The sequence below is a fragment of the Sphingomonas sp. TF3 genome, assembly GCF_003985085.1.
GTDB lineage: Bacteria > Pseudomonadota > Alphaproteobacteria > Sphingomonadales > Sphingomonadaceae > Sphingomonas.
Window position 1 is genome coordinate 1 of the sequence record NZ_RWKS01000010.1, and the last position, 57,671, is coordinate 57,671.

45 protein-coding genes and 1 tRNA gene (1 of these 46 running past the window's edge) are annotated in these 57,671 nt (G+C 63.9%); 21 read left to right on the forward strand and 25 right to left on the reverse strand.

Annotated features, from left to right (window positions below; all coding sequences use genetic code 11):
* Positions 1-112: 112 nt before the first annotated feature.
* The 4 genes from EJC47_RS10585 to EJC47_RS10600 form a co-directional block, all read right to left on the reverse strand.
* On the reverse strand, positions 113-580 hold the full coding sequence (locus EJC47_RS10585) for an OsmC family protein (RefSeq protein ID WP_126847484.1): 468 nt from the start codon (positions 578-580) through the stop codon (positions 113-115).
* A 1-nt stretch (position 581) separates the two neighbouring features.
* Complete coding sequence (locus EJC47_RS10590) at positions 582-1,721, reverse strand: glutathionylspermidine synthase family protein (protein ID WP_126847728.1); 1,140 nt, start codon at positions 1,719-1,721, stop codon at positions 582-584.
* Positions 1,721-2,104, reverse strand: a complete 384-nt coding sequence (locus EJC47_RS10595; RefSeq protein WP_126847486.1) for a hypothetical protein — start codon at positions 2,102-2,104, stop codon at positions 1,721-1,723. Before EJC47_RS10595 ends, EJC47_RS10590 begins: the two co-directional genes overlap by 1 nt.
* Before the next feature lie 198 nt (positions 2,105-2,302).
* Complete coding sequence (locus tag EJC47_RS10600; protein ID WP_126847488.1) at positions 2,303-4,486, reverse strand: methyl-accepting chemotaxis protein; 2,184 nt, start codon at positions 4,484-4,486, stop codon at positions 2,303-2,305.
* 394 nt (positions 4,487-4,880) lie between these two features.
* Between EJC47_RS10600 and EJC47_RS10605 the strand changes: the two genes are divergently transcribed.
* A complete protein-coding gene (locus tag EJC47_RS10605; protein WP_126847491.1) occupies positions 4,881-5,549 on the forward strand; it encodes a glutathione S-transferase family protein in 669 nt (222 codons plus the stop codon).
* 16 nt (positions 5,550-5,565) lie between these two features.
* Here the strand turns inward: EJC47_RS10605 and EJC47_RS10610 are convergent, their stop codons facing one another.
* Positions 5,566-6,030, reverse strand: a complete 465-nt coding sequence (locus tag EJC47_RS10610) for a cupin domain-containing protein (RefSeq protein WP_185867638.1) — start codon at positions 6,028-6,030, stop codon at positions 5,566-5,568.
* A gap of 11 nt (positions 6,031-6,041) precedes the next feature.
* Here EJC47_RS10610 and dapE point away from each other — a divergent pair, with 11 nt between their 5' ends.
* Together dapE and EJC47_RS10620 are read left to right on the forward strand one after the other, a co-directional pair.
* Positions 6,042-7,175, forward strand: a complete 1,134-nt coding sequence (dapE, locus tag EJC47_RS10615) for a succinyl-diaminopimelate desuccinylase (RefSeq protein WP_126847495.1) — start codon at positions 6,042-6,044, stop codon at positions 7,173-7,175.
* 110 nt (positions 7,176-7,285) lie between these two features.
* On the forward strand, positions 7,286-8,431 hold the full coding sequence (locus tag EJC47_RS10620) for an SET domain-containing protein (protein WP_126847497.1): 1,146 nt from the start codon (positions 7,286-7,288) through the stop codon (positions 8,429-8,431).
* Here the strand turns inward: EJC47_RS10620 and EJC47_RS10625 are convergent.
* Complete coding sequence (locus EJC47_RS10625; RefSeq protein WP_260591539.1) at positions 8,428-11,334, reverse strand: PAS domain-containing protein; 2,907 nt, start codon at positions 11,332-11,334, stop codon at positions 8,428-8,430. The two genes, EJC47_RS10620 and EJC47_RS10625, sit on opposite strands and share 4 nt — an antisense overlap.
* A 220-nt stretch (positions 11,335-11,554) precedes the next feature.
* Here EJC47_RS10625 and EJC47_RS10630 point away from each other — a divergent pair, with 220 nt between their 5' ends.
* Positions 11,555-12,721, forward strand: coding sequence for an indoleamine 2,3-dioxygenase (locus EJC47_RS10630; protein WP_126847501.1), 1,167 nt, complete (start codon positions 11,555-11,557; stop codon positions 12,719-12,721).
* Positions 12,722-12,741: 20 nt separating this feature from the next.
* Here the strand turns inward: EJC47_RS10630 and EJC47_RS10635 are convergent, their stop codons facing one another.
* The 5 genes from EJC47_RS10635 to EJC47_RS10655 all read right to left on the reverse strand — a co-directional run bounded on the left by EJC47_RS10635 (position 12,742) and on the right by EJC47_RS10655 (position 17,372).
* Positions 12,742-13,974 carry a threonine synthase gene (locus EJC47_RS10635; RefSeq protein WP_126847503.1) on the reverse strand — a complete coding sequence of 411 codons (1,233 nt, stop codon included), beginning with the start codon at positions 13,972-13,974 and terminating at the stop codon, positions 12,742-12,744.
* A complete protein-coding gene (locus EJC47_RS10640; RefSeq protein WP_185867640.1) occupies positions 13,964-14,614 on the reverse strand; it encodes a cobaltochelatase CobT-related protein in 651 nt (216 codons plus the stop codon). The genes EJC47_RS10635 and EJC47_RS10640 overlap by 11 nt, the downstream gene beginning before the upstream one ends.
* A gap of 311 nt (positions 14,615-14,925) precedes the next feature.
* The gene (gene grpE / locus EJC47_RS10645; protein WP_033964290.1) at positions 14,926-15,480 is read right to left on the reverse strand and encodes a nucleotide exchange factor GrpE; all 555 of its coding nucleotides are present in this window, start codon (positions 15,478-15,480) and stop codon (positions 14,926-14,928) included.
* Between the two features lie 17 nt (positions 15,481-15,497).
* A complete protein-coding gene (gene hrcA / locus EJC47_RS10650; RefSeq protein WP_033964289.1) occupies positions 15,498-16,541 on the reverse strand; it encodes a heat-inducible transcriptional repressor HrcA in 1,044 nt (347 codons plus the stop codon).
* A gap of 81 nt (positions 16,542-16,622) precedes the next feature.
* Positions 16,623-17,372 (reverse strand): energy transducer TonB, encoded by a 750-nt coding sequence (locus EJC47_RS10655; protein WP_033964288.1) that lies wholly within the window; start codon positions 17,370-17,372, stop codon positions 16,623-16,625.
* A gap of 96 nt (positions 17,373-17,468) precedes the next feature.
* Here EJC47_RS10655 and rph point away from each other — a divergent pair, with 96 nt between their 5' ends.
* Positions 17,469-18,185 carry a ribonuclease PH gene (gene rph / locus EJC47_RS10660; RefSeq protein WP_033964287.1) on the forward strand — a complete coding sequence of 239 codons (717 nt, stop codon included), beginning with the start codon at positions 17,469-17,471 and terminating at the stop codon, positions 18,183-18,185.
* Positions 18,182-18,814 (forward strand): RdgB/HAM1 family non-canonical purine NTP pyrophosphatase, encoded by a 633-nt coding sequence (gene rdgB, locus EJC47_RS10665; protein WP_126847505.1) that lies wholly within the window; start codon positions 18,182-18,184, stop codon positions 18,812-18,814. The genes rph and rdgB overlap by 4 nt, the downstream gene beginning before the upstream one ends.
* A 131-nt stretch (positions 18,815-18,945) precedes the next feature.
* Here the strand turns inward: rdgB and EJC47_RS10670 are convergent, their stop codons facing one another.
* Positions 18,946-19,515 carry a CAP domain-containing protein gene (locus tag EJC47_RS10670; protein ID WP_126847507.1) on the reverse strand — a complete coding sequence of 190 codons (570 nt, stop codon included), beginning with the start codon at positions 19,513-19,515 and terminating at the stop codon, positions 18,946-18,948.
* A gap of 39 nt (positions 19,516-19,554) precedes the next feature.
* On the opposite strand from EJC47_RS10670, the gene hemW reads away from it, so the two are divergent.
* Complete coding sequence (gene hemW, locus EJC47_RS10675) at positions 19,555-20,721, forward strand: radical SAM family heme chaperone HemW (RefSeq protein WP_126847509.1); 1,167 nt, start codon at positions 19,555-19,557, stop codon at positions 20,719-20,721.
* A 117-nt stretch (positions 20,722-20,838) separates the two neighbouring features.
* Here hemW and EJC47_RS10680 read toward each other — a convergent pair whose 3' ends face one another.
* Complete coding sequence (locus tag EJC47_RS10680) at positions 20,839-22,008, reverse strand: pyridoxal phosphate-dependent aminotransferase (protein WP_126847512.1); 1,170 nt, start codon at positions 22,006-22,008, stop codon at positions 20,839-20,841.
* A gap of 500 nt (positions 22,009-22,508) precedes the next feature.
* Here EJC47_RS10680 and rplJ point away from each other — a divergent pair, with 500 nt between their 5' ends.
* Positions 22,509-23,030, forward strand: a complete 522-nt coding sequence (gene rplJ / locus EJC47_RS10685; RefSeq protein ID WP_126847514.1) for a 50S ribosomal protein L10 — start codon at positions 22,509-22,511, stop codon at positions 23,028-23,030.
* Between the two features lie 50 nt (positions 23,031-23,080).
* The gene (gene rplL, locus EJC47_RS10690) at positions 23,081-23,458 is read left to right on the forward strand and encodes a 50S ribosomal protein L7/L12 (protein ID WP_010407636.1); all 378 of its coding nucleotides are present in this window, start codon (positions 23,081-23,083) and stop codon (positions 23,456-23,458) included.
* 165 nt (positions 23,459-23,623) lie between these two features.
* Here the strand turns inward: rplL and EJC47_RS10695 are convergent, their stop codons facing one another.
* The 4 genes from EJC47_RS10695 to EJC47_RS21360 are packed head-to-tail and all read right to left on the reverse strand — an operon-like array spanning position 23,624 to position 26,494.
* Positions 23,624-24,400 (reverse strand): hypothetical protein, encoded by a 777-nt coding sequence (locus EJC47_RS10695; RefSeq protein ID WP_126847516.1) that lies wholly within the window; start codon positions 24,398-24,400, stop codon positions 23,624-23,626.
* Positions 24,397-24,609, reverse strand: a complete 213-nt coding sequence (locus EJC47_RS10700) for a helix-turn-helix domain-containing protein (protein WP_126847518.1) — start codon at positions 24,607-24,609, stop codon at positions 24,397-24,399. Before EJC47_RS10700 ends, EJC47_RS10695 begins: the two co-directional genes overlap by 4 nt.
* Positions 24,609-25,133 (reverse strand): DUF2975 domain-containing protein, encoded by a 525-nt coding sequence (locus EJC47_RS10705; RefSeq protein ID WP_126847520.1) that lies wholly within the window; start codon positions 25,131-25,133, stop codon positions 24,609-24,611. The genes EJC47_RS10700 and EJC47_RS10705 overlap by 1 nt, the downstream gene beginning before the upstream one ends.
* Positions 25,134-25,186: 53 nt before the next feature.
* Positions 25,187-26,494: a hypothetical protein gene (locus EJC47_RS21360; protein ID WP_260591540.1), complete on the reverse strand. Its 1,308-nt coding sequence runs from the start codon at positions 26,492-26,494 to the stop codon at positions 25,187-25,189.
* A 210-nt stretch (positions 26,495-26,704) separates the two neighbouring features.
* On the opposite strand from EJC47_RS21360, the gene EJC47_RS10715 reads away from it, so the two are divergent.
* From EJC47_RS10715 to EJC47_RS10730, 4 genes are all read left to right on the forward strand, one after another.
* Positions 26,705-27,016 (forward strand): hypothetical protein, encoded by a 312-nt coding sequence (locus tag EJC47_RS10715; protein WP_126847522.1) that lies wholly within the window; start codon positions 26,705-26,707, stop codon positions 27,014-27,016.
* Positions 27,017-27,313: 297 nt separating this feature from the next.
* Positions 27,314-31,495: a DNA-directed RNA polymerase subunit beta gene (gene rpoB / locus EJC47_RS10720; RefSeq protein WP_033963913.1), complete on the forward strand. Its 4,182-nt coding sequence runs from the start codon at positions 27,314-27,316 to the stop codon at positions 31,493-31,495.
* A gap of 139 nt (positions 31,496-31,634) precedes the next feature.
* Positions 31,635-35,927, forward strand: coding sequence for a DNA-directed RNA polymerase subunit beta' (gene rpoC / locus EJC47_RS10725; RefSeq protein WP_126847524.1), 4,293 nt, complete (start codon positions 31,635-31,637; stop codon positions 35,925-35,927).
* A gap of 501 nt (positions 35,928-36,428) precedes the next feature.
* Positions 36,429-39,206, forward strand: coding sequence for a TonB-dependent receptor (locus EJC47_RS10730; protein ID WP_126847526.1), 2,778 nt, complete (start codon positions 36,429-36,431; stop codon positions 39,204-39,206).
* A 105-nt stretch (positions 39,207-39,311) separates the two neighbouring features.
* Here the strand turns inward: EJC47_RS10730 and EJC47_RS10735 are convergent, their stop codons facing one another.
* From EJC47_RS10735 to EJC47_RS10750, 4 genes are read right to left on the reverse strand one after another with little or no spacing between them, the layout of a single operon-like run.
* Positions 39,312-39,923, reverse strand: coding sequence for an ATP-binding cassette domain-containing protein (locus EJC47_RS10735; protein WP_126847528.1), 612 nt, complete (start codon positions 39,921-39,923; stop codon positions 39,312-39,314).
* Positions 39,913-40,602 carry a molybdate ABC transporter permease subunit gene (gene modB / locus EJC47_RS10740; RefSeq protein ID WP_033964990.1) on the reverse strand — a complete coding sequence of 230 codons (690 nt, stop codon included), beginning with the start codon at positions 40,600-40,602 and terminating at the stop codon, positions 39,913-39,915. The genes EJC47_RS10735 and modB overlap by 11 nt, the downstream gene beginning before the upstream one ends.
* Complete coding sequence (gene modA / locus EJC47_RS10745) at positions 40,602-41,360, reverse strand: molybdate ABC transporter substrate-binding protein (RefSeq protein WP_126847530.1); 759 nt, start codon at positions 41,358-41,360, stop codon at positions 40,602-40,604. Before modA ends, modB begins: the two co-directional genes overlap by 1 nt.
* A gap of 59 nt (positions 41,361-41,419) precedes the next feature.
* Positions 41,420-44,800: a glycosyltransferase gene (locus EJC47_RS10750; protein WP_126847532.1), complete on the reverse strand. Its 3,381-nt coding sequence runs from the start codon at positions 44,798-44,800 to the stop codon at positions 41,420-41,422.
* Between the two features lie 187 nt (positions 44,801-44,987).
* On the opposite strand from EJC47_RS10750, the gene EJC47_RS10755 reads away from it, so the two are divergent.
* From EJC47_RS10755 to EJC47_RS10775, 5 genes are all read left to right on the forward strand, one after another.
* Entirely contained in the window at positions 44,988-46,283 is a 1,296-nt protein-coding gene (locus tag EJC47_RS10755; protein ID WP_126847534.1) for an FAD-dependent oxidoreductase, read from the forward strand.
* 90 nt (positions 46,284-46,373) lie between these two features.
* A tRNA-Pro gene (locus EJC47_RS10760) sits at positions 46,374-46,450 on the forward strand.
* A gap of 296 nt (positions 46,451-46,746) precedes the next feature.
* Positions 46,747-50,109, forward strand: coding sequence for an autotransporter outer membrane beta-barrel domain-containing protein (locus EJC47_RS10765; RefSeq protein WP_260591541.1), 3,363 nt, complete (start codon positions 46,747-46,749; stop codon positions 50,107-50,109).
* A gap of 102 nt (positions 50,110-50,211) precedes the next feature.
* On the forward strand, positions 50,212-50,781 hold the full coding sequence (gene pnuC / locus EJC47_RS10770; protein ID WP_126847536.1) for a nicotinamide riboside transporter PnuC: 570 nt from the start codon (positions 50,212-50,214) through the stop codon (positions 50,779-50,781).
* The gene (locus EJC47_RS10775) at positions 50,778-51,335 is read left to right on the forward strand and encodes an AAA family ATPase (protein WP_126847538.1); all 558 of its coding nucleotides are present in this window, start codon (positions 50,778-50,780) and stop codon (positions 51,333-51,335) included. The genes pnuC and EJC47_RS10775 overlap by 4 nt, the downstream gene beginning before the upstream one ends.
* Here EJC47_RS10775 and EJC47_RS10780 read toward each other — a convergent pair.
* Both EJC47_RS10780 and EJC47_RS10785 read right to left on the reverse strand, forming a co-directional pair.
* Positions 51,316-51,855, reverse strand: a complete 540-nt coding sequence (locus EJC47_RS10780) for a redoxin domain-containing protein (protein ID WP_126847540.1) — start codon at positions 51,853-51,855, stop codon at positions 51,316-51,318. The two genes, EJC47_RS10775 and EJC47_RS10780, sit on opposite strands and share 20 nt — an antisense overlap.
* A 64-nt stretch (positions 51,856-51,919) precedes the next feature.
* A complete protein-coding gene (locus EJC47_RS10785; RefSeq protein ID WP_126847542.1) occupies positions 51,920-52,888 on the reverse strand; it encodes a CsgG/HfaB family protein in 969 nt (322 codons plus the stop codon).
* A gap of 110 nt (positions 52,889-52,998) precedes the next feature.
* Here EJC47_RS10785 and lepA point away from each other — a divergent pair, with 110 nt between their 5' ends.
* The 3 genes from lepA to EJC47_RS10800 all read left to right on the forward strand — a co-directional run bounded on the left by lepA (position 52,999) and on the right by EJC47_RS10800 (position 55,821).
* Entirely contained in the window at positions 52,999-54,849 is a 1,851-nt protein-coding gene (gene lepA / locus EJC47_RS10790) for a translation elongation factor 4 (RefSeq protein ID WP_126847544.1), read from the forward strand.
* A 95-nt stretch (positions 54,850-54,944) separates the two neighbouring features.
* Positions 54,945-55,463 carry a GNAT family N-acetyltransferase gene (locus EJC47_RS10795; RefSeq protein ID WP_126847546.1) on the forward strand — a complete coding sequence of 173 codons (519 nt, stop codon included), beginning with the start codon at positions 54,945-54,947 and terminating at the stop codon, positions 55,461-55,463.
* A complete protein-coding gene (locus tag EJC47_RS10800; RefSeq protein ID WP_126847548.1) occupies positions 55,441-55,821 on the forward strand; it encodes a hypothetical protein in 381 nt (126 codons plus the stop codon). The genes EJC47_RS10795 and EJC47_RS10800 overlap by 23 nt, the downstream gene beginning before the upstream one ends.
* On the opposite strand, the gene EJC47_RS10805 is transcribed toward EJC47_RS10800, so the two are convergent.
* Positions 55,818-57,215 (reverse strand): hypothetical protein, encoded by a 1,398-nt coding sequence (locus tag EJC47_RS10805; RefSeq protein WP_126847551.1) that lies wholly within the window; start codon positions 57,213-57,215, stop codon positions 55,818-55,820. The two genes, EJC47_RS10800 and EJC47_RS10805, sit on opposite strands and share 4 nt — an antisense overlap.
* 196 nt (positions 57,216-57,411) lie before the next feature.
* Positions 57,412-57,671, reverse strand: partial view of a hypothetical protein gene (locus EJC47_RS10810; protein ID WP_126847553.1) — the final stretch only. Its footprint extends 763 nt past the window's final position; only the last 260 of its 1,023 coding nucleotides appear in the window; the start codon falls outside the window, past its right edge — the gene reads right to left on this strand; it ends in the stop codon at positions 57,412-57,414.

The following is a 57,671-nucleotide window of genomic DNA, read 5'->3' on the forward strand; positions in this document are numbered from 1 at the left end:
AGATACATCCCATCGACTAACGAGATCTGTCCGACACATCAGATTTCCGCAACCGCGTCGAAACGCTGTTTCTCAGTCGATCTTACCTTTGCCGACCTCAAGGTATCGAGCCTCAAACCTCGATATACCGCGCCGCATACTCCACCGGGAAATTGACCGATCGCGCGATGAAGCAATGCGCGTGGATCCGCCCATGGATGGCATCCGCCACCGCCAGATCGCTCCCCGCGACCAGCTCGATCCTGGGCCGCAGCACCGCCTTGACGAAGCGCCCCGTGCCATCGGGCGCGCTTTCGCCGAGCCCAAGCGGGTCGTCGGTATAGGCGGTCACCACCACCCCGGCCACGCTCGCGAGATGCAGATACCAAAGCATGTGGCAGCCCGAGAGCGTCGCCAGCAGCAGGTCCTCGGGGTTGGGCAGCCCCGGATCGCCGCCGAGCAGTGGATCGTTCGAGCAGTCGATCACCGGCTTGCCCGGCGTCACAATCTGCCACGTCCGGTCATAGCCGCGATACTGCCGCGTCCCCTCGCCGCGATTGCCCGTCCAGGCGATCCGCGCGGTGTACTGGTGCTCGGCCATATTATCCCTCGATGATGTGCGGCACGAAGCGCGCGGTGTTGCCGGTGATCGGCCCGTCCTCGCGAATGCCCATGCCCGCCGGCGCGCCATCGACAATCCACGCGCCCAGCACCGGGCGCTGCTCGCCGCTGCCCGGCAGATTGTACAGCGCCTGATAGACGAAGCCTTCCTCGCCATAGTCGCCGCCGGTCTCGGCCAACGTCGCGCCCCCTTTGACCAAAGTGACATTCGCCCCTTCGCGCGCCAGCAACGGCTTGCGGACGTAGTCGCCCGCCAGCGGCACGCGCCGCGTCTCCAGCAGATTGGGGTGCCCCGGATACAGCTCCCACAGCACCGCCAGGATCGCCTTGTTGCTCCACAGCATCTTCCAGATCGGCTCGATCCACAGCGTGCTGCTCAGGCTCTCGACCAGATCGCGCCCGAACGGTTCGTTGACCAGCCATTCCCACGGATAGAGATGGAAGATCGCGTCGATAGGTGCGTTGTCGAGATCGACGAAGCGCCGCCCCGCGCTGTCCCAGCCCAGATCCTTCATCTCGATCAGCCGCGTGTCGATCCCCGCCGCGCGCGCGGTATCGGCGAGGTAAGCGGTGGTCACGCTGTCCTCCCCCGCCGCATCCGCGACATGCGCCAGATAGAGCGCGCTGCTCCCCGGCGGCGGCGCGATGTCGCGCCATTTGGCGATCAGCGCGTCGTGCAGGCTGTTATACTGGTCGTGGCTTGGGAAGACCGCTTCCTTCCAGTCCCATTGGATCACCGCCGCCTCGATCAGCGAGGTCGGGGTGTCGCAATTGAACTCGAACAGCTTGGGCGGGCCGGAGCCGTCATAGCCGAGGTCGAACCGCCCGAAATTGAGCGCGGGGGGCTCGGCATTCCACGAATCGTAAATGGCATTGTGGCAGAAAGCGGGAATGCCGAAGTCGCCGAGCAACTCTCGGTCGAGCACATGCTCCCCGGCGGCGAGGAACATCTCGTAGAGCTCGGCACTGGCGCGCTCGATCGTCTCGATCTCGGCCAGCGAAAAGCGATAGCAGGCGCTTTCGTCCCAATAAGGCTGGCCGCCAACGCTGTGCCAGACGAGCCCGAGTTCCTCGACCCGTGCCTGCAAGTCGCGGCGCGGGCTGCAATCGGTGCGGCGCATCACTCGCCCACCCCGCCGCTACCGCCGCGTGCGCTCATCCCGAAGCCGCCGCGCGACACCGTCGCCGAGGAGGCGCGCGCATAGCCGACGCCCGCGCGTGGGGTCGTGTATCCACCCGCCAACGATTGGCCCATCGGCGGCACCATGCTGCCGCGCGACAGATAATACCAGGTCGCCGCCCCGACGATCGCCCCGCCACCGCCATGCCCGCCGCCACTGCGCACGCAATTGGCATCGTCGGTGCGCAGGCCCGCCGCATCGCGGCACACCGCAACATCCGACTTGGCGACATCGGCAGAGGGGCTGCACGCCCCCGCCAGCAACGCCGTCGCCACCGCGCTGGTAATCGGCAAAACCCTCGGATCGAATGTGCGCTTGGCCATGTGTCTGAAACTCCGCTGTTCCATCGACTATAGGGGTACGCACATCGCCCGAATAGCGAATCCGACACCGCAACCAGCCCACTGGCCGCGTCGGCAACCCGCGCCGTGACAAGTAAAGGCCGATCCTAAACGTGGATCGGCGGCATTGCACATCGTGCAACACCGCCGATACGGACCCTGTGTCGTCGTCAGGCCGCCTTAGTGACGAATCCAGCCCCCCTGTTCTACGGTCGCATGGGTCACCGTCGGACGGGCTTTGCCGTTGGCGCGCGCAGGCTGGGCCACCACCCGTTTCGCGGACGTGTCGACTTTGAACTGCGACGCTTGCTCGCTCAGCGACACCACTTCGGTCGACAGGTTGCGCGCGGCGGCAGAGGTTTCCTCCACCATCGCCGCATTCTGTTGAGTCGAACGGTCCATTTCGTTGATCGCCGCGCTGATCTCGGTGATCGCCGACGATTGCGCCTGGCTGTCCGATGCCATTGAGCCGAGCAGCTTATGCACCGCATCGACATCGCCAGCGATGTTCGCCAGCGCCACATCGACCCGCTCGACCGCCTTCACCGCCGTCACAATCTCGGTTTGCGTCACGGTCAGCTGGTCACGCGCGCGCTTCGCTTCCTCCTCGGCGCGCATGGCGAGCGCGCTCACCAGATCGGCAACGACGGCGAAGCCCCGGCCCGCGTCGCCGGCACGCCCCGCCTCAACCGCTGCGTTCATCGCCAGCACCCGCGTCTGGAAGGCGATCTTGTCGAGGCCCTCAATGACGCTGTCGATTCCCTCCGCGCTATGGCTCACCCGGCCCATCGCCTGCACCGCCTCGTCCGCGGTTTCGCGGCCACCGCCGACCGTCGCAATCGCTTGATCGGCCCGCGCGACCGTCTGTCCGGAGGCGACCGCGGTCGCCTTGAGACGATTGTCCATCTGGGCAATCGCGGCAGAGGTTTCCTCAAGGCTTGCCGCATTGCTTTCGGTACGCCGCGCCAGGTCTTCCGATGCCTGAGCAATCTCGCCCGATCCGGTCAAAATGCCCGCCGTGCTTTCCCCCACCGCGCCGATCAGCGTACGCAGATTCAACAGGGCCGAATTGAAGTTGTTCTTCAGCTCGTCAAATTCCGGGGCAAACGTGGTCGTTATGTCGACCGTCAAATCGCCGCGCGACAAACCTCCAAGGTTGGTCAACAACGTTTCGACAACCAGGAGCGATTTCGCCTGCTCCTCTGCGCGCCGCGCAATGCTGACTTTGAGGTCCCCCTGCATCTTCCGCAAGGATTCGGCCAGAGTGCCGACCTCATCGACCTGCTGGATATGCAAGGTTTGATCGAGCTGTTCGCGCGCGATGCCATCGGCAAACTCGGCGCATTCGCGGATCGGGCGGGCAATACGGGCAGCGGCCAGGGAAATCGCGAAGATCGCAGCGACGGCTACGCCGAGGCCAAGCACAAGCTGCCAGACGACCCCTGAGATCGCACGTGAACCGAGCGTAGCGCTCAGCGTATCGGCCTGCGCCAGAACCAGAGCGCGTGGCACCGAGATCACCACCGACCATGGGGTCGTACTGCGCCCGAGATGGATCGGCGAATAGACGTCGATATTGGTCTGCTTCGCGTCGTCAAGCACCTTGGCCTCACCCGATCGTACGATCCCTTCCAATTGCGACCAACGCGGATCGACCGACGCGGCCGGCTTTCCGATCGAGGACGGGTCGGCGCTGTTTGCGGCGATCAGGCCGGTATCGCTGACAATCAGCATCACGCCCTTGCCCGAAAACAGCGAGCTATTGGTCTTGATCGCCAATTTCTGCAGAAAATCGAGATCGTAATCCGCACCGGCAACGCCCACGAACTTGCCGCCGACCGAGATCGGCACCGACATCGTCGCCAGAAATACGCGCTTGCCCTGCACCGTATAGGGCAACGGGCCAAGGATGCTTTCCTGATTGTTGGTGCGCGGCCCAAGATACCAGCCACCTTTGACCAGTCCGTTGGGATGGCGTTCGGCGCTGTTATATTCGACCAGCGGCTGGATCGCGACGCTGCCATTGGCCGCGCGCGTCCAATAAGGCAGATAGCGTCCGCTATCGTCCGATCCCTTCGCGCGATTATTGACGAAGGCGGCGTCCGCGCCGTCGATCGCATTCGGCTCCCATGCCGAATAGGTGCCGTTAAAGCCGGGGTTTTGTTCCAGAACCCGCCGCATGATCGCGTTGAACTGGTCGCGCCGTGCGCCGCTCGGCGTGCTATTGACCAAAACCGAGAACGACTGGGCGGTCGTGCGTGCCGCATCGAACGCGACATCCAACGCACCTTTCACCGTGTCCGCTTCGACCGCCGCACGATTTTGCAGGGTATCCTTGGCTTGGCCGCTAACGATCCCACCCACTTCGCTGCCAACAAACAGATGCGAAGTTAGAGCAAATACAGCGCTGAGAAATACGAGTATTGCTACCGTCATTCCCAAACATATTCCGGCAATTATTGCGATCTTTCTCTGTAAAGATCGGATAGAATCGAGACGTTTCATCAAGTTCATTGCATCATCCAGTTTGAAGCGAGTTACCGCCAAGCGATAGGAGACGCGTCACGACAAAGCGAAACGTCAGTTATATTATAGAACAATTGGCAGAAAATCTTAGATTTTTCTGAACAATATTTGAACACTCTCTCCGAATGCCACGGGAAGCCCGGCCCGTGCGGCCGGGAAGTTCGGTACCGCCATCGTCCGGCATGCGGTCGCCATGTTGCACCCCGCGCGCGCCTCGCTTAGGCAGGGCCCCATGAAACTGATCATCGGCAACAAGGCCTATTCCTCCTGGTCGCTGCGCGGCTGGCTTGCGTGCAAGCAATCGGGCCTGCTGTTCGAGGAAGCGGTCGTGCCGCTGTACGATGCCGAATGGGACAAGCGCCGCGAGGGCGACGAATTCGCGCCCTCCTCGGGCAAGGTGCCGATCCTGTGGGACGGCGATGCGGTGGTGTGGGACAGCCTCGCCATCGTCGAATATCTGGCGGAAAAGACCAGCCGCGACCTGTTCTGGCCCGATGACACTGCAGCCCGCGCTATGGCGCGATCGATGGCGGCGGAAATGCACTCCAGCTTCACCGCGCTGCGCCGCAAGCACAGCATGAACGTGCGCCAGATCTTCCCGGCGCGCCGCCCCGACGACGACGTGCTCGCCGATCTGCAGCGGATCATGGAACTTTGGGCGCAGGCGCGCGCGCGCTTCGGCGGCGAAGGCGATTTCCTGTTCGGCGCGTTCGGGGCGGCGGACATCATGTATGCCCCCGTCGTGACCCGCATTGTCACCTACAGCTTACCCGTCGCGCGCTTCGCGACCTCCTATATGGATGCAGTGCTCCACCACCCCTTCATGCAGGACTGGATCCCCTCGGCGCAGGAAGAGGAATGGGTGATCGAGCAGTTCGAACAGCCCGCCGCCAAGACCTAAATTCAGGGCCTGACGCTCAGGGCAGGCGCGCCGTCGCGTATGGCGTACCGTCCTTATGCTCATAGCCGTCGACGGTGAAACGCATGTCGATGTCGGGATACTCCCCGCCGAGCAGCCGCTCGCCCGCTCCGATCGCGACGAACACGCAATCGCTGTCGGTGCGGTTCTGCAAATGGTGCCCGTCGCCCACCCCCGCCGGGAAGGTCGCGATGTCGCCCGCGCGCATCAGCGTCTCGCCGCCATCCTCGACCAGCACCGCCTCGCCCGACAGCATCACCACCATCTCATCCTCGTCGGCATGCCAATGCCGCTGCGACGACCAGGCCCCAGGCTTGAGGGTAACGTGGCTTGCGGCGAAGTGTGTCAGCCCCGTCACCGGTGCCAGCCGACGATACCAGCGCCCCGCCACTGGCGCATCAAATGGGGCTGGATAGCCGGTCGCATTGGTTTGCGGGATTGTGTCGAGATCGAGCTTGGGCAATGTCCCCTCCCATGAATGACCGTCTTCTGCCCGATCCGCTCGACCTCGCCAAGGCGTTGCTCGCTTGCGAAAGCGTAACGCCCGCGCAAGGCGCGGTGTTCGATGTGCTGGAGGCGGCATTGCTGCCGCTCGGTTTCACGGTTGACCGCTCCATCGTTGGTTCCGCGCCCGACGGACCGGTCGAAAACCTGCTGGCGACGCGCGGCGGGCGTGGCACGCACCTGGCCTTTGCCGGGCATCTCGACGTCGTGCCGCCGGGCGAAGGGTGGACCAGCGGCGCGTTCGCTCCTGAAGTGCGCGGCGGGCTGCTGCACGGGCGCGGCGCGGTCGACATGAAGGGGGCGATCGCAGCCTTCGTCGCAGCAATCCCGGTCGAGCCCGGCATTCCGCTCAGTCTCATCATCACCGGCGATGAGGAAGGGCCCGCCATTTTCGGCACGCGCGCACTGATCGAACGAATGGCGGAAAACGGCGTGCGGCCCGATTTGTGCCTGGTCGGCGAGCCGACCTCCACCGCGCGGCTGGGCGATACCCTTAAGATCGGGCGACGCGGATCGGTCAACATCTGGATCGGGGTTCCGGGCAAGCAAGGCCATGTCGCCTATCCGCACCTGGCCGACAATCCGATCCCGCGCCTGGTCGCGATGCTCGCCGAAATCGACGCGATCGTGCTCGATGCCGGTAACGCGTGGTTTCAGCCTTCCAACATCGAGGTGACCGACATCACCGTCGGCAACCCCGCCACCAACGTCATCCCGGCGCGCGCCGAGGCGCGGCTCAGCATCCGCTTCAACGACGAACAGCGCGGCGTCGATCTCGCCGACCGGATCGAGGCGATCGTCAAGCGCCACGATCCCGCCGCCACGATGGTCGCACGCATTTCGGGCGAAGCGTTCCTCACCGCCCCCGGCCCCTTCTCAGACCTGATCGGCGATGCAATCGCGGCGCAGACCGGCATCCGCCCCGAACTCTCCACCACCGGCGGCACCTCCGACGCGCGCTTCCTGTCGGCACTGTGCCCGACGGTGGAATTCGGCCTGCTCAACGCGACGATGCACAAACTCGATGAAGCGGTAGCACTCGACGATCTACTCGCGCTGAGCCGAATCTACCGCGACATAATCGTGCGCGTCGCCGCGCTCTAAGCGATTCAAACGACTCAAAATTCCCCGCGACTCGTGGTGATTCCTCGGTTTGTGTGGACGCGAGTCCGCAGAATGGGTAAGCTCGGGCTTAACCATAACGGCACGCGGGCATGGCGATCGACCCCTGGTTCCCAATTGCAATCGTCTGCAGCCTGGCAGGATACGGATCGTATCTCGCCGGGCTGCGACGGCAATTGGTACAACCCAATCGCGCCTCCTGGCTGATCTGGACGGCAGCGACGGCGGTCGAGGCCGCCACCTATGCGGCAGTCAACCCAGCGGCGCTGCAAGGCTGGGTGTTCGCGCTCTCCACGCTCGCGTGTCTGCTGGTGACGATCGGGATCTGGCGGCGTTCGGTGTGGAGCGCGCCGTCGCGCGGCGAAGTGGCCTGCACCGCCGCGTGCCTCGCCGCGCTGCTAGTGTGGATCGTGTCGCGCAATGCCTTTTGGGCGCACATGTTGGTGGTCGCCGCCGTCCCCGTCAGCTTCTGGCCGACCTGGCAAAGCGTGATGGAAGACCGCACGCGCGAACGCTCACCCGCATGGGGACTGTGGACGATCGGCGATCTGGCGACCTTGCTGGTGGCGACGCGCAATGGCGACCAACATGCCGGGGAATATGTCTATATCCTGGTCGAACTGCTCTGCCACGCCAGCGTGTGGTTCATGGTCGGGCTGGCGACGATCAACCCGCTGCGCTCGCTCGGTTTCCGCGACGGGCGCTTCTACGTGCTGGACGCTTATGCCCCCACCGCCAATCTGTTCGCGGTCGGCGAGACGCATCTGGGCAAGGCGGTCTATGCCGCGCAAGGCTTTGCCGAAGGCGACGAGATCATCCGCTTCACCGGTCGCCGCTTCCGCGCCGATCGCGTGCCGAGCCTGATGCGCGGATCGAGCGACCGCTTCGTCCAGGTAACCCCCGAACATTATATGGGTCCCTCTGGCCGTATCGACGATCTCATCAACCATAGCTGTTCGCCCAATGCCGGGCTGCGCTTTGGCGGCACCAGCGTCGTGCTGGTCGCGACCCGCGACATCGCGCCCGGCGAAGAAATCGCCTGGGATTATTCGACCACGCTCGCCGAATCGAACTGGCACATGATCTGTCAGTGCCGCAGCCCGGAGTGCCGCCGCGTGATCGGCAATTTTTCCACACTGTCGCCCGAGCGGCAGGAATGGTTCCGCGCGCGCAACCTCGTCGCGCCCTATTTGCGGCGCAAGGACGAGATCGCCCCGCTGCGCGACCGCGCCGCCTAAGCCCCCGCCAACATCGCGCGGATCCGCGCGGCCAGCGTGTCCATCGCGAACGGCTTGGCGATCAACGCCATACCAGGTTCGAGCGGACCATCCCCGACCACCGCATTTTCGGCAAAGCCCGTGATGAACAGCACGGGCAGTTCGGGGCGGGACGCGCGCGCGGCATCGGCGACCTGCCGCCCGTTCATACCGCCGGGCAAGCCGACATCGGTGATAAGCAAATCGATTCGTCCCTGCGATTTCAGCACCTTAAGTGCCTGCTCGCCGGTTTCGGTCTCGATCGCCGAATAACCGAGTTCTCCGAGCAACTCCATGACGAGCATCCGCACGGTCGGCTCGTCATCGACCACCAGCACCGTTTCGCCCGCACCGACCGGGATCGCGGTCCCGGCCCCGGCGGCGATCAAGTCCGCCGCCTCGCCGATATGGCGCGGCAGCAGAAGCGTCATAGTCGTGCCCTGGTCGCGCACGGAATCGATCTGCACATGCCCGCCCGATTGTCGCACAAAGCCATAGATCATCGACAGGCCAAGTCCCGTTCCCTGCCCCATCGGCTTGGTCGTAAAGAACGGATCGAACGCCCGCGCGATCACTTCGGGGCTCATGCCCGTGCCGGTGTCGGCGACGCTGAGCGCGAGATAGGGGCCTGGCGGCACGTCACGCTCGCCCGCCGCTTTCTCGTCTAGCACGACATTGTGCGTGGCGATCGTCACCATGCCGCCATCGGGCATGGCATCGCGCGCGTTGATGCACAGGTTGAGCAAGGCGTTCTCAAGCTGGTTGGCGTCGGCCAGGATCGGCCAGCTATCGGCGGGCGTCACCACGTCGAGCACGATGCTGGGGCCGAGCGTCCCGCGCACCAGATCTTCCATCCCCGCAATCAGCTTCGCCACATCGGTCGGTCGGGGGTCGAGCGGTTGACGGCGCGAGAAGGCGAGCAACCGATGCGTCAGTGCAGCCGCGCGCGCGGCTCCGGATTGCGCCGCGCCGATATAGCGCGGCAGATCGTCGATCCGCCCCTGGTTCAGGCGAAGCTGCATCAGCTCCAGCGCGCCCGAGATGCCGGTCAGCAGATTGTTGAAATCGTGCGCGAGGCCGCCGGTCAATTGTCCGACCGCCTCCATCTTCTGGGATTGCCGCAGCCGCTCCTCCAATTCGCGCTGGCGGCTGACGTCGACGCCGACACCGACGACCTTGCCCGGCTTGCCGTCCGGGTCGCGCAGCACGTGGTTGCGCGCCATGATCCAGCGCACACTGCCGTCGGGCAGTTGCAGACGATATTCATTGGCACCGTCGCCGCCAGTCGCACGGACATGCGCGATTGTGGCCTGCATCTTGGGCAGGTCCTCCGGGTGGATGCGCGCCATCACGTCCGCCAGCGTAACGCCCCGCGCCACATGCTCCGGGCTGAAACCGTATAGCGCGGCAAACTCGCTATCGCTCTCGAAACGGTCGTTCGCCAGATCGTAGGTCCACACCCCCACCCCGTTCATCGCCTGCAGCACCATCCGCGTGCGCGTTTCGGCCGCCAGCAACTCCTGATGCTGTCGCCGCTCCTCGGTAATGTCGCGGGCGCTGGTGTAGAGTCGGTCCCCGAACAGCGTGGTTTGCCACGCAAAGGTCCGGTAGTCGCCCGCCCTGGTCCGCAAGCGCTTCTCCAGCCGGTGGGTCGTTTCGGCGGCGGCGATGCGTGCGATCTCGGCGGCACTGCCACCAGTGTCTTCGGGATGGCGCAACCATTGCGAATCGCGGCCCAGGATATGTTCGGCGGACCATCCCAGCGCGCGTTCCCAGGCAGGGTTGATCGACAGCCACCGACCATCGCGCGTGGCAATCCCCAGCAAATCCTCGCTCACCTCCCACAGCCGGTCGCGCTCGGCGGTCCGCGCTGCGACTTCGCCAGCCAGGTCCGCATTCAACGCCCGCAGCCGCTCGACCGCCCGCACGCGCGCGACTGCGTCCCAACTCAATTCCGCAACTTCCTCAATCAGTGCGATTTCGTTGCCGGTCCAGTTTCGCGGCTCCGCATGGCTAAGATAGAAGCCGCCTTGCCATTCGCCGCCACGAAGCAAGGGTACCGTGACCCCGGCTCGGCTGCCGACCAGGCCCAGCGCCTCCGCAGGCGGTGCATCACGGTCATCCGGCATGCCGAACGCGATCGTCTCGCCTGTCCGCATGGCAGCGTCCCAGCGCGCCCCGAAAACAGCCGCAGGGATCGGCCGCGTAAGCGGCGACAATGCTCCACCAACCCAACTCGGCCCATATTCGACGACGTGATCCGGGGTCACATCGAAGAAGCCCGCCCGGTCAACGCCCAGATATTGGCCGACCGCTTCCGCCGTCAGGTGCATAACCTCGGCGGAATCGCGCTGAACCCGCTGCTGTTCGACAAGGTGCAAAACGAAATCCCGCTCGGATTTCGCCGCGATTAGCGCGCGTTCGTTCAGCACTTGCGCGGTGACCTCAAGCCCCTGGTTAAGGATGCCGTGGGCCACCCCGTCCTCGTTCAGAATAGGTGAACTGTTATAGCTCCAGAAGGTCTCGGTCAGCGCACCTCCGCGCACCATCATCAGACGTTGGGCGACATGCGAGATCCCCTCACCGGCCGCCAACGTCTCGCGGAACTGGGCACCAAGCACCGGCCAGATGTCGGGGCGGGCCTCCGCCGCCGGTCGGCCCAGCGCCCAGGGGTGGTTGTCCGCGAGCACGGTCCACGCATCGTTGTAGAGCAGCAGGAATTCGGAGCCCCAGTAGATCGCAGTCGGGAAGCTGGAACGCAAACAGAGCCCAACGCTAAGCTTCAAGGCGGCGGGCCAATCCTGCGGGGGCCCGAGCGGATGCGACGCCCAATCGAAATCGCGCAGCAGCGCCCCGACCGCGCCGCCGCCGTCGAGAAAACGCACGCCCTCTCTGCTTGTCGCTGGGTCGGCTTTCTGATCCTGGGGTGCCATAACTTTGGTCTCGAACGCTGGCTTAAGCCGGACGGTGCGACGACTGGCGCCAGCCCAACCGTGCGGACCAGCATCGACCCTGTCAACATACTACCGTTTTAGCGCAACTGGCGCGAGACGCGGGCTTACGATAAGAAGTTTCATTCGAAACCACATTGAGGCCAGACTCGCGATGCCGCTCCATGACCTTGCTCATTATGGCCTGTCTGCCGAACGCGGATTCCTGTCGCCCCATGAAATCGACGAGATCGCATTGCCCGGGGACTTTGGCCCGATCGAGGAGGCGGCCGCCAAGCTGTCCGGACTGGTGACCACCGGCCGGGTTCGCCACTGGCTCGATGCCTTGCCCACTCCCGATATCGCTGCCTTCCTCGCCACCGCCGCCGATGCGGAAATCGGGCGTGCGATGGTGCGCTATTCCTTTCTCGTTCAGGCTTATGTGTGGGGGGAGCCGACGCCACTCGACCGGCTGCCCGCCAATCTCGCCGTGCCGTTTGTCGCGCTGGCGGACCGGATCGGCTTCCCGCCGGTGATGAACTATGCGGGTTATGTGCTCGACAATTGGTATCGGCTCGACAAGAGCGGCCCGATCGCCCTCGAAAATCTGGTAATGGATCAGCATTTCGCGGGTGGTCAGGACGAAAACTGGTTCGTGCTGGTCCATGTCGCGATCGAGGCCGAGGCAGGCCGCGCACTCGAACTGGCGGTGAAGCTGGTCCAGGCCAGCGATACCGGCGATGCCGCCGCGGTCGAGGCACTGCTGCTGGACATGCACGCGGTATGGGATGCGATCAACGCGATCTTCGATCGCATGGTCGAGAAGTGCGACCCCTATATCTACTTCAATCGGGTGCGCCCCTATATCAACGGCTGGAAGAACAATCCGGCGATGCCCGGCGGGCTGATCTATGACGGGGTCGCCCGTTTCGACGGCAAGCCGCAGGCACTACGCGGACAAACCGGATCGCAAAGCTCGATCGTGCCAACGATGGATGCGCTCTTTCAAGTCGTCCATTCCGGCGACGAGCTACGCGATTTTCTGCTCGAGCTGCATCAATACCGCCCGCGTACGCACCGCGCCTTTATCGAGGATATGCAGGCGGCAAGCGGCCTGCGCGCCTTCGCCGTGACACAGTCGCCGACGCTGAAAGCGGCGTTCAACGCTTGTGTCGAGCAAGTCGCGCGCTTCCGTAGCCGTCACCTCGAATATGCCGCCGCTTATATCAACAAGCAGGCGAGCAATGCTGCGGGCAACGATCCCGATGTCGGCACTGGCGGCACGCCCTTCATGAAATATCTGAAGAAGCACCGCGACGAGAATCGCGCGCAGGTGATCTGATCGGGCGGGCGCGCAATCGCCTAGAGCGCGCCCAGGTCGATCTCTCCGAAACGGTCGAGCGCAGCGTCTGCGGCGGGCATCGGATATTTCAGGCCCGTGGCGCAATTGAACAGCACGACCCGCTCATCCTCATCCACTTCGCCCGTGCGCAGCGCCTCGCGATAGGCAGCGAGCGTCGCGCCGCCTTCCGGGCACAGCAACAGGCCATCTTTCCTGGCGCAATCGTCGACCGCCTTCAGGATCGCGGGATCGCCGACGCCGAGCGCCTTGCCGCCGCTTTCGCGCACCGCGCGCAGGATCAGGAAATCGCCGACCGCCTTGGGCACGCGGATCCCTGCAGCGACGGTAGCGGCGTCCTCCCAGCGTTCGGCATGCTCCTCGCCCGCCTCGAACGCGCGGACGATCGGCGCGCAGCCGCTCGCCTGCACGGCATACATGCGCGGGCGTTCGGACCCGATCCAGCCGAGCTGTTCGAGTTCGTCGAACGCCTTCCACATGCCGATCAGGCCGGTGCCGCCGCCGGTTGGATAGAAGATCGCATCGGGCAGCTTCCAGTCGAACTGCGCGGCCAGCTCCAGCCCCATCGTCTTCTTGCCCTCGATCCGGTAGGGCTCCTTCAGCGTCGAGAAATCGAACCAGCGGCCTTCCGCCGCGCCTTTGCCGACGATCGCACCGCAATCGTCGATCAGGCCGTTGACGCGGTAGACGCGTGCGCCCTGCGCCGCGATTTCGCGCACGTTGATCTCGGGCGTATCGTCGGGACAGAGCACGATCGTCTCGATCCCGCAGCGCGTGGCATAGGCCGCCAGCGCCGCCCCGGCATTACCGTTGGTCGGCATCGCGATGCGGGTGACGCCAAGCTCCTTGGCCATCGCCACCGCCATCACCAGCCCGCGCGCCTTGAACGATCCGGTCGGCAGCCGCCCCTCGTCCTTCACCAGCACATTGGGACTGCCCGACGAGCGCGGAATCGCGATCAGCGGGGTCTCGATCTCGCCCAGGCTGACGATATCGCGCGTATGCCGCACCGGCAGCAATTCGCGCCAGCGCCACAAATCGGTCGGCCGCGCCGCAATCATCGCCTTGGGGATCGCCGCCTTCACCGCGGCCAGATCATAGCGCACCAGCAACGGCCGCCCAACGCGCGACAGGCCATGAAGCTGGTCCGCCTCATAACGCTCCCCGGTCATCGAACATTCGAGATGCGTGACGAACGTCGCGCGCTCGGCGGTGAGGTTGGGGTTAATGGGCATGGCTCTCGCCTTTCAATTTGGAAATCAGCGCGTTGAAAGCGACCGGCAAGTCCTCGAGACGTTTTGCCGTTTCGGATAGCGCATAATAGCGATCGACGGCGAATCCGACTCCGAGCGCTGCGATATGAATCTCGTGCCCCTGCTCGATAGCGCGGATGGTCGCGCGGAGATGACGCTCGAGATAAGATGGGCCATTATGCAGCAAGGTGATGTCATCGACCGGAGCCCCATCGGACACGACAATAAGTGCTTTGTGAGCCTCGTGACGTTGGCACAACATCCCGGCGGCCCAGACGATCGCTTCGCCGTCGATGTTTTCGCGCAAGAGGTCAGGATACAGCATGGCGGCCCAGTCGTCATCGTCAAACGGACGATCGAAATCCTTGTAGATCACATGCAACAGCGCACAGAGGCGACCGGGACGTTTGGGCTGCCCGTTCCAAAGCCAATCCTGTCGCGCTTTTCCGCCGTGCCAGCCGACCGTCGAAAAGCCAAAAACGGCGATGCGGGCCCCAGCCGCAGTCCACGCCTGGCTGACCCCTCTGACAGTCGCGGCTGTATGGGCAATCGGATCATCGCGCATGGACCCCGATTGATCGACCAAGAGGCAGATTGCCCAATCATCCAGCGGCGGCGGCATCGCAACCCGATCGGTCATCACTGCTTCGATGCCCCGCGCGACGGTTACCTTGCGCTGCCAGATCGTGCCATCGCACAAGGACCAACCCTTTGCCTTAAGAAACGCGTCATTGGCCAACGTGTCGGGCACGTCTCGTCCTCGCAGGACTAGATCATGTTGTGTGGTGTACACTGTGTAGGGTTGATCCCGCTTGTCGGGCACCTCGACCGGTTTTGGTTTGCGTCTGCGGGGAAACGCCCAGGCGACATATCCTATCAGCGCTGCTGCAAAGGCGCAGCTCAGGATGTCGCCTAGAGCGTTCTCCGTAAACGTCACCCCGCCTTCGCCACGCCCACCAACGCCGGCCGCAACAGGCGGTCCTTGATCATATAGCCCGACTGCATTTCCTGCACGACCGTGCCGACCGGCTGGTCGCTCGGCACTTCGAACATCGCCTGGTGGAAATTGGGGTCGAGCTTCTCGCCGATCGTGGTCATCTTCTTGATGCCGTGGCGCTGGAACACCGCTTCCAGTTCGCGACCGGTCGCATCCAGACCCGCGATCAGACCCTTCAGCTTCTCATCCTCGCGCAACTCGGCGGGGATCGCGTCCAGGCCGCGCGCGAGATTGTCGGCGACCGACAGCAAATCGCGCGCGAAAGCAGTCGCGGCATAAGCGCGCGCGTCGGCGGATTCCTTCTCGGCACGACGACGGACATTTTGCGCCTCGGCATGGGCATACAAGACCTGCGACTTGGCATCGGCAAGTTCGGCTTCCAGCTTGGCGACACGCTCTTTCGCGTAATCGTGTTCGGCCACTTCCGGCGCGTCGGTCGCGGTTTCGGCGCGCAGTTCGCTGGTCAAGTTGATCTTTTCGTCTTCGATCATGTCGTCACACTATCCAATTAGCCCATGAGCCGCGCGAGTGTCGCGGCGGTATAATCCACCATGGGCACGACGCGCGCATAGTTCAACCGTGTCGGCCCAATCACACCAACAACGCCGATCACGCGACCATCAAGACCACGGAAGGGTTTGGTGATGACAGATGAACCGGAAAGCGAGAATAATTTGTTCTCCGCACCAATGAAGATGCGCGTCGCATCGCCCGCGCTGGCATTGTCGAGCAGACGCGCGATTTCCTGCTTGCCCTCCAGGTCGTCGAGCAATTCGCGGACACGTTCCAGATCGGCGGCGGCGGCATCGTCGATCAGCCGCGCCTGCCCGCGGACGATCAGCACCGGGCGGCGATCGGCATCCTCGCTCCAGATCGCGAGGCCGCGTTCGACCAGCGTCCGCGCCGCGCCGTCCAGCGCGGCGCGCTCGTCGGCCATCTCCCGCTCGATCCGCGCGCGGGCCTCGGACAAGGTCAGGCCGCCGAGCATGGCGCTCATATAATTGCCAGCCTCGACCAATGCCGATGGTGGCAGGCCGAGGGGGATATCGATCACGCGATTTTCGACCGAGCCATCCTCGCCGACCAGCACGGCCAACGCCTTGTCGGCGGAGAGGGTGACGAAGGTCATTTGCCGCAACACCAGTTCGCGCTTGGTCACCATCACCATACCGGCGCAGGCTGACAGGCCCGACAGCGCCGCCGTCGTCGCCGCGATCGCCTGTTCGACCGGCCCGGCCTGTTCAATCTGGCGCTCGATCGCGGCCCGTTCCTCGGGCGAGGGTTCGAGCGCCTGCATCATGCCATCAACGAACAACCGGAGGCCGTTATCGGTCGGCATCCGCCCGGCACTGGTATGCGGCGCGGCGAGCAGGCCAAGTTCTTCGAGATCCTGCATCACATTGCGGATCGAGGCGGGCGACAAGTTGAGCCCGGACATTTGCGCAATCGTGCGCGAACCGATCGGCGCGCCGGTCGCAAGGTAGCTGTCCACCACCACGCGAAACACGTCGCGGGCGCGGTCGTTGAGTTCGGTGATCGGTGCGGTGGTCATGGTCGGCAATATGGGGCCAACGCGCCGCCCACTCAACCAGCACCCTCAATCGTCTGTCCCTGGGGCTCTGGGGACAGACGCTCAATCGTCGCCGCGATCGCGCTCGACGGTCCACACCTGTTCGCCCGTCACCGTATCGGGAATTGCCCGGCCGGCCGCGTTGCGGGTCGGGCGATAGCGCAGTTTGTCGATGATCAACTGGCAGGTCGCCGCATCGAGCGCGGCATTCCCGCTCGACCGCGTGACCCGGCACGCCGTCACGCGCCCCTTAACACCGACGTCGAATTCGAGCCCGACCTTGCCCGCCACGCCCGCGTCGTACAGCGCGCGCGGCAAATCGCGGTATTTCAGTTCGCCGTGAATCAGTTGCAGCGGGATTTCCCCGCCCCCGCCGCCGTCGCCATCGCCGCCGTCTCCGCTGCCGGTGCCATTGCCCTGCCCGCCACTGCCGGTGCCGGGGCCGCGGACTGGGGCTGCGCCAGCCGAAGGGTCACTGCCGATTCCAGCGATCGGCGCAACGGCAATGGGGGGCGGCTGCGGCGGGCGGATCACCAGCGGCGGCGCAACGACTTCGTTCGCCTTGGCGGTAAGATTGGGGGGTGCGGCCGCGCCCGCCTTGCGCTTCTGCGCCTCATGCGGTGCAGGGACGACGTCGGGCTTGGGCGGCGGCGCGGGCGGCGTGACGACGAAGGCCTTCAAGTCCTCCACCACCTTCGTCCGGAAATCGACCGACAGCCCGCTGATTAGCCCATAGCCGATCGCCAGCACCAGCAGCGCCGCACCGCCTGCACCTTTCAGGCGATCCTGGGTCGAAGGGTGATAGTGCGTCATCGTGACGGCGTGGCTCCGTGAAGTGCCCCCTCAGATAGGGGTGACACTGCCTCAACGCACGGGTACGGCGAGCCGACCATTTTCAGGAGAATATCGATGCGCCCCAGCGGCCGTACCCCCGACCAGATGCGCGCGATCACCATCACGCCCAACTTCACGCGCCATGCCGAGGGATCGGTACTGATCGGCTTCGGCGACACCAAGGTGCTGGTCACCGCCTCGATCGAGGAAAAGGTGCCGCCGTTCCTGCGCGGCAAGGGCGAAGGCTGGGTCACCGCCGAGTACGGCATGCTCCCGCGTGCCACGCACACCCGGGGCAGCCGCGAAGCCGCCAAGGGCAAGCAATCCGGCCGCACCCAGGAAATCCAGCGCCTGATCGGCCGTAGCTTGCGCGCCGTCACCGATCTGAAACTGCTCGGCGAGCGCCAGATCGTGCTCGATTGCGACGTGATCCAGGCCGATGGCGGCACCCGCACCGCCTCGATCTCGGGCGCATGGGTCGCGCTACGCCTCGCCATTGATGGCTTGCTGGCGAGCGGCAAGCTCACCGCCGACCCGCTGACCCAGAAGGTCGCGGCCATCTCTTGCGGCATCTACAAGGGCACGCCCGTGCTCGACCTCGATTATGACGAGGATTCGAACGCCGACGCCGACGCCAATTTCGTTCTGCTCGAAAACGGCAACATCGCCGAAGTGCAGGCGACCGCCGAAGGCGCGACCTATGATGAGGAAGCGCTGCTGCGCTTGCTCCGCCTCGCGCGCATGGGCTGCACCGACATCTTCGCCGCGCAAGCCAAGGCCGTCGCAAAATGACCGAGGCCGTGCCGCCGCAAGCGATCCGCAAGCTCGCCCCCGGCAAGCTCGTCATCGCCAGCCACAATGCCGGCAAGGTGCGCGAGATCAACGCGCTCCTCGCCCCTTATGGCATTGAAGCGATCTCGGCGGCCGAACTCGATTTGCCTGAGCCCGAGGAGACCGGCACCACCTTCGTCGCCAATGCCGAATTGAAGGCGTTGCAGGCGGCGGATCTGTCGGGCCTCCCCGCGCTGGCCGACGATAGCGGCCTGTGCGTCGATGCGCTGGGCGGCGATCCCGGCGTCTACACCGCCAATTGGGCCGAAACGCCCAATGGCCGCGACTGGACGCTGGCGATGACCAAGGTCGAACAAGCGATCGCCGCCAAGGGCCCAGACGCCAGCCGCGACGCGCATTTCGTCTGCGTCCTCGCGCTCGCCTGGCCCGACGGTCACGTCCAATGGTTCGAAGGCCGCGCCGACGGCACGCTCACCTGGCCGCCGCGCGGCGCGGTCGGCTTCGGCTATGATCCGGTGTTCGTGCCGACCGGCAGCGATCTCACCTATGCCGAAATGGACCCGGCGCAGAAGCACGCCATCAGCCACCGCGCCGCGGCGTTCGCGCAGCTGATTGCGGCGGTGCTGTAAACCCCAACCCGTCACCCCGGCCTTGTGCCGGGGACCACCGTGCAAGACGCGCAACGCTAAAAATCGCACGACATCCGCGCGGCTGAGTGGCCCCCGGCACAAGGCCGGGGTGACGAACGGCTAGGGACGCGTCAATCTCCCGCGTGCTGCCCCACCACATTCCCAGGTGGGGTGTAGCGGCACACCAGATAATCATCGCGCGCACTGCTCGCGAGCGCACAGCCCATCTGGCTGGTGCGCCGCCAGATGATCTGCGTGTAATGCGCGACATCCTGCCAGTGGCCGGTCGTACTGATGTCGGGCACTGCGCCGGCGCGATAGCTGCGCCCCTCATCGAGCCAGAGCTGCACCATCTCGTCGTATCGATAGGCCCCGCGCGATCCCATGAAGAGGTTCTCGCCCTCGGCGATTCGCCCGCGCGGCTCGGTCGAATGTTTGAACTCGCGCGTCGCGGCCAGCACTGCGGCATAGCGCGCAGCGTCCTCGGCCAGTTCGGCATTCCACGCCAGCGGCGGTGCGCCGACTGCGGCGCGCGCGCGGTTGTGCCCGTCGAGCATCGCGCGCTGCAGCAGCGATTCTCCCCGCGCGGCGGGCGCTTCGCTCAGCCGTGGCTCGGTTACGCGGGGCGGTTGGTCGGGGTCGGACGCGACGCATCCCATCAGCAATGCCAGCGGTACCAAAGCCAGCCAGTGAACGCGCATCTTTCGTAATCTCCCCGACACGCCCATAGGCTCCCGTTGATGAATGCCCCCGAAACGCCCCTGCTAACGCCTCCTCTGGCGCTTTATGTCCATTGGCCATTCTGCGTCTCGAAATGTCCCTATTGCGACTTTAACAGCCATGTCCGCGACAGCGTCGATCAGGCGGCGTGGCGCGACGCGTTGCTCGCCGACCTGGCCTATGAAGCGCAAGCGCTGCCGGGACGGCGGCTCGGCTCGATCTTCTTCGGCGGTGGCACGCCTTCGCTGATGCCGCCCGAGACGGTCGCGGCAGTAATCGACGCCGCCACCACCCACTGGCCCGCCGAGGCCGACATCGAAATCACGCTGGAGGCCAACCCCTCCTCGGTCGAAGCAGCACGCTTTGCCGACATTGCACGCGCCGGCGTCAACCGCGTGTCGCTCGGCCTGCAGGCGCTTGACGATGCCGCGCTCGCCTTTCTCGGCCGCGCGCATGATGTGGCCGAGGGCCTCGCCGCGCTCGACACCGCGCAAGCCGCCTTCGCGCGCGTCAGCTTCGACCTGATCTACGCCCGCCCCGGCCAGACGCTCGCCGCGTGGGAGGCCGAACTGGCGCGCGCGCTGGCCTTCGGCACCGAGCATCTCTCACTCTACCAATTGACGATCGAGCCCGGCACGCGCTTCGCGACCGAAGCGGCGGCGGGGCGGATCGTCATTCCGGACGGCGATTCCGCCGCCGATCTGTTCGAGACAACGCGTGCGATGACCGCAGCGGCGGGGCTGCCGGCTTATGAGATTTCCAACCATGCGCGGCTCGGCGCGGAGAGCCGCCACAACCTCGTTTACTGGCGCTATCGCGACTATGCCGGGGTCGGCCCCGGCGCACACGGCAGGCGGGGCGGGCTGGCAACGGCGCGCCACAAAAAGCCCGAAAACTGGATCGGTGCGGTCGCCCGCAACGGCCACGGCGCGCAGATCGAGGAGCCCCTCGCCCCAAATGCCCGCGCGACCGAGGCCTTGCTGATGGGCCTGCGCCTGCGCGAAGGCGTCGATCTCGCCCGGATCGCGCATCTGGGCGAGACAACGCCCGCCGCCCTCATCGACCAGACCGCCGCTGAGCGCCTTGAACAGCAAGGCCTGATCGCCCGCAACGGCGACCATCTCGGCGTCACCGAAGCGGGCATGCTGCTGCTCGACGCAATCCTGCCGCTGATCGTGCGGGGATAACCCCTCTTCCGTCATGCCGGGCTTGTCCCGGCATCCACCGTGCGTCCGGCTCCATCATCGAAAGGCGCGGACCACGGTGGCCCCCGGCATAAAGCCGGGGTGATGTCAGAAAATGCCTCAAGCCACGATCTTGTCCAGCGCCATACAAAACGCCTTCATCTCCGCTGCCGACCCCACCGTCACGCGGCTGACCGTCGGCCAGATCGGCCAGGACCGCCCGATCTCGACGCTTTCCTTGCGGAACGCCGCCTGCATCTCGCTGGCTTTCTTGGTTTTCCAGTCGATCATGAACATGTTGGCGTTGGTCGGCTTGACCTCGATCCCCTTGGCCTTGAGGTGGTCGAGCGTCAGCCCGCGCGCGGTCTGCATTTCGGCGCGGCGCGCGGCGATCAGCGGGGCTGCGGTCAGGCTCGCGGTCGCGCAGGCGATGCTGGTCACGGGCAGTGCGCCCGACTGCATGCCGCCATCATAGCGCATCATCTTGGCGATGTTCTTGGGGTTGGTGATGATATAGCCGACGCGCAGGCCCGCCATGCCGAACAGCTTGGAGAAGGTCCGCATCACAATCACATCGTCATGCTTTACCGCAAGATAGGACGCGACCGGCACGCCCGCGAAGTGCGTATAGGCCTCGTCGATCAGCACCATCGATCCGGCCGGCTTGTTGGCGATCAGCCATTCGATGTCGGCCAGCGGCGTGATCGTGCCGGTCGGGTTGTTGGGCGTACAGATATAATAGAGGCCCGCATCGGGGTTGGCCGCCAACATCGCCTTCACGTCATGCGTATAATCCGCCGTCAGCGGGACCGCCTTGACCGGTGCGCCCAGCCAAGCGGCGGTGCGCCCGGCCAGCTCGAAAGTCGGATCGGCGGTCACCAGCCCCTTGGTCGGCGAACAGAAGGTCACAACCGAGCGGCACAACGGGTCGCTCGACCCTGACCAGGGCGCGACATGGTCATAGGGGACGTTCTCGACCGCCATCACCGCCTTGATGAAATCGCCGCGCTGGTCCTGCGGCGAATAGCGATTGCCCTGCGACACCATGTTGGTTGCGGCCAGGGCACCCGGCGCGAGCGGGCCGGTCCAGCATTCGTTGGCACCGATCCGAACCTTCGCCGTGGGGGCCGGATCGGGCACCCCGCCCGAGGCCCAGGCCGGGCGACCGATCGACGCGGCCACCGCCCCTACCCCGAACACCGCCGCGATTCGCGCAAGGTCGCGCCGCGCAAAACCGCGGCTCAGCAGATCATCCTGCGATTCTTCATTGAGATAGGTGCTGTGCGTCATCGGATCGGACCCCCTGTTTTGCGAAAATCTCCCATCTCTCCTGCGCAGGCTCCCCGGCCCTTGGGAGGGAGTGTTCCGCAAATTGGACACAAAAGCTACATCTTGAAGCAGAAAAACTACTTCATTGTTTCAAACCCGTGAGATTCCGCGACATTTACCCCCGGACTCGCGGTTTTCGCGCGCGTCTTCAAACGTGCGAACCCACCGCGCCCTTTGCGTTGACTTTTTCGAGCAGCCCGTTAAGGGCACGCACTCTCTCGTCGCGCGTCAGCACGGCGGGACCGTCCGAGACAGTAGGTGACCGGGATTTGCCGGTCTTAATTTCCTGCCGAGACGGGGACAGGATTTTGCCGGGGCGGTTTTTCCGCGACCGGCCTGCCGCCTCCCACCAGGGGCGTCGCTCCCATTCCCCATCGCTGGACAACACCGGATGCGCATTTGCGTGCCCGGTTCGTAACCGGCCTTGCCGCTCGCGGTAAGGTCAAAACGTGGAGAATGGCATGGATCGTGCTCAAAAGACCGAGCTCGTCGCCGAGCTGAACCAGACGTTTGCCGAAGTCGGCGTGGTGGTTGTCACCCGCAACTTGGGCATGACGGTGGCTCAGTCGACCAAGCTGCGTAACGCAATGCGTGACGCAGGGGCGACCTACAAGGTCTCGAAGAACAAGCTTGCCAAGATCGCGCTGGACGGCACCGACTATACCTCGCTGGGCGCTCTGCTCACCGGGCCGGTCGGTCTCGCCAGCTCCATCGACCCTGTCGCAGCCGCCAAGGTGGTTGTCGACTTCGCCAAGACGACCGACAAGTTCGAGATCGTCGGCGGGGCGATGGGCGCGACCGTCCTCGACGTGGACGGCGTGAAGGCGCTCGCGACTCTGCCGTCGCTGGATGAACTGCGTGCCAAGATCGTTGGCCTTCTGGTTGCACCCGCAACCAAGGTCGCGACCATCACCCAGGCTCCTGCGGCACAGCTCGCCCGCGTTCTCATGGCCTATGCCGAGAAGGACACGGCGGACGCCTGATTTCAGGCCTTCGAGATTACACCCTGAACTGATTTTACTGGAGACTACACATGGCAGACCTCAACGCGCTGGTTGACCAGCTTTCCGCTCTGACCGTCCTCGAGGCGGCTGACCTTTCGAAGCTTCTCGAAGAGAAGTGGGGCGTTTCGGCCGCAGCAGCGGTTGCAGCAGCTCCGGCAGCTGGCGGCGGCGCCGCTGCTCCGGCTGCTGAAGAGCAGACCGAATTCGACGTCATCCTCACCGGCGACGGCGGCAAGAAGATCAACGTCATTAAGGAAGTCCGCGCGATCACCTCGCTCGGCCTGACCGAAGCCAAGACGCTGGTCGAATCCGCTCCGAAGGCGATCAAGGAAGGCGTGTCGAAGGACGAAGCCGCCAAGATCAAGGCCCAGCTGGAAGCAGCCGGCGCAACCGTCGAAGTCAAGTAAGCCGCAGCGGGGGCACGCGCAGCGCAGGCTGCGCGCACCTCCCGCAAGGCCGGCCGACAGCCCTCGGGCTGTTCGACGTCACGGGCTTTGCCCATGACGGTTCGCCAAACAAAAAGGGCGGCTCCTCGCGGAGCCGCCCTTTTTGCATTTCCACTGCAGCGGCCGCTAGCGCACCGCAGCGCTCACCACCCCAGGGTGCGCGTCACCGATGGCAGACGCATCGCCGATCCCAAGATCCACTCCCTGCTTCGCCGCTGCGCGCATCGCAACGGTAAAGCCGCTTCCAACAATCACCGCGCTCAACCACCCGACCAGCAGCGAATCCAGCACCAGCACCGGCCACAAGAGCGGTTTCGGTCCGAGGATCGCAAGTGCACCCAAAACATAATGCGGGATCATCAGCGGCAGGATCGCCACCAGCATGAAGACGAAGCTCCACAGCGTCTGACGCGCCATGATCGCAACCGATCGCCGCGGCCCGATTGCCGGGTTGCCCAGCGCCGCCGCGACAAACCACGGATGCAAAAGCACAGCCAGGATCTGCAGCACGATGAATTCCACCAGCAGCGGCCACCCTTCGCGCGGAAGAACGAACAACTGCAGCGCGGCAGAGGCCAGCTGCACGACCAGCACCACCGCAAACAATCGCACCGCGGGCATCTCCGGGCGGGCGGCGCGTGCCGGATCGCGCCACGCCAGGAAGCGCACGATCCAATAGGTCGGCACGGTCAGCGCCGCGACCTTGAGCAGCCCGAACCCCATGCGCCACGGATCATGCTCCAGCGCTTTTGCCGCAGCGACACTCGCATACAGACCAATCTTCACCTCGACCACGTGCTGCAGGACTTCGAACACTACCGGGACCATCGTCAGTAACGGGCACGCGATCATGAAGGCGATGCTGCCGCGATAGGTCTCTTTGAACGCTGTCCAAAACGTCATGCTTCGCCCCCCTCAAACCGCAAAATGTCGCCCGGCTGGCAGTCCAGCACGGCGCAAATCGCCTCCAATGTCGAAAAACGGATCGCGCGCGCCTTGCCCGTCTTCAGGATCGACAGATTGACCACGCTGATGTCGACCGCCGCCGCCAATTCGGTCAGCGTCATGCGGCGTGCGTGGAGCACGTCGTCGAGCTTCACCACCACCGGCATCAGACGGTGCCCGCCAGTTCGTCGCGCATCTCGGCACCGCGCGCGAACACCTGTGCCAGCACGAACAGCAGCAACACAGCAACCCAGCCGCCAAAAGCGGGCGTCCAAGTGGCGAACTGCACATGCAGCGCGGCGAACCACGCCGTCATCGCACCCTGCACGAGGTCGAGTAGCTGCAATCCCAGCATCGCCCAGGCGATCACGCGGATCCGCGTGGCATTTGCGGCCGTAAACGGATCGCCGCGCCGCACCGTGTCGAGGATCGCCAGTAATTGGGTCAGGATGCGGTGCAGCACCAGCCCTGCGACAACGCCCCACACCATTACCATCCGCAGCGCGAGCATCGCGCCCTGAACGTTCAGCGTCGGCCCATATTTACGCACCAGCCGCGCGACGATCCAGCCATCCACCGGAAACGACAACAGGACCGCCGCGACAAAACCGACGAGGCACACCAGATTGATCAGAAGGAACAGCCGCACCGCGAAGCGCGACGCCTTCAAAACTCGATCGTGCCCACCCATCGCGGTCTCCTTTACGATTATCGATATGGTATTTATCGATAATCGTAAAGTCGTCAGCGCGTCTCCGCGATCGGATAGGGCAAGGCCGCGACGCTATCGTACATGCGCGGCGGCGCATCGAGGCGGAACGGCTGCAGCTTGGCCTCGGCCCCGCGATCGATGCCGATGACATAGGAGCGCGCGGTCTGTCCGCTGCCACCGGCCCAGTCATAGGTGAGATTGACCGTCAGCACCGGCACGAACAGCACCTTGCCCGAAACGTCCAGCGGCTCGAGCGTCTGCTTGGGATGCATCGCCATGCCGCCCAGTTCGATCGTCGCGCCCGGCGGCAAATCGAACGGCGCGGTGATGGGCTGCGCGATCGACGCGGCAAACACCGCCGCAATCTGCGCATCCTGCTGCGTGCCCGCGCTCAGCAGGCGCACGTCGAGGCGGATGCCGGTCGCCGCGCTGCCCCCTGCGTTGTGCACGACGATCGTGTAGTCGACGGCGGCGCTCAGCACATTGGTGCCAGCCCGCTTGGGAACCAAAGTGACTTCGATCAGGGCCCGCGCGTCTGGCGCAGCTTCGGGCGGGATTGGTGCGGGCGGCGCTTGCGGCGGCGGCGCGACCGACTCTGTGACCGCAGGCGGCAGCACGCCGTCTCCGCCCGCCGGATGCAACAGGAAGATCTCGTGGTCGCGGTCACGACGCCCATCGCCGCGATCAGCCTCGCGGCGACGCCACCACCACCAACCGAGCGCTCCCAGCGCCAACACCAGCGCCACGCCGCCAAGCCCCAGTCCGATCGCGGGCATGGCCGATTCCGGCGGCGGCACGCTTGCCGCACTGCCAGGTGTCGGCAGCGCTGCGGGCAAGGCGGTTGGTGAGGAAGGGGACTCCACCGGTGCCGGTTCGGCGGTCACTGTGGGGAGCGTCGTTGACTGAGAAGTCGGAATTGCCGTCGTCGTCGCCAACGGTGTCCGGCTCGGAGTCGGGGTAGGCGCAGCGCGCGGTGCCACAGCCGGGCGAACGGCCGGGGTCGCGCGCGCGGTCGGCACCACTGGCGGCGGCTGCACGCGCTCGGCAGCGGGCCGGTCGGACGACGCGTCGCGGCGCGGCAGCGCGCTGATCGTCGGTTCGGGCGTCGGCACCACCGGCCGGGGGCGCGACGACGGCAGATTGAAGTCGTCCAGCCCCGGCAAGGGTTTGACGTCCGTGGTGTTCTGCGCCTGCGCTGCGGTGGCGATCCCTAGCAACATCGCCGTCACGGCAAGGAAAGGGATCGGTTTCACCCTGACGGGCATAACGACAAATCCCGCCCCGCCAAGCCGTCTCTCCTGCCATTGGGCCAGGCTGCACCAGGCGTGCGGGCGGCGCATCGCGAAATGCCTCTGCCTTGGCACCCCCGCCCGTCCCGCTTCTGTCGCGCCCTTCCCTCCATTTCGGAGAGATCGCGGGCTGCGGAACGAAGGATGGGTCCAGTGTGGCCCCAATACCCCTGCCCCGTGCTATTTTGCACAGTGGCACCGCGCTCGACGAGATCACTGTCCCATCTCCGGCACCCCTGCCGGAACCCGATGGAGGATGTCATGGCTACCACGCAGATCCACGTCACCAAATGCGACAATGAATTGATCCTGCTCGCATCCCAGCCGCAAGGCAGCAGCGAGCTGATCCATGTCAAGGCCGGCTACAATGCGCCGGTCGATGCGACGATCGTCCCGCAATATATTCTGAACGGCGGCCAATATACGCTGACCATGATCGGCATCAATTGGGGCAACCCGTCGGCGTTCGAGGTGCGCGTCACCACCGACGGCAAGGAAACGCTCTATCCCAACAAGCCGCTCCCGAGCGACGTCGGCGTTGTGTGGACGCAGTCGATCCCGATGACGGTATAATACTGCCGAAGTCCGCGCGGGCCGTGCGACCTCGCCCAGCGAGCGCGCACGGCCCCGCCCGCGCGCACGGCGTTTGACACCACGCCCCGCCCTGCCTATATGGCGCGTTCCACTGCAATTTTCGGGAAATGATGTGCCGTCGCGCAGCACATCGATCGTATTGGAGATTGTAGTATCTAGAGACGCTTACAAGCTGCTGTCATCCGATGAGGAGGACATGCGGCTTTTTGCGTCTTTGGAGCGTGCCCGCCCGGTGGATTCCGGGCCAGATTATACAGCTTGAGGGCAGACATCTCCATGGCGACCAAAGCAATCGACGGCAGCACCCCTACGCGGCGCGCCGAAAGCGGCACGGCCAAGCGCCGCATCCGCAAGGTTTTCGGCAATATCCACGAAGTGGTGCAGATGCCGAACCTGATCGAGGTTCAGCGCGAATCCTACGAACAGTTCCTGCGCTCCGATCCGTCGATCGGCTATGTCTCCGGTCTCGAAAAGACACTGCGCTCGGTCTTCCCGATCCGCGATTTCGCCGGCACCGCCGAGCTCGACTTCGTGAATTACGAGCTTGAGCCGCCGAAGTTCGACACCGACGAATGCCGCCAGCGCGGCATCACCTATGCGGCGCCAATGCGCGTCACGCTGCGCCTGATTGTGTTCGAGGTGGATGCCGACACCGATTCGCGCTCGGTCCTCGATATCAAGGAGCAGGACGTCTACATGGGCGACATGCCCCTGATGACGGGCAACGGCACCTTCATCATCAACGGCACCGAACGCGTCATCGTGTCGCAGATGCACCGCTCGCCGGGCGTGCTGTTCGACCATGACCGCGGCAAGACCCACGCCTCGGGCAAGTATCTCTTTGCAGCCCGCGTGATCCCGTATCGCGGTTCGTGGCTCGATTTCGAATTCGACGCCAAGGACATCGTCAACGTCCGCATCGACCGCAAGCGCAAGCTGCCCGTCACAGCGTTGCTCTATGCGCTCGGCATGACCGGTGAGGAAATCCTCAACCACTTCTACAACCGCGTGACCTTCGTCCGTGGCCAGGGTGGCTGGATCATCCCGTTCCAGGCCGAGAACTGGCGTGGCCAGAAGCCGATGTACGACATCATCGACGCCAAGACCGGCGAGATCGTGTTCGCCAACGGCCAGAAGATCAGCCCCCGCGCCGCCAACAAGGCAGCCAAGGACGGCCTGACCGACCTGCTGATCCCGACCGAGGAAATCTTCGGCCGCTATTCGGCTTATGATCTCATCAACGACAATACCGGCCAGATCTACATCGAGGCGGGCGACGAAGTGTCGGCCGAGAACCTCGAATTGCTCGACCAGGCCGGTATCGATCGCATCGAACTGCTCGACATCGATCACGTCGCCACCGGCGCATGGATCCGCAACACGCTCAAGGTCGACAAGGCCGAGGAGCGCGAACAGGCACTGTCGGACATCTACCGCGTCATGCGCCCTGGCGAGCCGCCAACGCTCGAAACCGCAGAGTCGCTGTTCTCGGGCCTGTTCTTCGATCCCGATCGCTACGATCTGTCGGCGGTGGGTCGCGTCAAGCTCAACATGCGCCTCGACCTCGATGCCGAGGACACGGTCACCACGCTGCGCACCGAGGACATCCTCGCCGTCATCAAGACGCTGGTCGATCTGAAGGACGGCAAGGGTGACATCGACGATATCGATAACCTCGGTAACCGTCGTGTCCGTTCGGTCGGCGAATTGCTGGAAAACCAGTATCGCGTCGGTCTGCTCCGCATGGAGCGCGCCGTGAAGGAGCGCATGTCGTCGGTCGACGTGTCGACGGTGATGCCGAACGACCTGATCAACGCCAAGCCGGCGGTTGCCGCGGTCCGCGAATTCTTCGGCTCGTCGCAGCTGTCGCAGTTCATGGATCAGACCAACCCGCTGTCGGAAGTCACCCACAAGCGCCGCGTGTCGGCCCTTGGGCCGGGTGGTCTGACGCGTGAACGCGCCGGCTTCGAAGTCCGCGACGTTCACCCGACCCATTATGGCCGCATCTGCCCGATCGAAACGCCGGAAGGCCCGAACATCGGTCTGATCAACAGCCTCGCGTCGTTCAGCCGCGTCAACAAGTATGGCTTCATCGAAACGCCGTACCGCAAGGTCATCGATCACAAGGTGACCGACGACGTCGTGTACCTGTCGGCGATGGAAGAGGCCAAGCACACGATCGCGCAGGCCAACGCCGAACTGAACGCCGACAAGGGCTTTGTCGAAGAACTCGTCTCGTCGCGTCAGGCGGGCGAATTCCTGATGGCGATCCCCAACAACATCACGTTGATGGACGTCAGCCCCAAGCAGCTCGTCTCGGTCGCGGCATCGCTCATTCCGTTCCTGGAAAACGATGACGCCAACCGCGCACTGATGGGCTCGAACATGCAGCGTCAGGCCGTGCCGCTGGTCCAGGCCGAGGCACCGTTTGTCGGCACCGGCATGGAAGAGACCGTTGCGCGCGATTCGGGCGCTGCGATCTCGGCCAAGCGCGCCGGCATCGTTGACCAGGTCGATGCGTCGCGTATCGTCATCCGCGCAACCGGCGATGTCGAAGCCGGCCAGTCGGGCGTCGACATCTACACGCTGATGAAGTTCCAGCGCTCGAACCAGAACACCTGCATCAACCAGCGTCCGCTGGTGAAGGTGGGCGACGTGATCACCGCTGGCGACGTCATCGCCGACGGCCCGTCGACCGAATTCGGTGAGCTGGCGCTGGGCCGCAACGCGCTCGTCGCGTTCATGCCCTGGAACGGCTACAATTATGAGGACTCGATCCTCATTTCCGAGCGTATCGTGAAGGACGACGTCTTCACCTCGATCCACATCGAGGAATTCGAAGTCATGGCGCGCGACACCAAGCTCGGGCCGGAAGACATCACGCGCGATATCCCGAACGTCGGCGAGGAGGCGCTCCGCAACCTCGACGAAGCGGGCATCGTGTACATCGGCGCCGAAGTCGAGCCGGGCGATATTCTCGCGGGCAAGATCACGCCGAAGGGCGAAAGCCCGATGACGCCGGAAGAAAAGCTGCTCCGCGCCATCTTCGGTGAAAAGGCGTCGGACGTGCGCGACACCTCGCTGCGCCTGCCGCCGGGCGTTGCTGGTACCGTCGTCGAGGTCCGGGTGTTCAACCGCCACGGCATCGACAAGGACGAGCGCGCGATGGCGATCGAGCGCGAGGAAATCGAGCGCCTGAAGAAGGACTCGGACGACGAGCGCACCATTCTGAACCGTGCGACCTGGTCGCGCCTGAAGGAAATGCTGATCGGCCAGACCGCGACCGCCGTTCCCAAGAACGGCCCCAAGAAGGGCGTGGTCATCGATGAGGACGTGCTCGACAGCGTCGATCGTCACGAATGGTGGAAGTTCGCGGTTGCCGACGACAAGGTCCAGAGCGATCTGGAAGCGGTCAAGGCGCAGTATGACGATGCCGCCAAGCTGATCCTCGACAAGTTCCACGATCGTCGCGACAAGCTCGAGCGTGGTGACGAGCTGCCGCCAGGCGTGCTCAAGATGGTCAAGGTGTTCGTCGCGGTGAAGCGCAAGCTGCAGCCGGGCGACAAGATGGCCGGCCGTCACGGCAATAAGGGCGTCATCTCGCGCATCCTGCCGGCCGAGGACATGCCGTTCCTCGCCGACGGGACGCCGGTTGATCTCGTGCTCAACCCGCTGGGTGTGCCGTCGCGCATGAACGTCGGGCAGATCTTCGAAACGCATCTCGGCTGGGCCGCCCGCAATCTCGGTCAGCAAGTCCATCGTGCGCTGGAAGATTGGCGCGAAGCCAACCCCGAACCCGCACCGGGCGCGATGCCCGACGCGGTCAAGGCGCGGCTGCTCGAAGTGTATGGCGAGCATTATGCGGCCGACATCGAGGCGCGCGATGCCGACCAGATCATCGAGCTGGCGGAAAACCTGAAGACCGGCATCCCGATGGGAACGCCCGTGTTCGACGGTGCGCGTGAAGCGGACGTTTCGGCGATGCTGGAACTGGCCGGTCTCGACACCTCGGGTCAGTCGGAACTGTTCGACGGTCGTACCGGCGACAAGTTCGACCGCAAGGTCACCGTGGGCATCATCTACATGCTCAAGCTGCACCATCTGGTCGACGACAAGATCCACGCCCGGTCGATCGGGCCGTACTCGCTCGTCACGCAGCAGCCGCTGGGTGGTAAGGCGCAGTTCGGTGGTCAGCGCTTCGGTGAAATGGAGGTCTGGGCGCTTCAGGCATATGGTGCTGCGTACACCTTGCAGGAAATGCTCACGGTCAAGTCCGATGACGTCGTCGGGCGCACCAAGGTCTATGAGGCGATCGTCAAGGGTGACGACACGTTCGAGGCCGGTATTCCGGAGAGCTTCAACGTGCTCGTCAAGGAAATGCGCTCGTTGGGTCTGAACATCGAACTGACCACGACCGAGCATTTCGACAGCGACGGCGTCGCGATCGCGGCGGAGTAAAATCTTCTCCCTCTCCCCGCTCGCGGGGAGAGGGTCGGGGAGAGGGGCACCTCTCCTCAAACCATTTCCAAGCCGGGAGAGACTGCCCCTCTCCCCTGCCCTCTCCCCGCCAGCGGGGAGAGGGAGAGAAGGAAGCAAAATGAACGAACTCACAAACTTCGCGAACCCGGTCATCAAGGCCGAGACCTTCGACCAGATCCAGATCGGCATCGCCTCCCCGGACAAGATCCGCTCGTGGTCGTTCGGTGAGATCAAGAAGCCGGAAACCATCAACTATCGCACGTTCAAGCCCGAGCGTGACGGCCTGTTCTGCGCGCGCATCTTCGGTCCGATCAAGGATTACGAATGCCTGTGCGGCAAGTACAAGCGCATGAAGTATAAGGGCATCGTCTGCGAAAAGTGCGGCGTCGAGGTTACCGTCTCGAAGGTTCGTCGTGAGCGCATGGGCCATATCGAGCTGGCCGCGCCGGTTGCGCACATCTGGTTCCTGAAGTCGCTGCCGTCGCGCATCGGCTTGCTGCTCGACATGCAGCTCAAGCAGCTCGAGCGCGTGCTGTACTTCGAGGCCTACATCGTGATCGAGCCGGGCATCACCCCGCTCGAAAAGTACCAGCTGATGACCGAGGACGAACTCCTCGACGCGCAGGACGAATATGGCGAAGACGCCTTCTCGGCCGGCATCGGTGCAGAAGCCGTGCGCATCATGCTGCAGGACCTCGATCTCGAGGGTGAGCGCAAGGAGCTGCTCGAAGAGCTCGCGGTCACCAAGTCCGAGCTGAAGCCCAAGAAGATCATCAAGCGCTTGAAGGTCGTCGAGAGCTTCATCGAATCCGGCAACCGCCCCGAATGGATGATCCTCGAAGTCGTGCCGGTCATCCCGCCCGAACTGCGCCCGCTGGTGCCGCTCGACGGTGGCCGCTTCGCGACCTCGGATCTGAACGATCTGTATCGCCGCGTGATCAACCGTAACAACCGCTTGAAGCGCCTGATGGAGCTGCGTGCGCCGGACATCATCGTCCGCAACGAAAAGCGCATGCTGCAGGAAGCCGTCGACGCATTGTTCGACAATGGCCGCCGCGGTCGCACCATCACGGGAGCTAACAAGCGTCCGCTCAAGTCGCTGTCCGACATGCTCAAGGGCAAGCAGGGCCGCTTCCGTCAGAACCTGCTCGGCAAGCGCGTCGATTACTCGGGCCGCTCGGTCATCGTGACCGGTCCGGAACTCAAGCTGCACCAGTGCGGCCTGCCGAAGAAGATGGCGCTCGAGCTGTTCAAGCCGTTCATCTACGCCCGTCTCGATGCCAAGGGTCTCTCCATGACCCTCAAGCAGGCGAAGAAGTGGGTCGAGAAGGAGCGCAAGGAAGTCTGGGACATCCTCGACGAAGTCATTCGCGAGCATCCGGTCATGCTCAACCGCGCTCCTACCCTTCACCGTCTCGGCATCCAGGCGTTCGAGCCCGTGCTGATCGAGGGCAAGGCGATCCAGCTTCACCCGCTGGTCTGCTCGGCCTTCAACGCCGACTTTGACGGTGACCAGATGGCGGTCCACGTGCCGCTCTCGCTGGAAGCCCAGCTCGAAGCGCGCGTGCTGATGATGTCGACCAACAACATCCTGTCGCCCGCGAACGGCAAGCCGATCATCGTGCCGTCGCAGGACATGGTGCTGGGTCTGTATTATCTGTCGATGCTCAAGGAGGGCGAGCCCGGCGAAGGCATGATGATCTCCGACATGCAGGAGGTGCATCACGCGCTCGAGGCTGGCGCGGTCACGCTCCACACCAAGATCATCAGCCGCGTTCCGCAGACCGATGAGCAGGGCAACCAGTATCTCAAGCGCTATGAGACCACCCCGGGTCGCATGTTGCTGGGTGAGTGCCTGCCGCAATCGTCCAAGGTGCCGTTCGACACCGTCAACCGCCTGCTGACCAAGAAGGACGTCGGCGACGTGATCGACGAGGTCTATCGTCACACCGGCCAGAAGGAGACCGTGCTGTTCGCCGACGCGATCATGTCGCTTGGCTTCCGCCACGCGTTCAAGGCCGGCATTTCGTTCGGCAAGGACGACATGATCATTCCAGACGCCAAGGTCGGTCTCGTCGACGAGACGCGCGGCCTGGTGAAGGACTTCGAGCAGCAATATCAGGACGGTCTGATCACGCAGCAGGAGAAGTACAACAAGGTGATCGACGCCTGGAGCCGTTGCGGTGATCAGGTGGCGAACGCCATGATGGAAGAGATCAAGGCGGTTAAGCGCTACGAGGACGGCCCCAATAAGGGTCGGGAGAAGCCGATCAACTCGATCTACATGATGGCCCACTCGGGTGCCCGCGGTTCGCAGGCACAGATCAAGCAGCTCGCCGGTATGCGCGGCCTTATGGCCAAGCCGTCAGGCGAGATCATCGAAACGCCGATCATCTCGAACTTCAAGGAAGGCCTGACCGTCCTTGAATATTTCAACTCCACCCACGGCGCTCGTAAGGGCCTCGCGGATACGGCGTTGAAGACGGCGAACTCGGGCTATCTGACGCGTCGTCTGGTCGACGTTTCGCAGGATTGCGTGATCATGGAGCTCGATTGCGGCACGACCCGCGCGCTGGAAATGCGGGCGATCGTGCAGGGCGGCTCGACCATCGCGTCGCTCGGCGAGCGTATCCTGGGTCGCACCACGGCCGAGGACATCATCGACAGCAAGACCGGCGAGATCGTTATCCCGTCGGGCACGCTGCTCGACGAGCCGATGGTCGCGCAGATCGAGGCGATCGGCACGCAATCGTGCAAGATCCGTTCGCCGCTCGTTTGCGAAACCAAGATCGGCGTCTGCGGCAAGTGCTACGGGCGCGATCTCGCCCGCGGTACGCCAGTCAACATCGGTGAAGCCGTCGGCGTCATCGCGGCGCAGTCGATCGGTGAGCCGGGCACGCAGCTGACCATGCGTACCTTCCACATCGGTGGTGCGGCACAGCTGAACGAACAGTCCAACCTGGAGGCAGTGGCCGACGGCACGATGGAATATCGTGATCTTCGCACCATCACCGACCAGCGCGGCCGCCGCGTGGTGCTCTCGCGTTCGGGTGAAATCGCGATCGTCGACATGGACGGCCGCGAGCGTGCAGTGCACCGCATTCCCTACGGTGCGTACGTACTGTTCGACGACAAGCACATCGTGTCGAAGGGTGATCGTCTGGCGGAATGGGATCCGTTCACCATGCCGGTCATCACCGAGAACCCCGGCGTCGTGAAGTATCAGGATCTGATCGAGGGCAAGACGCTCACCGAGCAGGCCGACGAAGCCACCGGCATCTCGCAGCGGGTCGTGATCGAGTATCGCGCCAGCGGCAAGACCAAGGAGGATCTCCGTCCGCGCCTGACCCTCACCGGCGAAAGCGCCGAGGAGGCCGGTCGCTACATGCTCGTCCCGGGCGCAACGCTCTCGGTCGAGGATGGTGCTACGGTTCAGGGCGGTGACGTTCTCGCCCGTGTCAGCCGCGAAAGCGCCAAGACGCGTGACATCACCGGCGGTCTGCCGCGCGTTGCCGAGCTGTTCGAAGCGCGCAAGCCCAAGGAAAATGCGATCATCGCAAAGGTCTCGGGCCGCGTGGTGTTCGGCAAGGACTATAAGGCGAAGCGCAAGATCGGCATCCAGCCCGAGGACGGCGGTGATGTCGTGGAGTATCTGGTGCCCAAGTCGAAGGTCATCGACGTGCAGGAAGGCGATTACGTCAAGCGCGGCGACAATTTGATCGGCGGCAGCCCCGATCCGCACGACATTCTCGAAGTGCTCGGCATCGAGCCCTTGGCCGAATATCTCGTGTCGGAAATCCAGGAGGTCTATCGTCTCCAGGGCGTGAAGATCAACGACAAGCACATCGAAACGATCGTTCGTCAGATGCTGCAAAAGGTCGAGATCACCGACGGCGGCGACACCACGCTGCTGGCCGGCGAACAGGTCGACCGCGACGAGATGGACGAGATCAACTCGAAGATCGGTAAGAAGGACCGTCCGGCCCAGGGCAAGCCCGTCCTGCTCGGCATCACCAAGGCGTCGCTGCAAACGCGCAGCTTCATCTCGGCGGCGTCGTTCCAGGAAACCACGCGCGTGCTCACCGAAGCCTCGGTACAGGGCAAGAAGGACACGCTCACGGGCTTGAAGGAGAACGTGATCGTGGGTCGTCTGATCCCGGCTGGCACCGGTGCGGGCATGAACCGCCTGCGCGTTACCGCTTCGTCGCGCGATGCGGCGCTGCGGGTCCAGCAGCGGCGCATGGCCGAGGTGTCGATCATCGCACCGAACTCGGCCAAGGAAGAGCATGACGCCGAACTCGCTCGCTCGCCGCGCGATGCCGGTGGCATCGGTGACGATGCGCTGGCGGCCGTGACGCCGTCGGGCCATGGCACCGATGCGGATGCGGGTGAGTATCTGAACCAGGAGTAATCCTGTCAGGTAGGGCACCACGCCCGATCTGACGTAAAAAGCCGCCGTCCGGGCAACCGGGCGGCGGTTTTTTGGTTGGAGAGGCAGGCCACCGACTCCCCGTCACGGGACCGTTCCGGCCCGGCGCACCGCTCATTCAGCGTGGTCCGCGAATCGCACAAAATTGGTCTGGTTAAGCCCAATTATCGTCCCAGGTTCTGCTCAGGTTCTATCCATCGCCGAACCACAAAATTTGGACATCTCTGCGCGCGATGCGGTAAATCGCCGAAACACAACGACTTGCTTCTGCGGTCGGGCACGCCCCCCTGTCATCGAATTGCAACTTTGGCATAGCCTTTGCGAACAGCATTGGTTATACATTGGCGTACCGTAGCGGTGCAATAAGACACCAATGTGATACCACATGATGCGGTAGAGTGGGTGGCCCCGGGCAGGACCGGGGCTTCGGATCGGAGGTCAGCCTGCGCTGTCTGGCCGATGTATTGGGGAGGGTTCTGATTTATGCGACTTCATACCGTTTTGTTGACCTCGAGCATCCTTGCCGGTCTCGCCAGCGCACCGGCGATGGCACAAACCGCAACGCCGGATGCAGCGGCGGCCGCACAGGCCCCCGCGCCGCAGGCCGATACTGCGTCGAATGACGATATCGTCGTCACCGGTATCCGCGAGAGCCTGCGCAGCGCCATCTCGGTAAAGCGCAACGCCAATGCCGTCGTCGACGTGATCACATCCGAGGCGATCGGCAAGTTCCCGGATCGCAACGTCGCGGAATCGCTGTCGCACATCCCCGGCGTCAGCATCGATCGCCGCTTTGGCGAAGGCGAGAAGGTCGCCATTCTCGGCACCGATCCCGCGCTCAACCGCATGCTGCTAGACGGCCATGCGCTGGCCTCGGCCGATTGGGGCGGCAATGACAACGATCCGTCCAGCCGCACCTTCAACTATTCGCTGCTTGCCCCCGAACTGGTCGAGCGCCTCGAAGTGTACAAGTCGCCGGAGCCGCGCATCGAAGAGGGCAGCCTTGGCGGTACCGTCATCGTGCGCACGCGCCGTCCGCTCGACACGCCGGCAAATTCGATCTTCGCCTCGGGCGGCTACAGCTACAATGATCGTTCGGACAAGGGCAATTTCCGCGGTTCGGGCCTGTACAGCTGGAAGAACAAGGACGACACCTTCGGCGTCCTGATCGCGGGTGGCTATGACAAGCAGACCATCACGCGCGCTGGCGTGGAATTCTTCGGCTATCAGAGCGGCGCGGACTTCTTCCAGAAGAATGCCGACGGCACCGTAAAGCGCGACGCGGCGGGCCAGGGCATCCTGCAGAACCCCAATGCGACGATCACCGGTGGCACCAAAGAAGACCTGATCAAGGCGGTCGCGCCGTTCGGCATCAACTACGCCTATTTCCAGCAGACGCGCGAGCGCAAGACCGTTTCGGGCACCGTGCAATATCGCCCGGCACCGAACCTGACGCTGACCCTCAACGGGCTGCACATTGACGGCAATTACAACAATTACAGCCAGTCGATGTACACCATCCCCGTCGCGTGGACGGGTAACGTCCTGCAATCGGCCAACGTGTCGAATGGTGTCGTCAATGCCGCCTCGTTTGGCGCAGCGACCAGTCAGAGCGCGGAGCTCGACACCAATGTTCGCCACACCAGCCTGAAGACCAATAACCTGAACTTCTTCGCCGATTGGGAAGGCAGCGGCGGTGCCAAGGTCAACTTCGCGGGCGGATGGAGCCGCGCGGTCGGCGGTCGCAATCCTGAGTATCTGTTCAACACCCAAACCAAGCTGCCGTTCAGCTATGCCTTTGGCCCCAACAGCGCGACCGTCAACTTCGTCGGCGACCTGACCAACCCCGCCAATTACTTCACCAATCCGAACAACAACCCGGCGCAAATCGAAGGCAAGCCGGTTATCGTCAACGGCACGCAGCTGATCGGCGCGCAGATCGGCGGCCTCGATTACAGCGTCACCACCGACCGCGACGTGTTCGGCGGCTATGACGCTACGATCCCGGTCAGTTTCGGTCCGTTCACGCAGATCCTGCTCGGCAGCAAGATCACCGACCACGTCAACCGGCTCGATGCGCGCGGCGTCAACACCTATATGACGAGCTCGAAAACGCTGGCGCAACTCGGCGTGGCGACCACGACGACGCCCGACGGCACGTTCGACGGCAGCGGCGGCTCGGGCAATGCCACTAAATATATCAACCTGTCGCAACAGGCGGTGATCGACCTCCTCGCCAACGCGATCAACAGCCCGCTGGTCGCCAAGGTCGGTGCCTCGACCAAGGTGCAGGAAACCGTCGCAGCGTCCTACGTCCAGGCCAATTTCGACCAGGGCGGCGTGCGCGGCAATATCGGAGGTCGTCTGGTCTATACCCGCGACATCTCGACCTATGCGACGACGCTGAGCAACACCGTCGCGCCGGTGCCCGTCCCGACGCGCACCACCAGCGATTATCTGAAGTTCCTGCCAAGCCTCAATATCGCATATTCGGTCACCCCACAGGTGATCGTGCGCGGTGCCGTTGCTCGCGTGATTTCGCGTCCGCGTTATGAGGATCTGGCAGCAGCGACCTCGCTCAACGACATCACGCTCGACGGTGGCGGCGGCAACCCTAACCTGAAGCCGTATGAGTCGACCAATTACGAACTGACGGCGGAATGGTATCCGCGCGCTGGCACGTTGGTCTCGCTCGAACTGTTCCGTCGCGATATCTCGAACTACATCATCAACACCCGCACCGACACGGTGTTCTACAACTCGCTGCAGGGCAAGTTGACCAGCTACAGCGTCAACCAGCCGATCAACGGCGGCAAGGCCAAGGTCAACGGCGTGCTGGTGGCGGGCCAGGCGGAAATCTGGGGCGGTTTCGGCCTTCAGGCGAACTATTCGTATCAGGACAGCTCGACCTCGTCGGTCGACACCACCGGTGCCTCGCTCAACCTGCCCTATCTGTCGCATCACACCGTCAACGTGATCCCCTATTTCGAAAAGGGTCCGCTGCAGGCGCGGCTGAGCTACAACTATCGGTCGTCCTATTTCCGCACGATCGGCCGTCTGGGCTCGCGCGAAATGGTGGCACCGTATAGCCAGCTCGATTTCTCGCTGGGTGTGAAGGTCATTCCGGCAGTGACCTTGTCGTTCAACGCGCAGAACCTGCTCGATTCGACCTATCTGCAATATAACGCGACGCCCGATCGTCCGACCGCTTTCTACAAGAACGGTCGCACCTTCGTCGGCTCGATCTCCTTCCGCATGTAACCCCCCTCCCCCTGCATGCGGCAGCGCCGCCGCCCGGACCCCCGGGCGGCGGCTTTTTTTTGGGGTGGGGGCACGACCGGTATGCCCTCCATACCAGGCCTTCGCTCACCCCATCCGCACCACGCGCGTACCCAGCCGTTCGGCCTCCGCCGGGTCGTGCGTCACCATCAGGATCGGCAGGCGCAGCACGTCGCGAATATGTTCGATCGCCTGCATCACCTCCTCGCGCCGGGGCCGGTCAAGCGACGACAGCGGCTCGTCAAGCAGCAGGAAGCCCGGATTGCTCAGCAGCACCCGCCCGATCGCGACCCGCCGTGCCTCACCGCCTGACAGCGTATGCGGCCAGCGGTCGAGCAGGTCGGCTATCCCCAGGAAATTCAGGCGATCGCCGATCTCCGCACTGCGCCCGGCCCCGTACAGCAAATTGCCGCGCACGCGCAGATGCGGGAACAGCCGCGGCTCCTGGAAGACATAGCCTGCGCGGCGGCGCTCGGGCGGGACGTCCACACCGTCCCCGAACAGTGCGTCGCCACCAACGCGCACATGCCCGGCATCGGGGCGCAGCAGCCCCGCCACCATGTTGAGCACGCTGGTCTTGCCCACGCCCGACCGGCCAAACAGGATCGTCGCGCCCGGCCCCGCGCTGGGCCCCGGTTCCAGCGTCAGCGCGATCTCGGTCGTACCGATCCGCTTGGTCAGTGCGACATCAAAGGACATGGTGCCCCGACCCCATCCGCCGCGCCAGCACTTCCGACGCGACCAAAGCCGCCAGTGACAGCGCGACCGATATCCACGATAGCCGCCACGCCATCGCCTCACCGCCCGGCTGCTGCAGCGCGCTGTAGATCGCCAGCGGCAAAGTCCGCGTCTGCCCGGGCACGTTGGAGACGAAGGTGATCGTCGCGCCAAACTCGCCGATCGAGCGTGCAAAGCCCAGCACTGCGCCCGCAAGGATGCCGGGCACACTCAGCGGCAGCGTGATCGTCCAGAATACACGCGCCCTCCCGGCCCCCAGCGTGCGCGCGGCGCTCTCCAACCGCTGATCGACCGCCTCGATCGACAGCCGCATCGCGCGCACCGTCAGCGGCAGCGCCATCACCGCCGCCGCAATCGCCGCCCCGGTCCAGCGGAACAGCACCGACACCCCGAACAGCGCCTCGAGCGGTGCGCCGATCACCCCGCGCGGGGCAAAGGCCAGCAACAGCACCCAGCCCGTCACCACCGGCGGCACCACCAGCGGCAAATGCACCGCTGCATCAAGCAGCACCTTGCCCGGAAAGCGCACCCGCGCCAGTATCCAGGCCAGCGTAAAGGCCACCGGCAGCGTCGCCGCCATCGCCACCGCGCCGACCTGCAACGACAGCAGGACGATGCCCCATTCCTCTGAGGTGAGCATTACCGCGCGCTGAAGCCGAAGCGCGCGAAGATCGCCCGGCCGCTGCGCGACAGCAGAAAGCGGCGGAACCCCTCCGCCTCGCGGTTCGTCGAGCTTTTCAGGCGCGCCAGCGGATAGGTGATCGGCGGATAACTGCGCGGCGGGAACACGCCTGCGATCCGGACGGCGGACGAGGCACGCGCATCGGTCGCGTAAACAATGCCGAGCGGTGCCGCCCCACGCTCGACCAGCGCCAGCGCCGCACGCACGCTGTCCCCGGCGACGACATGCGGTTGCACCTGCGCCCACACGCCAAGCGCGATCAGCGCGGCCTTGCCGTAGCGCCCGGCCGGCACGCTGTCGGGGTCCGCCATCGCCAGCGGCCCCGCCGCCAGCAGCCGCACCAGTGCGGCCGAGGCCAACGGCACCTTCACCGGGTTGCCCACGGCCGCGACGATCACCAGCCGATTGCCGAGAAAGGGCGCGCGGGTGCCCTGCACCAGCAGCCCCTTGGCTGCGACATCATCCATCCATGCCTGGTCCGCCGAAACGAACAGGTCGGCAGGTGCGCCAGCCGTGATCTGGCGCGCGAGCGCCGAGGAGGCGGCGAAGGACAGCACGGGTTCGGCATGGCCCTGCGCCGCCCAGGCGTGCCCCGCTGCAGTCATTGCCTCCTGCAGGCTGGCTGCGGCCAGCACCAGCGGTCCTTGCGACTGAGGTCTCGCCACCGCGGGGGCAATCCCGGTCAGAAATAGCAACAGGAGCAGGAGGCGTTTCATGGCCCGTCCATACGATAGCTATATCGACGCGCATATAGCAAAACCCTCCCGCCCGCGCGCTACCCCGCCTGCACGCGCCCGGTGCGCACCAATTTGCCCCAGCCAACGCGCGGGCCGCGCAAGGCCTGCGCAATGGCCTTGATCACGACGTAATACATGATCTGGCGATAGCCGATGCGCTGCGGGATCAGCAGCCACAGCAACCGCCAATTCTCGCGCCGCTCCAGCGCAAACGCCACCGTTGCGGCAAGCAGATCGATCGCGGTGAACACCAGCCAGTAGAGCAGCATCTTCTCGACATCATGCTGCGTCTGCGCCCAGCCATGCGCCTGCACCGCCAGATACGTCGTCACGAAGCTGACGATCAGCGCGAGATCGATGATCGGGGAGATCGCAGCAAATACGATCTGGAACAGGATCGCTTGCGGCAAACCCACCCGGGCAAGCCCGCGCGGCTTGCCCGTCGCGATGATAATGCCGTGCTTCCACAAGCATTGCAGCGTGCCGAATGCCCAGCGGAAGCGTTGCTTGGCCAGCCCCTTCACCGTCTCGGGGGATTCGGTCCAGGCGATGGCATATTGGTCATAGGTCACCTTCCAGCCGGCTCGCTGGATCGCGATGGTAAGGTCCTGATCCTCGGCCAGTGTATCGTCGGGATAGCCCCCAACCTGCTGGATCGCGGCGAGGCGCCACGCACCGACCGCGCCGGGCACGACCGTCATCGCGTCGAGCCGCGCCAGCGCCCGCCGCTCCAGATTCTGCGCCGTAATATATTCAACCGCCTGGAATTTGGTCAGCAGGTTCACGCGGTTGCCAACCTTGGCATTGCCCGCCACCGCGCCGATCTTTGGGTCGGCGAACCAGCGCGCGAGCCGGGCGATCGTGGTTGGCTCGAACTGGGTATCGGCGTCGAGCGCGATTACGATCTCGCCCGTTGCCAGCGCGAGGGCGTGGTTGAGCGCCCGCGCCTTCCCGCCATTTTCGAGCGTTAACAGCTTCACGCGCGGGTCTTGCGCAAACGCCGACGCGACGACCTCGCTGGTCTCATCGCTCGATCCATCATCGATCACGATGACTTCGACGCGCACATCGGTCGAGGCGAGCACACCGCGCACCGCGCGCTCGATCACCAATTCCTCGTTGAACGCAGGGATCATCACGGTAACGAAACGCGTCGGGTCGATCTCGGGGAAGATCGTCCGGCTCTCGCGTCGGGCCTGAATCAGCGCCAGCGCCGAGAGGATCACCGCGCGCGCGATACCGATCGTAATGGCAAGAAAGAAGATCCACCCTAACCCGATGACGATCGCGCCGAGCGCGCTGAAGATGAACAGATCGGTCGCCGCGGCTGCTTGATCACTCGCGGACAGCTTCGGCATCACCACATCGCGCGGGATGCCGGCCAACGTCGACACGGGCACGAAGGTGTACCCCCTGGCGCGCAACTGATCGATGATCTGCGGCAGCGCCTCAACCGTCTGAGAACGATCTCCACCGGCGTCGTGGAGCAGCACGATGTTGCGGCTGCACTGCGGCTCGGGATTGGTGGGGTCGCACTTGGCCGTGGGGTCGGTTACCTGCGCCACCGTCGAGTCGATGATATTCTGGACGCCCGGGCGCTTCCAATCACCCGGATCGACGTGCAGCCCGACCGAGATATACCCCCGATCCTGCGCCTGCAGCGCCGGATCGATTTCGTCGGCGGTGGTTGGCTCGGCGTCGCCAAAATACGGCGCGCGGAACAGGCGGAGCGAATGCCCGGTAAACGCCTGGAACAGGCGCTGCGTGGTGTTGAGCTGAAAGGTCGTCTCGGCAAGCGACGCGCCCGCCAGATTGGGATGCGTATAGGTGTGGCTGCCGATTTCATGGCCTTCGCGGACCATGCGTTCGAGCAACGGCCGCTGGGTTAGCGCGTTTTCGCCGACGATGAAGAAGGTTCCGGGTACCTTCTTTTCTTTCAGGATGTCGAGCACCTTGGGGGTCCAGGTCGGGTCGGGCCCGTCGTCGAAGGTCAGCGCGACAAGCCCCGGCTTATACCCGGTGCGCGCGACGATGTAGGGCGAGGGTAAGGTTTCGAACACGACATTCGTGATCGCGCCGTCCTTGTTGGTCTGGACGCGCCGCACGCCCTGCACGGGCACACCTGCGATCTTCAGGATCTCACCGCTGCCATCAATGTCGACGTCGGTCCCGGCGGGGATTTTCTCGATGACGGACGCAGGGGGCAAGGTTCGGTGCGAGCGGCCGAAGATCGACCAGAGCCCGGGATCCTCCGATCCCAAGCGCCAGACCGCGACCCCGTCCAGCCCCGATCGCGCCAGAAAGCGCAACTGGTTGTAGGCCGAGGCCGCATCCAGCATCCACACCTCGTGACGACTGCCGTTTTCCTGATAGGCAAAGCCGGTATTGCCGCTGGCCCTGTCGAACACGGGCATTGCGCTCGATTCCCGCGCGGTTTCCCACGCTTCGTCGATCGCGAGCGGCTCCCCGGTATGATCGTGCCAGTTATAGGCATAGCTGCCGATCGCGACGACGACCTTGCTGCGCGGCAGGCCATGCGCTGCTCTTGCGACAGACTGTTCAAACCACGCTTGCGACGCAATTGGCCCCGCTGCGCCGCCGACTTCATGCTCGTCATAGGCCATCAGGAAGATACGATCGACCACGGGGGCGAATGCCTGCATATTCCAGCCATTCTGCCCATCGGCTTCGCCGATCGGCACAGCGATCGCGATCACCCAGCTGTGCTTGATAAAACGCGCCCGCGCCTCGGCCAGGAACGTGCGAAAGTCGGCCTGCCCCCTGGGCGTAAGCTCTTCGAAATCGAAAAACGCGCCGCCTGCATGGTTGGCCGCCAGCCAGGGTTCGAGCTTGTCCAGCAACGCCTTGCGTTGCGCCGGTGCCCGCAACAACGCCTCCATGCCGCGCGGATCCCAATTGCCGTTCACCGCATTCTGGATCATCGGCAAGATCAGGGGGCGATGCGGCGACCGGTTGATGATCTCCCGCCCCGCAACATCCCGAAACACAGTGACCTTATGATCCGCGCCAGTGACCGAAACCCAGCCCGGAATCAGCCAGTCAAGCTCAGCGATATTGCGACGGAGGGATGCCGCCGAGGACTCGTCCCAAGGCGCATGAAACGCGATCGCCAATGGCTGATCGACCCCAACCCCGCGCGGACGCGCGCCGAGCAGCCGGGCATAGTCGTTCAAATCATGCCGCGCGCGCTTCAGCAGCGGCTCATGCGGCGGCGGCAGCTTGGTCAACGCGGCGTGCTCGGCCTCGACCGGCAACAAGGGCGCGCGCGGCACAGCCCCGATAGAAACCCCGAGCGCGGCAATCGCCACCACGATCAACAGCACAAACGCCGTCACCGCCACCGCGAAACGCCGCCGACGGCGCCCCGAGGCATCGTAGAAAACGGGGGCACTGCTCATGGAATTCCTGTCCTCGGGTAAAATCGTCATGATCGCATCGGCCCCTTCGCATGGCCTAAACGCGACGCCAACATGACATTCATGTCATTCGTAACTCTATCGTTATCTTCGGTCCAAAGGCTAGAGTGCCGGCGCACCTTGCCGTCAGCGAACCCCACGCTAGGATATCCCCCATAGGAGAGCCCCAATGCGCCACATTGCGATCATCGGCTCAGGCCCTGCGGGTTATTATAGCGCGGAAGGCTGTCAAAAGACGTTCGGCGATGCTGCACGCGTCGATATCATCGATCGTTTGCCGGTGCCCTATGGTTTGATCCGCAGCGGCGTTGCCCCCGACCATCAATCGATCAAAGGCGTGGCCCGACGCTATGAAACGGTCGCGTTGAGCGACACGGTGCGGTTTGTCGGCAACGTCACGGTGGGAAGCGACGTCTCCATTGGCGAATTGCTCGATCGTTACGATGCCGTCATCCTCGCCACCGGGGCACCGGCGGATAAGCCGCTCGGCGTACCGGGCGACGGCCTGCCCGGCGTCATCGGATCGGCGGCCTTTGTCGGCTGGTACAACGGCCATCCCGACTTTGCCGACCTCGATCCGCCGCTCACCCGCGGCGATGCGGTGGTCATCGGGGCCGGCAATGTCGCGCTCGACGTTGCTCGCATTCTCGCAAAAGCCGAGGACGAGTTTGCCGGATCGGACATCGCCGCCCACGCGCTTGGACGATTGCGCGAGACAGAATTGGCCACGATCACCGTGCTCTCGAGGCGCGGACCGCAGCAGATCGCGATGACCCCGAAGGAGCTCGGCGAGCTTGCCCATCTTTCGCGGGCGCTCCCTGTTGTGGATCCCTCCGACCTTCCCTCGCCCGAAAGCGACGCGGCGCTGGACCCGGGCCTGCGGAAATCGATCGCTCACCTGAGGGCTTTTGCCGAGCGGAAGGACGACAAGCCGGTCCACATCGTCTTCGATTTTTTTGCCCGTCCACTTCGTATCGAGGGCACCGGTGTCGCAGAACGGGTTATCATCGCCCGCACCATGATCGATGATCTTGGGAACGTGCGCGACACCGGCGACACCTATGCGGTCCCTGCTGGCCTGGTCGTCAGCTGTATCGGCTATCGCACGCCGCCGATCGCCGGGGTGCCATATGACGAGAAGCTCGGGCGCTTCGCCAATGTCGAGGGACGGATCGCGCCGGGGCTTTACGCGGTCGGATGGGCCCGTCGCGGTCCAACTGGCACGATCGGCACCAACCGCCCCGACGGTTTCGCCATCGCAGAGCTCATCGCGGCGGACATTCCGGCCGACAGTGGCAAGCGCGGGCGCATCGATCTTGATGAATTGCTCGCACAGCGCGGTATCGAGATCGTGACCTTCCGCGATTGGCAAAAGATCGAGGCGGCGGAGGTCGCGCGCGCGCGTCAGGGTGCCCCCCGTGAGAAATTCGCGACGATCGACGAGATGCTCGCCGTGCTCCTTTGAGCCGCAGCAGACGCGCGATCCGCCTGCGTGGCATTTTTTTGACTTGCTACCGCCGCGCCCTGCGGCTACGCGCTGCGCCCTGCAATGTGTCGGGGCGTGGCGCAGTCTGGTAGCGCACTGGTCTCGGGGTCCAGGGGTCGTAGGTTCGAATCCTATCGCCCCGACCATTGCTGGAACGAAGCGGGCACTTGCCGTTGAAGGCTGCCCTGGCGCTCCCCCATATTCCCCGATGTCATGATGATCCGCCGCCGGCTGAAAATTGCCGTCCAGGCAGGTACAATCGATCGTGGCGTGCCCCATAAACTCGATCAATGTTGCATTAGCGCAACACGCTGTAATTATCTTGAAATATTACAAAATGCGCCCGTTACGGGCCTTCCACGCCTTGAGCTTTTGATAACGGGTATTTAGCCTCCCTCCCAATACGGCGCGGCAGGGGCAGCGCCAAACGGGGGAGTCTATCATGGTCGAGCTTGGTAAACGTGCGCCTGCTGCGCGAGCAGTCCTTCTCGCGTCCGCCGCAACTTGGTCGCTTGTCGCCGCTGGCGCGACGCAGGCCGCTACGCTCAACGACACACCGGTGGGTGTCGGCCCTGCGAGCTACGTTCTTGAACCGCAGACCAATATCGCGGTGCCGCCCGTTTCGGATCCCAGCATTGTCATCGCGCCGCCCGGCACATCGGTGACCGACCGCGACCCGACCAACGTCACCGGCATCGGGCAGATGATCATCGATCAGAAGAACGGCTTTATCGGCCTGTGCACCGGCACGCTGATCAACCCGCGCACCGTCATTTTCGCGGCGCACTGCGTCAATGAGAGCACGACGGGCACGGCTATGAACCCCTGGGGTTACGGCACCGGTACTGGCCAGTTGCCGATCGCGTTCGGCTTTCAGACGAACAACAATCTCGCGGGCAATTCGGCTTTCGGGCACTGGCTCAATGGCACTGCGGGCGGTGCCAAGTATCTGACCTCGATCACGGACTATCTCTACAACGTCAATCAGGTGCAATATAACGCGCACTCGCTTGATCTGGGGCTGGCAAACAACTTCCTGCAGGCAGACGTCGCCGTCGCTTCGCTCGATACGCCCGCAGCGAATGTGCCGACCTGGGCGCTGCTATTCTCTGCACTGCCCGCCCCCACCTCGATCAGCGACACGACCGGCACCGGCTATCACGTGGCCATCGCCGGCTATGGAAATACCGGGACCGCGACCAGCGGCGCTTCGGTCGGCGTCGACTATCGGCGGCGCTTGGCAGAGAATTATTTGGGCTTGCTCGGGTCGCTCGACGATATCGATATCGGCCTGTTCGGCATCGCGCCACGGGGTCGCCCCCAGAATCTCTATCAGATCGACTTCGACAGCAGCGGAGCACCGAACAGCCGCACCAACGGTTTCGACTTCAATATCTTCAAGGATAACGCCCTGTCTGGAGAAGGGATTACCGGACCCGGCGATTCGGGCGGTCCGCTGATCCTCGACCGCACTTATGCCAAGCAACTGGTGATCGCAGTGCTCTCGGGCGGGACGCGCTATTTCAGTGCGCAGCCGTCCGGCAGCTACGGCACCAGCGCCTTCTACCAGCCGCTTTATCTGTATTGGGACTATATCGCGGCCGCCAATCCCTATCGCTACGTCAGCACGCTTGCGGGCGACGGCAATTGGACTGACCCAACGCATTGGGTGACCAACCTCGACCCCGCCTATAACGTCATCGTCAACGGCGCGCTGGTCAACGGCGTGCCCACCACGGCAGGTCAGGGCACCACCGGTACATCGGGCAAATTTGGCCAGATCTGCGATCAGGAACCCAATTTCGCCTATGACGTCTGCTATGACGTGAAGACCGGCGTCTATTATGACCACGGCGTCGCGGTCACCAACCCAGTTCCCGGCACCACCGCCAGCTCGACCGCCCTCCCCGCCGCGACGCTCGCCAATGGCTTGCCCGGGGCAACCAACTTCGTGCCGAACAATATCAATCCCGACTCGGTGAATCAGATCAACGCACGCTATTTCGACGTGACGTTGGCCGCGGCCGGCACCACCACGCTCGGATCGGCCGTGACGATCGACCGCCTAACGCTCAATGGCACTGCCGCCAAACTGACCGTCAACAGCGGCGCTTCGTTGACCAGCCTGATCAACATCAATCAATTGCAAGGTCTCGTCACCAATAACGGCACGGTCACCTCGGTTGGCGACTATCTGTTGCTGACCGGCGGTATCACCGGTGCGGGGCGCTTCAACGCGCCGTTCTTCACCAGCGTGAGCGGCATGATCATGCCCGGCACGGCCGGTACCATTGGCACCATCACCTTCGGCGGCAATTTGATCCTGTCCTCGGGAACGGTGCAGTTCATCGACCTTGGACCGGCAAATACCTCCGATAAACTCGCGGTCACAGGTGCTGCGAGCGTTGGCGGCATCGTTGGCTTCGCGCCCGTCGCGGGCCACACGATTCGCTATGGCGATGTCTATACGATCCTGACCGCGCAAGGCGGCGTGACCGGCACCTATGCGGCCCCGACCGCGCTCAGCGCGATCCTCACCCCGCGCTTCATCTATTCCGCCAATGCGGTGCAGGTGGCGATCGACGCTGGATTGTATGCAAACGTCGTTGGCAGTTCGCCGGTGCAGCGCGCTTATGCGCAATTGCTCGATCAGAACCGCAGCATCTACAACACCTATGCCGGCGTTTATGGCCCGCTCGATCTGCAGAACGCGGCCACGATCCAAGGTACGCTCGACAGCCTTGCCCCGCGCGAGCAGACGCTGAAGCGCGCACTCGGCACGCTCGCGGTGGACAATATGCAGCGGTTCACCGCCACCCGCCTGGCCAATCTCGATCATGGCGACCTTGACGGGACGCTCGCGATCATCGGCAATCCGCTCGTCTTCGCGGCGAGCCGCGCGTCGGGAGATGTCGTCGCCAGTGGCGCTGCCCTCGCTGCAAACGATACAGCGCTGCGCCCGGGCAAGCTGCCCGAAACCGTCAACGGGTACATCGCGGCAGGCTATCTCAACGGCAACAGCCGCCCAATGCCCACCGCCGTTCCGCTCGGCGCGCGCGACACCTTTGACGGGTTCTACGTCGTCGGCGGCATCGAAGGCGAACTCGACAGCCGTACCGCCGTCGGCATGTCCTTCTCCTACACCAACGCGAGCGGCTCCACGACCGGCGGCCAATATGCCCGGGCGGACCTGTTCCAGACCAGCGCCTATGGCAAAATCGCGCTTGCAGGGCCGCTCACGTTCGATGTTCAGGCGAGCCTGGGCTTCCTCGATACGGCAACGCGCCGCAGCGTTTCCCTGGTCGGAACGCCCTTCACGCTGCGTGGGCACGAAAGCTCGCTGACCTATTCGACGCAGCTCGGGCTGGGATATGACATAAGCGTCGGGGGCGGCCTGAAGATCACGCCGCGCGCCGCACTGCGCGCAGGGCAGATCGACTGGGCGGGTACGAATGAGACCGGCGGGGGCACCGCGCTGCGGATCGCGCCGCTACCCTCGAACAGCGTTCAGGCATTGGGCGGTGTCAACCTGAGCGGCGGCAAGATCCTCAAGCCCTATCTGTCCGCTTATTATGTGCATGCGTTCCGCGACCAGCCGAGCGCCTTCGGTGCGAATTTCGTCGGCGGCGTTGGCCCCAACGCATCCTTCGCACTGGCTGCGCAAGACAAAGACTGGGGCGAGATCGGCGGCGGCCTGTCCTACGCGACCAAGGACGTCACGCTGTCCATCGGGGCGGATACGACCGCCGGTCGGACCGACATCTCCAACCAAAGCTACCGCGCGACGGTCAAGATCGCCTTCTGAGCGGGATATCGCGTTAAGCCAGCGGGCCGTTCGGGTGACCGGGCGGCCCTTTGCGCATCCATGCTCGACGCGTGGCATCTCCCACTGCTACCGCTCCGCGCCATGACCGCTCTCGAAATTGTCGCGTTCCTGCTCGGACTGGCCAATGTCACGCTGGTCGTTTTGCGCAGCATCTGGAACTATGTCTTCGGCCTCGCGATGGTCACTCTCTACGCGGTCATCTTTCTCCATACACGACTCTACAGCGATGCTTTGCTGCAGGTGTTTTTCTTCGTCGTGCAAATCTATGGCTGGTGGAACTGGTCCCGCGCCCGCGCGGCTGCGGGTGAAGTGACGGTCGGGCTTTTGACGAACCGCGCTCGATTGACCTGGACGATCGGGTGTCTGGCCGCAGCGGCGCTGTGGGGATATGCAATGCACCGCTTCACCGACGCCTCCTTCCCCTGGGCCGATGCGACGCTTGCTGCGATGAGCGTCGCCGCGCAGATTTTGCAATCGCGCCGTGTGGTCGAAAGCTGGTGGCTGTGGATCGCAGTCGATATCGGCTCGGTCGGCCTCTATGCCGCCAAGGGATTGTGGCTGACGATGCTGCTCTACGCGATCTTCCTGGCACTGGCGATCTGGGGTCTGTTCGACTGGCAGCGGGTCGCGCGACGGACCGCCACCGCATGACCGTGATTTGCCTGCACGGGCCCGAAAGCACGGGCAAATCGACGCTGATCGAACAGCTTGCCGCGCATTATGCGACGGTGTTCGTCCCCGAATATGGCCGCACCTTCGCCGAACAGCACGGCACCGATTTCACCATGGCCGATCTGGTCGAGATTGCCCAAACGCACGATGCGATGACACAGGCCGCGCGCGCTACCGGTGCTGACCCTTTATTCCTCGATACAGATCCGCTGATGACGGCGGTGTGGGCCGACATGCTGTTCGGCACCCGCGACCCGTGGTTCGACGCGTGGCACAACACCGCCGACCTGTACCTGCTGCTCGACATCGACTTACCGTGGATCGACGATGGTACGCGCCTGTTCGGCAGCACGGCGGAGCGGCAGCGCTTCTTCGACCTGTCACGTGCCGAGCTGGAGCGGCGCGGCCTGGCCTATGTGCTTGTGGGCGGGCGCGGCCCCGACCGTCTCGCGGCGGCGCTCGCTGCGCTCGCCTCGGTCGGGGTGCGCCCCGCCACTCCCAATCCCGCCTCGCTCAGCCCTTCTTCGCTTTGAGCGCCTTCACTGCCGCCAAGGTCCCGGTGATGTGCCCCTCGGGCTTCATCTCGGACAGCACGTAAGCGATCTTGCCGTTGGTGCCGATCACATAGGAGGTGCGGTTGGTCCAGCCGGCCTTTTGCGGCAGCGCGACGTCATAGCCCGAGATCGTGGCGGGCGTGGCCAGCCCGACCGGGAATTTGTCGCGGCATTCAACCGACGAGAATTCCTTGATCCGCTCGGCATTCCCTGCGGTCAGGCCGATCAGTGTCGCGCCCTGCTTCTCGAAATCAGCCGCTGCCTCGGCAAAGGCATGCGCCTCAGCGGTGCAGCCCGAGGTGAAAGCGGCGGGGAAGAAATACAGCACCACCGGCCCCTTCTTGAGCGCGGTCGCCAGCGTAAAGCTGTGCGTCTTGCCGGCAAGCGCGGCCTCGGTGGTGAAGTTCGGCGCGGTATCGCCAACCTTCAGCGCGGCCATGGCAGGGGTGGCAAAGCCAAGCGCGAGGCTGGCGGCGACAAACGGGATGGCAAACTTCATGGCGACGTCTCCTAAAACGATCCGTCACCCTAGCCTGCCGCCCCCGCCGCCGCCAGCCCGCCCGTTAGCGCGACGGCGCGAGCTTGGTGTTGAGCACCCAGCCGACATTGTCATTTTCGTCGGCCACTTCCCACCACAGCCCGTTCTTGTTGCCGGTCGGGTAGACGATCGCACCGGCGGGCAAGGTGCGCAGCACGCGGCCGGTCGCGCTGGCAGCCGAGCGCAAGGCCAGCGGGCCTTGCGCGGTGAAGGTCTTGGCAGGAGCGGCTTCGGCCGTGCCGGTGTCACCCGGCGTCACGTAGCCGAGATCGTTGACCAGCTTCGAATAGGCCTGGATGAACGCCAGCGTCACAATCCGGCCGATATCGGTATTGTCGTAACCGCCGCCGATCACCCCGCCGCCTGCAACGCCGCCGAATACGCCGCCACCGCCGCCGAAGCTGAGGCTGTTCTTGGCGGCATAGCCGTCCTCCGTCGCGAGCGTTTCAGTGGTGCGCACATTGGTGATTGACAGCACGACATTGGCTTCCATCTTGCGGCTGCGCACGCCGCCGACGATCCCGCCGATCGGGCCGCCGATCAGACCGCCGAGCCCGGCTGCGACACCACTGCCGCTAGCGTTGCTGTTGGCACCCTGCACTTCGGCCTGAAGGACATAGTCGGCGGCCTTGATCTGGCCCTGGCCGACATTGGAACCGCGCTGCAGCCCGAGATCGCCGCCGATATCGCGCTCGCGCTGCGCGGCCTGCAAGCCGCTGCCGCGATCGACGATGTTGAAACAGCCCGAACGCTGCACCAGCACCTTGAGCAGCTTCTGCGGCGGCGCGAGATTGTACTGCGTCCAGCCGCGCGAATCGTCGCCGTCGACGATTGAGATCGTGCCATGCTTGCGCGCGCAATGCGGCACGTCGTTCATCGTCGCTTCTTGCAGCTTCTGCGTGCCCGACGGCTTGGCCAGTCGCTGCGCGGCGACCTGCATCGGCATGCTCACGATGATCGCTGCCATCGCCATCCCGGTCACGATTTTCGACATACCCTGCCCCCGCTTAGAGTCGTTACGCTGGCTCGATATCCGATTTGCGTCAGGCGGCATAGAGATGACCGCGATGATGACGGGCTTTGTGCAGGCGTGCAGGCGATGCTATGGCCCCCTCTTCTGTTTCCAGCACACAACCGGGCGAATTCGTGACCCCTCTTCAGACCATCCGCAATTTCAGCATCATCGCCCATATCGATCATGGCAAGTCGACGCTCGCCGATCGCCTGATCCAGGCGACCGGCGGCCTCAGCGACCGCGAAATGTCCGAGCAAGTCCTTGATAATATGGACATTGAGAAAGAACGCGGGATCACCATCAAGGCCCAGACGGTGCGGCTCAGCTACACCGCCAAGGACGGGATCGACTATACCCTCAACCTGATGGACACGCCGGGCCATGTCGACTTCGCCTATGAAGTGAGCCGCAGCCTCGCCGCGTGCGAAGGCGCGCTGCTGGTGGTCGATGCCGCGCAAGGCGTCGAGGCGCAGACGCTCGCCAACGTCTATCAGTCGATCGAGCATGATCATGAGATCGTGCCCGTCATCAACAAGATCGATCTCCCCGCCGCCGACCCCGACAAGGTCAAGGCCGAGATCGAGGAAGTGATCGGCCTCGACGCGAGCCAGGCGGTGCTGACCAGCGCCAAGGCCGGGATCGGCATCGCCGAAGTCCTCGAAGCGATCGTCACCCGCATCCCGCCGCCCAAGGGCGATGCCGATGCGCCGCTCAAAGCCATGCTGGTCGATAGCTGGTACGACCCCTATCTCGGCGTCGTCATCCTCGTGCGCGTCGTCGCGGGCGTCCTCAAGAAGGGCCAGCAGATCAAGTTCATGCAGGCGGGCACGCTCCATCTGGTCGACCGCGTCGGCTGCTTCCGCCCCAAGATCGAGCAATTGACCGATCTCGGCCCCGGCGAAATCGGCTTCATTACGGCGCAAATCAAGGAAGTCGCGCAGACCCGCGTCGGCGACACCATCACCGACGCCAAGCGCCCCGCCGCCGAGGCCTTGCCGGGCTTCAAGGAAGTCCAGCCGGTGGTGTTCTGCGGCCTCTTCCCGGTCGATGCGAACGATTTCGAGAAACTGCGCGAAAGCATCAGCAAGCTGCGCCTCAACGACGCGAGCTTCTCCTTCGAGATGGAAACCAGCGCCGCGCTCGGTTTCGGCTTCCGCTGCGGCTTCCTGGGGCTCCTCCACCTCGAAATCATCCAGGAGCGCCTCACGCGCGAGTACGACCTCGACCTCATCACCACCGCCCCGTCGGTGGTGTACGAGCTCGAGCTGACCCATGGCGGTGGCACGATCGAGCTGCACAACCCCGCCGACATGCCCGATCCGAATAAGATCGAAAGCATTTCCGAGCCGTGGATCCAGGCGGTGATCTACGTCCCCGACGAATATCTCGGCAGCGTGCTGAAACTCTGCCAGGACCGTCGCGGCATCCAGAAGGACCTGACCTATGTCGGCGGCCGCGCGCAGGCGACCTATGAGCTGCCGCTCAACGAAGTCGTGTTCGATTTCTACGACCGGCTGAAGTCGCTCTCAAAGGGCTATGCCAGCTTCGATTACACCCAGATCGGCAAGCGCGAGGGCGACCTCGTCAAGATGAGCATCCTCGTCAACGAAGAGCCGGTCGACGCGCTGTCGATGATCGTCCACCGCGGCACCGCCGAGGTGCGCGGGCGCGGCATGGTCGAGCGCTTGAAGGAACTGATCCCGCGCCATTTGTTCAAGATCCCGATCCAGGCCGCGATCGGCGGCAAGGTGATCGCGCGCGAGACGATCAGCGCGATGCGCAAGGACGTGACCGCGAAATGCTATGGCGGCGACGCCAGCCGCAAGCGCAAGCTGCTCGACAAGCAAAAGAAGGGCAAGCTCAAGATGCGGGAGTATGGGAGCGTGAGCATTCCGCAGGAGGCGTTTATTGCGGCGCTGCGGATGGGGGATGAGGGGTAGCGACAGGGGAATCGGGCGGCTGCCTTCGACCGAACGCGGTCCATTCCACGTCGAAGGGAGTTGACCTTATCCGCGTTATATAGGAGGCCAATTCTATGGAACGGACGAGCAACAGGTTGATCCTTTGCGGCACTGGCCCTGTCCGGCCTCTCACGCGCCTAACCGTCGATGCGACGCTCAACGTCGCGCCCGATCTTATTAAGCGCTACCAGAACGGACATTACTGGCTAGAGCGTCGGTTGGACGATCTCGCACATAACCGGGCGTATGCGATGGGCATTGCCACGGGCAGTCATCTCATAGCGCTCGCTTTACTCACTCCAAAAGGCGCTCACGCGGTTAAGCTCTCGACATTCTCCGTTGCTCCGCGCTTCCGTTCGGCTGGCATCGGCCGGACGTTGCTCCAAGCTCTTCGTTGCAAATGGCTCGCGGACGATATCGATCGGGTGCATGTTACAGTCGATCAAGACGATTTTTCGACAACTCAGTTCTTTTTGAACAGCAACTTTGCTCAGACCAAAGATGTGCTCGTCAATTATGGTGAGCACCGCTGGGATAAAGTTTTAAGCTGGACGCCTGCCGCGGATTCACGTGCTCCTGCTTTTTTCCGTTAAACCTCATTACGCGGCGGCGATCTTCGAAGGCCGAAAGGTCTTCGAATATCGGCGCTCGCCGCCGCGCCGCTACCTGCCCGGGGTCGCGTTAATTTATGAGACCCTGCCGGTTTCTGCGGTGACCGGAGCAGTGAAGGTTGAGGAGCCGTTCTCTCTTCAAGCTAACGATATCGCCGAGCTTGAGCCCGATATTGCCGCTTATCTAGCTGGCGCTCGTGCACCTTGCGCCATCCCAATTTTGGTCGCCAAGCGTTTCGGCACGCCGATCCCGTTCAGAGCCCTGCTAGCAAGGGGCGTCCGAGCTCCACAGTCTTGGACATATGTTGCAACCGACTTTCTTCCACCAGGTCTGTTTTAGCGCCCGGTGCCGCCTTCGATCTTGTCGTTCCAGCGCAGGACAGCCTGAAGCCGCAGCAGCGCCTGCTTGAGCCGCTCGACGCTCCTTTTGTCCTTCACCTGTGCCCAAATATGCCTGGCCGCATAATGGTCGGCCTTGGTAAGCCCGTCGATATCAGGGGCCTGATCCGCAGCTTCCGCGTCGCTGAGAACGTCCTTTTTGTGGAGCGTGTTAGCGCCGAGCGCCTCAACATAGATAACGGCAAGCGGTGCCAATGGACCGCTATCTTTGACGATGAACGCCATCAGCGATCCAGAGGCTGTGTCATTGCCAAAGGGCTTGGCCTCGGTGTCGGTGAACCCCCAGTTGCGAATGAGGTTCTTGCACGAATTGCCGACATTGGAATTATATTGGGCGCCGACCAGCCGCCACGCTTTCCCGATGATGCCGTAGCGCACGGAAAAGCGACGACCCACTGATCGCTCATCTCCTAGGTGCCAGTTACCACTGTAAAGCGTCGCCTGCACGAGCGACTCTCCTACGAAATCGGGAATATAGAGAGTCGCGCGATGCGGGATCGCATCAAGCGCGATCGTCTCCTGCGCAAACGCCGCTTCTATATCTTTGTAGACCTCCCGAAACCGGGCTTGGAGTGAGGAGGCTCGCAATGCCTTAGTATAAGTGCGGACCAGATCGTCCCCAAGCTCGTGCTGCCGCGCCTCGATTGAATCTCGTTCAGATGAGAGATCGTGCAGATTGAAGGAAACCCCAAAGGCCGTGATCGTACCGGAAGAACCAGCAAGCCGACGCCGGAAGCTTGGACTGCTCATCAGCACCAAAAACAGGCTGATAGCAACGATCGTGAGGAAACTCAGCGCCCCTATCCACTTAAGGAAAAGCTTAGACTGATCAAAGACGAGCGAACCGAAGCCAGATGCGGTGTCAATCTGCTGCTTGATCTGCTCGCGCTGGGCGCGAATGCTTTTCAGATGCTCGCTAAGTGCACTGTCGATTAGAAAGGATTGACTATCAAGTGTCTGGTCGATCGCTCTACCATGGGTTTCGATCTCAACAAAATAGGGCGCAATCCGCTTCTTCTGGATATCAGGCAATCCGACAAGCGCTGCCCGCACACTGTCGATTGCCATGGTGAGCTTGTGACGATCGTCTTGAACACGTGGCAGCCGGTGCGATTGGACATTTTCCAGCAATGCCTCAAGAGCATCAAGCCGTTTGAGCATTGTCCCGGCTGGCGCGCTGTACCGTGACGGCTGGCTGATGGCGTAGCCTGTGATGAACCCGACAACGAGAAACAGCGTCGCGAGCGTCAGGGCCCAGTAATTGAATACGAAGTTCCACCATATCGAAAGGGCAGGCCAATAGCCGCGACTCGCTGGCGTGGCGGGTGTTGTCATAATCGCCGCCCCCCAAAAACGGCCTTCACGGTATAGGTCAACGCCACGCTCATGAAAAGCTGACCGGAAAAGGTGAATATTGCAACACAATACCGGTGGTACCTGAGCGGTAGCGGCACAAATATCTACTTTGGCTAATGAGGCCAGGGAATCCGTCCTTACGTTGCCGCTCAATTAAAATCATAAAGCGCTCCCTCTAAACGCTCTCTACTTCCCATCCTCCCTCCGCCCCCTCCCCAGCACACCAAGCCCGCCAGCCCTCTTCGGTCGCCGAGGCTTCCCATTGCGCCTGGGCGGCGGCCATTTGGGTGCAGGCTTCCTTTCGGGCTGCCCTGCGCGCGTCGAGCGTTGCGCCGCTGGCAATGGCGCTCGACAGGCCGCGCTGCGTCATCGGCGCGGGACGCAGCATGGCGTCCTGCGCCCACACCGCCTCGCGCGCCTGTTTGAGCAAGGCGC

Coding starts and splice junctions, on each gene's coding strand:
- EJC47_RS10585 (WP_126847484.1), bottom strand. CDS start 580: ATGGCCGAGCACCAGTACACCGCGCGGATCGCCTGGACGGGCAATCGC.
- EJC47_RS10590 (WP_126847728.1), bottom strand. CDS start 1,721: ATGCGCCGCACCGATTGCAGCCCGCGCCGCGACTTGCAGGCACGGGTC.
- EJC47_RS10595 (WP_126847486.1), bottom strand. CDS start 2,104: ATGGCCAAGCGCACATTCGATCCGAGGGTTTTGCCGATTACCAGCGCG.
- EJC47_RS10605 (WP_126847491.1), top strand. CDS start 4,881: ATGAAACTGATCATCGGCAACAAGGCCTATTCCTCCTGGTCGCTGCGC.
- dapE (WP_126847495.1), top strand. CDS start 6,042: ATGAATGACCGTCTTCTGCCCGATCCGCTCGACCTCGCCAAGGCGTTG.
- EJC47_RS10620 (WP_126847497.1), top strand. CDS start 7,286: ATGGCGATCGACCCCTGGTTCCCAATTGCAATCGTCTGCAGCCTGGCA.
- EJC47_RS10630 (WP_126847501.1), top strand. CDS start 11,555: ATGCCGCTCCATGACCTTGCTCATTATGGCCTGTCTGCCGAACGCGGA.
- EJC47_RS10635 (WP_126847503.1), bottom strand. CDS start 13,974: ATGCCCATTAACCCCAACCTCACCGCCGAGCGCGCGACGTTCGTCACG.
- EJC47_RS10640 (WP_185867640.1), bottom strand. CDS start 14,614: ATGCCGCCGCCGCTGGATGATTGGGCAATCTGCCTCTTGGTCGATCAA.
- grpE (WP_033964290.1), bottom strand. CDS start 15,480: ATGATCGAAGACGAAAAGATCAACTTGACCAGCGAACTGCGCGCCGAA.
- hrcA (WP_033964289.1), bottom strand. CDS start 16,541: ATGACCACCGCACCGATCACCGAACTCAACGACCGCGCCCGCGACGTG.
- EJC47_RS10655 (WP_033964288.1), bottom strand. CDS start 17,372: ATGACGCACTATCACCCTTCGACCCAGGATCGCCTGAAAGGTGCAGGC.
- rph (WP_033964287.1), top strand. CDS start 17,469: ATGCGCCCCAGCGGCCGTACCCCCGACCAGATGCGCGCGATCACCATC.
- rdgB (WP_126847505.1), top strand. CDS start 18,182: ATGACCGAGGCCGTGCCGCCGCAAGCGATCCGCAAGCTCGCCCCCGGC.
- EJC47_RS10670 (WP_126847507.1), bottom strand. CDS start 19,515: ATGCGCGTTCACTGGCTGGCTTTGGTACCGCTGGCATTGCTGATGGGA.
- hemW (WP_126847509.1), top strand. CDS start 19,555: ATGAATGCCCCCGAAACGCCCCTGCTAACGCCTCCTCTGGCGCTTTAT.
- EJC47_RS10680 (WP_126847512.1), bottom strand. CDS start 22,008: ATGACGCACAGCACCTATCTCAATGAAGAATCGCAGGATGATCTGCTG.
- rplJ (WP_126847514.1), top strand. CDS start 22,509: ATGGATCGTGCTCAAAAGACCGAGCTCGTCGCCGAGCTGAACCAGACG.
- rplL (WP_010407636.1), top strand. CDS start 23,081: ATGGCAGACCTCAACGCGCTGGTTGACCAGCTTTCCGCTCTGACCGTC.
- EJC47_RS10695 (WP_126847516.1), bottom strand. CDS start 24,400: ATGACGTTTTGGACAGCGTTCAAAGAGACCTATCGCGGCAGCATCGCC.
- EJC47_RS10700 (WP_126847518.1), bottom strand. CDS start 24,609: ATGCCGGTGGTGGTGAAGCTCGACGACGTGCTCCACGCACGCCGCATG.
- EJC47_RS10705 (WP_126847520.1), bottom strand. CDS start 25,133: ATGGGTGGGCACGATCGAGTTTTGAAGGCGTCGCGCTTCGCGGTGCGG.
- EJC47_RS21360 (WP_260591540.1), bottom strand. CDS start 26,494: ATGCGCCGCCCGCACGCCTGGTGCAGCCTGGCCCAATGGCAGGAGAGA.
- EJC47_RS10715 (WP_126847522.1), top strand. CDS start 26,705: ATGGCTACCACGCAGATCCACGTCACCAAATGCGACAATGAATTGATC.
- rpoB (WP_033963913.1), top strand. CDS start 27,314: ATGGCGACCAAAGCAATCGACGGCAGCACCCCTACGCGGCGCGCCGAA.
- rpoC (WP_126847524.1), top strand. CDS start 31,635: ATGAACGAACTCACAAACTTCGCGAACCCGGTCATCAAGGCCGAGACC.
- EJC47_RS10730 (WP_126847526.1), top strand. CDS start 36,429: ATGCGACTTCATACCGTTTTGTTGACCTCGAGCATCCTTGCCGGTCTC.
- EJC47_RS10735 (WP_126847528.1), bottom strand. CDS start 39,923: ATGTCCTTTGATGTCGCACTGACCAAGCGGATCGGTACGACCGAGATC.
- modB (WP_033964990.1), bottom strand. CDS start 40,602: ATGCTCACCTCAGAGGAATGGGGCATCGTCCTGCTGTCGTTGCAGGTC.
- modA (WP_126847530.1), bottom strand. CDS start 41,360: ATGAAACGCCTCCTGCTCCTGTTGCTATTTCTGACCGGGATTGCCCCC.
- EJC47_RS10750 (WP_126847532.1), bottom strand. CDS start 44,800: ATGAGCAGTGCCCCCGTTTTCTACGATGCCTCGGGGCGCCGTCGGCGG.
- EJC47_RS10755 (WP_126847534.1), top strand. CDS start 44,988: ATGCGCCACATTGCGATCATCGGCTCAGGCCCTGCGGGTTATTATAGC.
- EJC47_RS10765 (WP_260591541.1), top strand. CDS start 46,747: ATGGTCGAGCTTGGTAAACGTGCGCCTGCTGCGCGAGCAGTCCTTCTC.
- pnuC (WP_126847536.1), top strand. CDS start 50,212: ATGACCGCTCTCGAAATTGTCGCGTTCCTGCTCGGACTGGCCAATGTC.
- EJC47_RS10775 (WP_126847538.1), top strand. CDS start 50,778: ATGACCGTGATTTGCCTGCACGGGCCCGAAAGCACGGGCAAATCGACG.
- EJC47_RS10780 (WP_126847540.1), bottom strand. CDS start 51,855: ATGAAGTTTGCCATCCCGTTTGTCGCCGCCAGCCTCGCGCTTGGCTTT.
- EJC47_RS10785 (WP_126847542.1), bottom strand. CDS start 52,888: ATGTCGAAAATCGTGACCGGGATGGCGATGGCAGCGATCATCGTGAGC.
- lepA (WP_126847544.1), top strand. CDS start 52,999: ATGGCCCCCTCTTCTGTTTCCAGCACACAACCGGGCGAATTCGTGACC.
- EJC47_RS10795 (WP_126847546.1), top strand. CDS start 54,945: ATGGAACGGACGAGCAACAGGTTGATCCTTTGCGGCACTGGCCCTGTC.
- EJC47_RS10805 (WP_126847551.1), bottom strand. CDS start 57,215: ATGACAACACCCGCCACGCCAGCGAGTCGCGGCTATTGGCCTGCCCTT.